This window comes from Nonomuraea composti (genome assembly GCF_012034275.1).
Classification (GTDB): Bacteria; Actinomycetota; Actinomycetes; order Streptosporangiales; family Streptosporangiaceae; genus Nonomuraea; species Nonomuraea composti.
On the sequence record NZ_JAATEP010000023.1, the window covers coordinates 113,693 to 171,160 of the forward strand.

At 72.0% G+C, this 57,468-nt stretch carries 49 protein-coding genes, 1 other RNA gene and 1 pseudogene (1 of these 51 running past the window's edge); 19 read left to right on the top strand and 32 right to left on the bottom strand.

Features of this window, described 5'->3' with window-relative positions:
- The first annotated feature begins 98 nt into the window (after positions 1-98).
- On the top strand, positions 99-545 hold the full coding sequence (locus HCN51_RS29775) for a GNAT family N-acetyltransferase (protein ID WP_168013761.1): 447 nt from the start codon (positions 99-101) through the stop codon (positions 543-545).
- Between the two features lies 1 nt (position 546).
- Here the strand turns inward: HCN51_RS29775 and HCN51_RS29780 are convergent, their stop codons facing one another.
- On the bottom strand, positions 547-2,223 hold the full coding sequence (locus tag HCN51_RS29780) for a glycerol-3-phosphate dehydrogenase/oxidase (RefSeq protein WP_168013762.1): 1,677 nt from the start codon (positions 2,221-2,223) through the stop codon (positions 547-549).
- Between the two features lie 96 nt (positions 2,224-2,319).
- Between HCN51_RS29780 and HCN51_RS29785 the strand changes: the two genes are divergently transcribed.
- Together HCN51_RS29785 and glpK are read left to right on the top strand one after the other, a co-directional pair.
- Positions 2,320-3,126, top strand: coding sequence for an MIP family channel protein (locus HCN51_RS29785; RefSeq protein WP_168013763.1), 807 nt, complete (start codon positions 2,320-2,322; stop codon positions 3,124-3,126).
- Between the two features lie 136 nt (positions 3,127-3,262).
- On the top strand, positions 3,263-4,777 hold the full coding sequence (glpK, locus tag HCN51_RS29790) for a glycerol kinase GlpK (RefSeq protein WP_168013764.1): 1,515 nt from the start codon (positions 3,263-3,265) through the stop codon (positions 4,775-4,777).
- An 82-nt stretch (positions 4,778-4,859) separates the two neighbouring features.
- Here glpK and HCN51_RS29795 read toward each other — a convergent pair whose 3' ends face one another.
- From HCN51_RS29795 to HCN51_RS62420, 4 genes are all read right to left on the bottom strand, one after another.
- The gene (locus HCN51_RS29795; RefSeq protein ID WP_168013765.1) at positions 4,860-5,708 is read right to left on the bottom strand and encodes an ABC transporter permease; all 849 of its coding nucleotides are present in this window, start codon (positions 5,706-5,708) and stop codon (positions 4,860-4,862) included.
- Positions 5,705-8,734: an alpha/beta fold hydrolase gene (locus HCN51_RS59875; RefSeq protein WP_240973371.1), complete on the bottom strand. Its 3,030-nt coding sequence runs from the start codon at positions 8,732-8,734 to the stop codon at positions 5,705-5,707. The genes HCN51_RS29795 and HCN51_RS59875 overlap by 4 nt, the downstream gene beginning before the upstream one ends.
- A gap of 187 nt (positions 8,735-8,921) precedes the next feature.
- A complete protein-coding gene (locus HCN51_RS29810; protein ID WP_168013767.1) occupies positions 8,922-9,344 on the bottom strand; it encodes a nuclear transport factor 2 family protein in 423 nt (140 codons plus the stop codon).
- Between the two features lie 109 nt (positions 9,345-9,453).
- The gene (locus HCN51_RS62420; protein WP_168013769.1) at positions 9,454-9,861 is read right to left on the bottom strand and encodes a hotdog domain-containing protein; all 408 of its coding nucleotides are present in this window, start codon (positions 9,859-9,861) and stop codon (positions 9,454-9,456) included.
- A 308-nt stretch (positions 9,862-10,169) separates the two neighbouring features.
- Here HCN51_RS62420 and HCN51_RS29820 point away from each other — a divergent pair, with 308 nt between their 5' ends.
- Genes HCN51_RS29820 through HCN51_RS29830 form a run of 3 tightly spaced genes read left to right on the top strand, consistent with a single transcriptional unit; the run spans position 10,170 to position 13,543 of the window.
- Positions 10,170-11,486 carry a cytochrome P450 gene (locus HCN51_RS29820; RefSeq protein WP_168013771.1) on the top strand — a complete coding sequence of 439 codons (1,317 nt, stop codon included), beginning with the start codon at positions 10,170-10,172 and terminating at the stop codon, positions 11,484-11,486.
- Positions 11,487-11,516: 30 nt separating this feature from the next.
- Entirely contained in the window at positions 11,517-12,305 is a 789-nt protein-coding gene (locus HCN51_RS29825; protein ID WP_168013773.1) for a class I SAM-dependent methyltransferase, read from the top strand.
- A 50-nt stretch (positions 12,306-12,355) separates the two neighbouring features.
- Positions 12,356-13,543 carry a hypothetical protein gene (locus HCN51_RS29830; RefSeq protein ID WP_346433848.1) on the top strand — a complete coding sequence of 396 codons (1,188 nt, stop codon included), beginning with the start codon at positions 12,356-12,358 and terminating at the stop codon, positions 13,541-13,543.
- A 6-nt stretch (positions 13,544-13,549) separates the two neighbouring features.
- On the opposite strand, the gene HCN51_RS29835 is transcribed toward HCN51_RS29830, so the two are convergent.
- Positions 13,550-14,581, bottom strand: a complete 1,032-nt coding sequence (locus tag HCN51_RS29835) for a CopD family protein (RefSeq protein WP_168013777.1) — start codon at positions 14,579-14,581, stop codon at positions 13,550-13,552.
- Positions 14,578-15,195 (bottom strand): copper resistance protein CopC, encoded by a 618-nt coding sequence (locus HCN51_RS29840; RefSeq protein ID WP_168013779.1) that lies wholly within the window; start codon positions 15,193-15,195, stop codon positions 14,578-14,580. The genes HCN51_RS29835 and HCN51_RS29840 overlap by 4 nt, the downstream gene beginning before the upstream one ends.
- A gap of 51 nt (positions 15,196-15,246) precedes the next feature.
- On the opposite strand from HCN51_RS29840, the gene HCN51_RS29845 reads away from it, so the two are divergent.
- Positions 15,247-16,017, top strand: a complete 771-nt coding sequence (locus HCN51_RS29845) for a class I SAM-dependent methyltransferase (protein WP_168013781.1) — start codon at positions 15,247-15,249, stop codon at positions 16,015-16,017.
- Here the strand turns inward: HCN51_RS29845 and HCN51_RS29850 are convergent.
- Positions 15,974-16,963: an AurF N-oxygenase family protein gene (locus tag HCN51_RS29850; RefSeq protein WP_168013783.1), complete on the bottom strand. Its 990-nt coding sequence runs from the start codon at positions 16,961-16,963 to the stop codon at positions 15,974-15,976. The two genes, HCN51_RS29845 and HCN51_RS29850, sit on opposite strands and share 44 nt — an antisense overlap.
- A gap of 91 nt (positions 16,964-17,054) precedes the next feature.
- Entirely contained in the window at positions 17,055-17,654 is a 600-nt protein-coding gene (locus HCN51_RS29855) for a TetR/AcrR family transcriptional regulator (RefSeq protein WP_080036223.1), read from the bottom strand.
- A 290-nt stretch (positions 17,655-17,944) separates the two neighbouring features.
- Between HCN51_RS29855 and HCN51_RS29860 the strand changes: the two genes are divergently transcribed.
- From HCN51_RS29860 to HCN51_RS29870, 3 genes are read left to right on the top strand one after another with little or no spacing between them, the layout of a single operon-like run.
- Complete coding sequence (locus tag HCN51_RS29860) at positions 17,945-19,111, top strand: acyl-CoA dehydrogenase family protein (protein WP_168013785.1); 1,167 nt, start codon at positions 17,945-17,947, stop codon at positions 19,109-19,111.
- A complete protein-coding gene (locus HCN51_RS62425) occupies positions 19,108-20,130 on the top strand; it encodes an acyl-CoA dehydrogenase family protein (RefSeq protein ID WP_168013787.1) in 1,023 nt (340 codons plus the stop codon). Before HCN51_RS29860 ends, HCN51_RS62425 begins: the two co-directional genes overlap by 4 nt.
- Positions 20,130-21,632 (top strand): AMP-binding protein, encoded by a 1,503-nt coding sequence (locus tag HCN51_RS29870; protein ID WP_168013789.1) that lies wholly within the window; start codon positions 20,130-20,132, stop codon positions 21,630-21,632. The genes HCN51_RS62425 and HCN51_RS29870 overlap by 1 nt, the downstream gene beginning before the upstream one ends.
- Here HCN51_RS29870 and HCN51_RS29875 read toward each other — a convergent pair.
- The 7 genes and pseudogenes from HCN51_RS29875 to HCN51_RS59895 form a co-directional block, all read right to left on the bottom strand.
- Positions 21,599-22,714, bottom strand: coding sequence for a C45 family autoproteolytic acyltransferase/hydrolase (locus HCN51_RS29875; protein ID WP_206068033.1), 1,116 nt, complete (start codon positions 22,712-22,714; stop codon positions 21,599-21,601). The two genes, HCN51_RS29870 and HCN51_RS29875, sit on opposite strands and share 34 nt — an antisense overlap.
- Before the next feature lie 35 nt (positions 22,715-22,749).
- Positions 22,750-23,706 (bottom strand): helix-turn-helix transcriptional regulator, encoded by a 957-nt coding sequence (locus HCN51_RS29880; RefSeq protein ID WP_168013791.1) that lies wholly within the window; start codon positions 23,704-23,706, stop codon positions 22,750-22,752.
- Positions 23,707-23,748: 42 nt separating this feature from the next.
- A complete protein-coding gene (locus tag HCN51_RS62430; protein ID WP_346433850.1) occupies positions 23,749-24,648 on the bottom strand; it encodes an NADP-dependent oxidoreductase in 900 nt (299 codons plus the stop codon).
- Between the two features lie 63 nt (positions 24,649-24,711).
- Positions 24,712-25,644 (bottom strand): annotated as a pseudogene (locus HCN51_RS62435) (zinc-binding dehydrogenase); the annotation flags it as partial.
- 40 nt (positions 25,645-25,684) lie between these two features.
- The gene (locus tag HCN51_RS29890) at positions 25,685-27,112 is read right to left on the bottom strand and encodes an Nramp family divalent metal transporter (protein ID WP_168013795.1); all 1,428 of its coding nucleotides are present in this window, start codon (positions 27,110-27,112) and stop codon (positions 25,685-25,687) included.
- A 267-nt stretch (positions 27,113-27,379) separates the two neighbouring features.
- Entirely contained in the window at positions 27,380-27,607 is a 228-nt protein-coding gene (locus tag HCN51_RS59890) for a hypothetical protein (RefSeq protein ID WP_240973372.1), read from the bottom strand.
- Between the two features lie 54 nt (positions 27,608-27,661).
- Positions 27,662-28,156: a hypothetical protein gene (locus HCN51_RS59895; protein WP_240973373.1), complete on the bottom strand. Its 495-nt coding sequence runs from the start codon at positions 28,154-28,156 to the stop codon at positions 27,662-27,664.
- 193 nt (positions 28,157-28,349) lie between these two features.
- Between HCN51_RS59895 and HCN51_RS29900 the strand changes: the two genes are divergently transcribed.
- The gene (locus tag HCN51_RS29900; protein ID WP_168013797.1) at positions 28,350-28,748 is read left to right on the top strand and encodes an SSI family serine proteinase inhibitor; all 399 of its coding nucleotides are present in this window, start codon (positions 28,350-28,352) and stop codon (positions 28,746-28,748) included.
- Positions 28,749-29,078: 330 nt separating this feature from the next.
- On the opposite strand, the gene HCN51_RS29905 is transcribed toward HCN51_RS29900, so the two are convergent.
- Positions 29,079-29,627 carry a DinB family protein gene (locus HCN51_RS29905; RefSeq protein WP_168013799.1) on the bottom strand — a complete coding sequence of 183 codons (549 nt, stop codon included), beginning with the start codon at positions 29,625-29,627 and terminating at the stop codon, positions 29,079-29,081.
- Positions 29,628-29,735: 108 nt separating this feature from the next.
- Here HCN51_RS29905 and HCN51_RS29910 point away from each other — a divergent pair, with 108 nt between their 5' ends.
- Complete coding sequence (locus HCN51_RS29910; RefSeq protein ID WP_168013801.1) at positions 29,736-30,695, top strand: helix-turn-helix transcriptional regulator; 960 nt, start codon at positions 29,736-29,738, stop codon at positions 30,693-30,695.
- Between the two features lie 509 nt (positions 30,696-31,204).
- On the opposite strand, the gene HCN51_RS29915 is transcribed toward HCN51_RS29910, so the two are convergent.
- From HCN51_RS29915 to HCN51_RS29925, 3 genes are all read right to left on the bottom strand, one after another.
- A complete protein-coding gene (locus HCN51_RS29915) occupies positions 31,205-32,299 on the bottom strand; it encodes a M20 family metallopeptidase (protein WP_206068034.1) in 1,095 nt (364 codons plus the stop codon).
- A gap of 148 nt (positions 32,300-32,447) precedes the next feature.
- Positions 32,448-33,476, bottom strand: coding sequence for a dipeptidase (locus HCN51_RS29920; RefSeq protein WP_168013803.1), 1,029 nt, complete (start codon positions 33,474-33,476; stop codon positions 32,448-32,450).
- 517 nt (positions 33,477-33,993) lie between these two features.
- Positions 33,994-35,448 carry a flavin-containing monooxygenase gene (locus tag HCN51_RS29925; protein WP_168013805.1) on the bottom strand — a complete coding sequence of 485 codons (1,455 nt, stop codon included), beginning with the start codon at positions 35,446-35,448 and terminating at the stop codon, positions 33,994-33,996.
- A 121-nt stretch (positions 35,449-35,569) separates the two neighbouring features.
- On the opposite strand from HCN51_RS29925, the gene HCN51_RS29930 reads away from it, so the two are divergent.
- The 4 genes from HCN51_RS29930 to rnpB all read left to right on the top strand — a co-directional run bounded on the left by HCN51_RS29930 (position 35,570) and on the right by rnpB (position 38,980).
- Positions 35,570-36,370: a Nif3-like dinuclear metal center hexameric protein gene (locus HCN51_RS29930; RefSeq protein WP_168013815.1), complete on the top strand. Its 801-nt coding sequence runs from the start codon at positions 35,570-35,572 to the stop codon at positions 36,368-36,370.
- 2 nt (positions 36,371-36,372) lie between these two features.
- Positions 36,373-37,113, top strand: a complete 741-nt coding sequence (locus tag HCN51_RS29935; RefSeq protein ID WP_168013817.1) for a zinc ribbon domain-containing protein — start codon at positions 36,373-36,375, stop codon at positions 37,111-37,113.
- Positions 37,110-38,444 (top strand): bifunctional RNase H/acid phosphatase, encoded by a 1,335-nt coding sequence (locus HCN51_RS29940; RefSeq protein WP_168013819.1) that lies wholly within the window; start codon positions 37,110-37,112, stop codon positions 38,442-38,444. The genes HCN51_RS29935 and HCN51_RS29940 overlap by 4 nt, the downstream gene beginning before the upstream one ends.
- 144 nt (positions 38,445-38,588) lie before the next feature.
- Positions 38,589-38,980: RNase P RNA component class A (gene rnpB / locus HCN51_RS29945), an RNA gene on the top strand.
- Positions 38,981-39,001: 21 nt separating this feature from the next.
- On the opposite strand, the gene HCN51_RS29950 is transcribed toward rnpB, so the two are convergent.
- From HCN51_RS29950 to HCN51_RS29980, 7 genes are all read right to left on the bottom strand, one after another.
- Positions 39,002-39,190 (bottom strand): hypothetical protein, encoded by a 189-nt coding sequence (locus HCN51_RS29950; protein WP_155126282.1) that lies wholly within the window; start codon positions 39,188-39,190, stop codon positions 39,002-39,004.
- 240 nt (positions 39,191-39,430) lie between these two features.
- Complete coding sequence (locus HCN51_RS29955; protein ID WP_168013821.1) at positions 39,431-40,066, bottom strand: class I SAM-dependent methyltransferase; 636 nt, start codon at positions 40,064-40,066, stop codon at positions 39,431-39,433.
- Positions 40,067-40,159: 93 nt separating this feature from the next.
- A complete protein-coding gene (locus HCN51_RS29960; RefSeq protein WP_168013823.1) occupies positions 40,160-41,089 on the bottom strand; it encodes a serine hydrolase in 930 nt (309 codons plus the stop codon).
- Between the two features lie 244 nt (positions 41,090-41,333).
- On the bottom strand, positions 41,334-42,347 hold the full coding sequence (locus HCN51_RS29965; RefSeq protein WP_168013825.1) for an NAD-dependent epimerase/dehydratase family protein: 1,014 nt from the start codon (positions 42,345-42,347) through the stop codon (positions 41,334-41,336).
- 4 nt (positions 42,348-42,351) lie between these two features.
- Positions 42,352-44,559: a SulP family inorganic anion transporter gene (locus HCN51_RS29970; protein WP_240973374.1), complete on the bottom strand. Its 2,208-nt coding sequence runs from the start codon at positions 44,557-44,559 to the stop codon at positions 42,352-42,354.
- Positions 44,560-44,664: 105 nt separating this feature from the next.
- Entirely contained in the window at positions 44,665-46,116 is a 1,452-nt protein-coding gene (locus HCN51_RS29975; RefSeq protein ID WP_168013829.1) for a hypothetical protein, read from the bottom strand.
- Positions 46,117-46,300: 184 nt separating this feature from the next.
- Entirely contained in the window at positions 46,301-46,819 is a 519-nt protein-coding gene (locus HCN51_RS29980; protein ID WP_206068035.1) for a YbhB/YbcL family Raf kinase inhibitor-like protein, read from the bottom strand.
- Positions 46,820-47,544: 725 nt separating this feature from the next.
- On the opposite strand from HCN51_RS29980, the gene HCN51_RS29985 reads away from it, so the two are divergent.
- Together HCN51_RS29985 and HCN51_RS29990 are read left to right on the top strand one after the other, a co-directional pair.
- Complete coding sequence (locus tag HCN51_RS29985) at positions 47,545-48,057, top strand: PH domain-containing protein (protein ID WP_186404346.1); 513 nt, start codon at positions 47,545-47,547, stop codon at positions 48,055-48,057.
- A 317-nt stretch (positions 48,058-48,374) separates the two neighbouring features.
- On the top strand, positions 48,375-49,847 hold the full coding sequence (locus HCN51_RS29990; RefSeq protein ID WP_206068036.1) for a PH domain-containing protein: 1,473 nt from the start codon (positions 48,375-48,377) through the stop codon (positions 49,845-49,847).
- Between the two features lie 289 nt (positions 49,848-50,136).
- Here the strand turns inward: HCN51_RS29990 and sepH are convergent, their stop codons facing one another.
- The gene (gene sepH, locus HCN51_RS59900; protein ID WP_240973375.1) at positions 50,137-52,608 is read right to left on the bottom strand and encodes a septation protein SepH; all 2,472 of its coding nucleotides are present in this window, start codon (positions 52,606-52,608) and stop codon (positions 50,137-50,139) included.
- 160 nt (positions 52,609-52,768) lie between these two features.
- Entirely contained in the window at positions 52,769-53,716 is a 948-nt protein-coding gene (locus tag HCN51_RS30000; protein WP_168013833.1) for a protease inhibitor I9 family protein, read from the bottom strand.
- A 114-nt stretch (positions 53,717-53,830) separates the two neighbouring features.
- On the opposite strand from HCN51_RS30000, the gene HCN51_RS61560 reads away from it, so the two are divergent.
- A complete protein-coding gene (locus HCN51_RS61560; RefSeq protein WP_277350120.1) occupies positions 53,831-54,616 on the top strand; it encodes a hypothetical protein in 786 nt (261 codons plus the stop codon).
- Here HCN51_RS61560 and HCN51_RS30010 read toward each other — a convergent pair.
- The 3 genes from HCN51_RS30010 to HCN51_RS30020 form a co-directional block, all read right to left on the bottom strand.
- Positions 54,613-55,893 carry a D-arabinono-1,4-lactone oxidase gene (locus tag HCN51_RS30010; RefSeq protein WP_168013835.1) on the bottom strand — a complete coding sequence of 427 codons (1,281 nt, stop codon included), beginning with the start codon at positions 55,891-55,893 and terminating at the stop codon, positions 54,613-54,615. The genes HCN51_RS61560 and HCN51_RS30010 overlap by 4 nt on opposite strands.
- A 45-nt stretch (positions 55,894-55,938) precedes the next feature.
- A complete protein-coding gene (locus tag HCN51_RS30015; RefSeq protein ID WP_346433849.1) occupies positions 55,939-56,616 on the bottom strand; it encodes a polysaccharide deacetylase family protein in 678 nt (225 codons plus the stop codon).
- 99 nt (positions 56,617-56,715) lie between these two features.
- Positions 56,716-57,468, bottom strand: partial view of an MFS transporter gene (locus tag HCN51_RS30020; protein WP_168013839.1) — the 3' portion only. Its footprint extends 450 nt past the window's final position; only the last 753 of its 1,203 coding nucleotides appear in the window; its start codon lies off the right edge, out of view; its stop codon occupies positions 56,716-56,718.

Here is a 57,468-nt window from a genome sequence, read left to right on the forward strand (position 1 = left end):
TCTACCTCGACAACCGCCCGCCCCACTGGGGCTAGCGCCCCCTTCCATGCACTGGGGCTAGCATCCCCTTCCGTGTACTGGGGCTAGCATCCCCTTCCATGTACGCCCTGCGCCCCGCCACGCCCGCCGACTACGACGCCATCGCGGCCGTGATCGACGGCTGGTGGGGCCGCCCGATCCTGCCCGCCCTGCCCCGGCTCTTCCTCGACCACTTCCACGGCACCAGCCAGGTCGCCGAGACGGCTGACGGCACCCTAGTGGGCTTCCTGATCGGCATCCTGTCGCCGTCGCTGCCCGGTGAGGCGTACATCCACTTCGTCGGCGTCTGCCCGGACGCGCGGAAGAGCGGGCTGGCCCGCACCATGTACGAGCGCTTCTTCGACCTGGCCCGCGCCGACGGGCGGCGGGTCGTCAAGGCGGTCACGGCGCCGGTCAACACGGCCTCCATCGCCTTCCACCGCCGCATGGGCTTCGAGGCGGGCGACCCCGTCCCCGGCTACAACGGTCCCGGCACGAGCCTGGTCACGTTCACCCGCCCGTTGTAGGTCAGTCGCCTTTTCCGGACGTGCGGGCCTGGGCGAGGGCGGTGCGTTCGGCCTGCACCAGGCTGCGGCAGCGGGCGATCTCCTCCTCCACCCGCGCCCGATCCCACCCCAGCACCCCCGCCATAAGCTCCGCGATCACCGGAGCCGCCTGGTCGGCGAGATCGCTCGACTCGATGAGCATCCGCGTCCGGCGGGCCACGATGTCCTCGGCGTGCAGCGCGCCCTCGTGCGTGACCGCGTAGCAGACCTCGGCCCGCAGCCACGGCCCCGGCTCGATCAGCGGCTCGCCGAGCGCGGGGTCGTCGCGCACCAGGTCGAGCACCTCCATGGCCAGGTTCCCGTAGCGGCGCACCAGGTAGGCGACGGTGTCCACGTCGAGGTCGTGGTCCTCCGCGATGCGGCGCACCGAGCGTTCGAGCGCGGGCAGCCCGTCGGCGCCGAGCAGCGGCAGCCGCTCGGTCACCGACTCCGGCACGTCGTAGCCCTCCAATGCCGCGTCGATCACGTCCTTCGCCATGATCCGGTACGTCGTGTACTTGCCGCCCGCGATCGTGGCCAGGCCGGGCAGCGGCACGTCCACGACGTGCTCGCGCGACAGCTTCGTGGTGGACGAGGTCTCGTCGGCGGCCACCAGCGGTCGCAGCCCCACGTAGAGGCCCACCACGTCGTCCCTGGTCAGCGGCCTGGCCAGGACGGAGTTGGCGTGCTCAAGGATGTAGTCGATGTCCTCGCCCGTCGCCGCCGGCTCGGTGCGGTCGCCGTCGTAGTCGGTGTCGGTCGTGCCGACGATCCAGCGCCGGCTGGTCCACGGGATGATGAACAGCACGCTCTTCTCCGTACGGATGATCATGCCGGTCCGCGAGTCGATGGCCTCGCCCGGCACCATGACGTGCACGCCCTTCGACATCCGTACCTTGAAACCCGCCTCCGCCGCCCCCGGCAGCGCGGTCACCGGATCCGTCCACACGCCGGCGCAGACCACCACCGCGTCGGCGGCGACGTCCACCTCGCGGCCGCTCTCCTCGTCGCGGACCCGCGCGCCCACCACCCGCTCGCCGCGCTCGTCCCGCAGCATCGCCACCGCCCGCGCCCGCGTCGCGATCACGGCGCCGTGCGCGGCGGCCGTGCGGGCCAGGGTGAGCGTGAAGCGGGCGTCGTCCACCTGCGCGTCGTAGTAGATCATCGCCCCGGTCAGCACGTCGGCGCGCAGGCCGGGCGCCATCCGGCGGGCCTCCCTGATCGACAGGTTGCGGTGCCTCGGCATCGGGCGGCGCACGCCCTCCAGCGCGTCGTACAGGGTCAGCCCGGCCGCCACGTACGGCTGCTCGATCACCTTGCGGCGCAGCGGGTACAGGAACGTGACCGGCCTGACCAGGTGCGGCGCCAGCCGGGCGACGAGCAGGTCCCGCTCCTTCAGCGCCTCCCTGACCAGCTTGAAGTCGAACTGCTCCAGATACCGCAGCCCGCCGTGGATGAGCTTGCTGGACCTGCTCGACGTGCCCGCCGCGAGGTCGCGGCTCTCCACGAGCGCCACCCGCAGCCCGCGCGCCGCCGCGTCCAGAGCGGCGCCCGCCCCCGTCACGCCACCGCCGACGACCAGCACGTCGAACGTCTGGTCGGCGAGCCGGTCGATGGTCTCCTGACGGGTCCTGGCGTCGATCGCCCCGGTCAGCCCCATGGCACGTCCATCACTTTCCGCAACGTATGACACACAGAGCGTGTTCGTTCCCTCAATCGGGGAATGGCACACAACGCCGCTTCAAGGAGGTGACCGGTGGCCGGACGCGAAGCCCGGAGAGGGCTGACGGGGGAGCTCGTCGCGGAGTTCGCGGGAACGATGGTGCTCATCCTGTTCGGCGCCGGCGTCGTCGCCCAGGTCGTCGCCGCCCAGCTCGGCGACCACGACAGCATCGCCTGGGCATGGGGCATCGGCGTGATGCTCGGCGTCTACGTCGCCGGGCGCACCACGGGCGCGCACCTCAACCCCGCCGTCACCGTCGGGTTCGCCCTGTTCCGCGGCTTCCCCTGGCCCAAGGTCCTGCCGTACGTCGTCGCGCAGACCGCCGGAGCCTTCGTCGCCGCCCTCATCGTGCGCTGGAACTACTCCGAGGTGCTGGCCATGGCCGACCCCGGCCGCACCCTCAAGACGCAGATCGTCTTCTCCACCCTGCCCGGCAACGGCACCCTGCCCGTCGACATGTGGGGCGGGCTGCGCGACCAGATCATCGGCACCGCGATCCTGCTCTTCGTCATCTTCGCCCTGTCCGACACGGCCAACATGGCGCCGAGCGCCAACCTCGGGCCGTTCGTCATCGGCCTGCTCGTCGTCGGCATCGGCATGTCCTTCGGCACCGACGCCGGCTACGCCATCAACCCGGCCCGCGACTTCGGCCCTCGCCTGGCCAGCTTCCTCACCGGCTACGGCGGCGCCTGGCGCGACCAGTACGGCGACCTGTACTTCTGGGTGCCGATCGTCGGCCCGCTGATCGGCGGCGTCCTCGGCGCCGGCCTCTACCAGGCGTGCATCGCCCGCTTCCTCCCCCAGGGCGAGGACCGCGACACCGTGAAGCCGTCCGACTGACCAGGGCCGGACCGACAAGGGCCGGACCGCCCGAGGCCCGCCCGAGGCCCGCCTGAGGCCCGACCGGCCAGAGCCCGACCGACCAGAGCCCGACCGACCAGGGTTCGATTGACCGACCAGGGGAGAGCAGAGCACCATGCCGGACTTCGTCGGCGCCGTCGACCAGGGCACCACCAGCACCCGCTTCATGATCTTCGACCATGAGGGCGCCGAGGTCGCCAAGTTCCAGCTCGAACACGAGCAGATCCTGCCCAGGGCCGGCTGGGTCGAGCACAACCCCATCGAGATCTGGACCAGGACCGCCGCCGTCATCCAGACCACCCTGCAACGCACCGGCCTGCACGACAGCGACCTCGCCGCCCTCGGCGTCACCAACCAGCGCGAGACCACCGTCGTGTGGAACCCGCGCACCGGCCGCCCGTACTCCAACGCCATCGTCTGGCAGGACACGCGCACCGACCGCATCGCCGCCGCCCTCGAACAGGACGAACGCGGCCAGGTCATCCGCGACAGGACCGGCCTGCGCCCCGACGCCTACTTCTCCGGCGGCAAGATCCAGTGGATCCTCGAGAACGTTCCCGGCGTCCGCGAGGCCGTGGACCGCGGCGAGGCGATCTTCGGCAACACCGACACCTGGACCGTGTGGAACCTCACCGGCGGCGTCAACGGCGGCGTGCACGTCACCGACGTCACCAACGCCAGCCGCACCATGCTGATGGACCTCGACACGCTCGACTGGGACGACGAGCTGCTGTCGTACTTCGGCATCCCCCGCGCCATGCTCCCCGAGATCCGCCCCTCCTCCGACCCCGCCGGCTACGGCACCACCACCCGGTACGGGCCGTTCGGCGGCGAAGTGCCGATCACCGCGATCCTCGGCGACCAGCAGGCCGCCACCGTCGGCCAGGTGTGCTTCTCACCCGGCGAGGCCAAGAACACCTACGGCACCGGCAACTTCCTGCTGCTCAACACCGGCACCGACCGCGTCCGCTCCCAGAGCGGCCTGCTCACCACCGTCGCCTACAAGTTCGGTGACCAGCCCGCCGTCTTCGCCCTCGAAGGCTCGATCGCCGTCACCGGCTCCGCCGTCCAGTGGCTGCGCGACCAGCTCCACGTCATCACCTCAGCGGCCCAGAGCGAGACGCTCGCCCGGCAGGTCGCCGACTCCGGCGGCATGTACTTCGTGCCCGCCTTCTCCGGCCTGTTCGCCCCCTACTGGCGGGCCGACGCCCGCGGCGCCATCGTCGGCCTGTCCCGCTACAACAACGACGCCCACCTCGCACGCGCCACCCTGGAAGCCATCTGCTACCAGAGCCGCGACGTCGTCGAGGCCATGCAGCGGGACTCCGGCGTCGTGCTCGACGTCCTCCGCGTGGACGGCGGCGTCACCGCCAACGACCTGTGCATGCAGCTCCAGTCCGACATCCTCGGCGTCCCCGTCAGCCGCCCCGTCGTCGCCGAGACCACCGCGCTCGGCGCCGCCTACGCCGCCGGCCTGGCCGTCGGCTACTGGCAGGACACCGACGAGCTGCGCGCGCACTGGGCGGAGTCGCGCCGCTGGAACCCGACGTGGAACGAGGAGCGGCGCGAGAAGGCGTACGCGGGCTGGAAGAAGGCCGTCACCAAAGCCTTCGACTGGACCACCGACTGACCACCCACCCGCCGGCACCACCCCATCCCCCGCCACCGGACCCGCAGCCGCCCTCCTTCAGCTGATGACGCCCTCCCGACCTTCAGCTGGTGACGTCCTTGCGGCGGAAGCGGCGGAACGCGATCGCGATCAGGATCGCCGCGTACGTGACCGACACCGACGCGCCCTTCGCCATCCCGCTCCAGTCCAGCTCCGGCACCAGGGCGTCGGTCCATGCGTTGTTCCAGAACGTCGGCAGGAACTCGCGCAGCACCCCCAGCGCCTCCACCGCCTGCAAGATCGTGCAGACGATCCACAGCCCGACCGCTCCGCCCACCGCGCCGAGCGGGGAGTCGGTCATGGTGGAGATGAGGAAGGCCAGAGCCGCCACCACGAGCTGGCTGACCAGCGCGTACCCGATCACGATCCCGAAGCGCGGCAGCACGTCGAGCGCCGGGATGCTCTCGCCGGTGCCGGGCACCGTGATGTCGTCCCAGCCGAACGCCAGCGTGCCTGCGAGCAGCCCCATCAGCGGCAGCACGATCACCGCCGCCGCCGAGTAGCCGAGCGCCACGATCAGCTTCTGCCGCAGCAGCCGGTCACGCGGGATCGGCGCCGCCAGCAGATACCGCAGGGACGACCAGTTGGCCTCGCTCGCCACCGTGTCGCCGCAGAACAACGCGACCGCCACCACGAGCAGGAAACTGGCCGACACCGACAGGACGAACGCCGCGAAGTTCAGCCCGCTCTGCGTCGCCAGATCCGACATGCGCAGCGCCGACTGCCCCTGCGAGCTCGACTGCGGCCCGATCTGGAACGCGATCACGAGCACCCACGGCAGCGCCAGCAGCAACGCGAACATGCCCAGCGTCCGGCGCCGCTTGAACTGCCGGACGAACTCCACCCGCAACGGCAGCGTGCGGTTCGGCGCGTAGCCGGTCGCGGTGGTCATGGCTTGTCTCCGATGAGATCGAGGAACACGTCTTCCAGGCGCGGCCCGTGCCCGTTGGCGACCGCCGCCGAGCCCAGCAGCCGCGACACGGGCCCCGCCGACACCAGCCGCCCGCGCCGCATGACCACCACATGACTGCAGGTCTGCTCCACCTCGGCCAGCATGTGGCTGGACACGATCACGGTACGGCCGTCGCGCGCGTACCGCTTGAGCACCTCCCGCATCTCCCGGATCTGGGGCGGGTCGAGCCCGTTGGTGGGCTCGTCCAGCACGAGCAGGTCCGGCAGCCCGAGCATCGCCTGCGCGATGGCCAGCCGCTGGCGCATGCCCTGCGAGTACATACGCACCGCCCGCGCCAGCGCCTTGCCCAGGCCCGCGATCTCCAGGGCCTCCTCGAAGTGCGCGTCCGCCTTGGGACGGCCGGTGGCGGCCCAGTACAGCTCGATGTTGTCCCGCCCCGACAGGTGCGGCAGGAACCCGGGCCCCTCCACGAACGACCCGAGCCTCGACAGCACGGGCGCACCCGGGCTGACCCGCTCCCCGAAGATCCTGATCTCACCGGCGTCCGGATGGATGAGCCCCATCATCATCCGCATCGTGGTCGTCTTACCCGCCCCGTTGGGACCGAGCAGCCCGAGCACCTGCCCCCGCTCCACCCGGAACGACAGGTCGTTCACGGCCAGCTCCCCGTTCCGGTACGCCTTCGTCAGCCCGCTGATCTCCAACGGCACCTCCGCACCGCCACCGCCACCGCCGGTGTCAGCGCCTGCGCGTGCGCCGACGTGGACGTGCGCACTGCTCGCGGTGGTGATCTCATCAGCCCCGGCGCCATCGCCTCCGCTGACAGTGGCATCGGCGACGAGGCTGCCGTTGCTCCTGCCCAAGCCGCCCCGGCTCTCGTCGGTCGTGTCGTCGCCGGCAGCGACGTCGGCGTGAGCACCGTTCGCGTCGCCACCCGGACGCGCGGTGTCGCCATGCGCCGCACCGCTCGCGGGGAAAGCGCCCGTCGCCCCGTCCCCGGCGGTGGCGTCCTGTCGCGTGCCGTTCAGGGCGGGTGCGGCGAGAGGCGCGTCCGGTGTGGCCGGCGGCTCGGCCCCGCCCCGGCCGGCCGTCGCGAGGACGGGACGGCGGCGGGAGCGGCCCGTGGACAGGAGGACGGCGGCGAGCAGTACGGCGGCTAGCGGCATCGCCCACACCCACCACGCCACCCCGGTGGGAGCGGTGGCGAGCGTGCTCACGGTGGGGATGGTGACGGCGGGGGAGGCCAGCGCGACCTGGTACGCGGCCGGCTGGGCGGGCGTGGCGAAGCCCATGTCGGTGGTGGTGACGACGAGGCGGAGCCGGTGCCCGGCGGCGAAGCGGTGGTCGATGGCGGGCAGGCTGATCGTGGCCTCCGCGCTGCCCGCGTCCTCCGGGATCGTCACCCGGACGGGTGCCACCAGCCCGGCGGGCAGGGTGGGCAGCTGGGTGTCGTCGGCGACGTCGTACAGCTTCGCGAACAGGGTCGCCTCGCCCTCGCCCTCGCCCGTCACCCGGACCCGGACGGTGGGGCTGCCGGTGAGCTGGAGCGGGGCGGTGAGCGGCGCGGACTCGAACGCGGCGCTCTGGCCGGGCATGTCGATGGACACACCACCGGTGTTCTGGCCGCCGAGCAGCCCGCCGAGACCGGGCACGGTGGAGATCGAGGCGGGGGCGCCGCCGGGCGGGTTGACGATGTTCTGCTCGGGGCCGTTCAGCCGGACCGAGGTGGTGGCGGTGCCGGCGAGGCCCGGGTAGGAGGCGGCTTCCGGGTGGAGGCGGATGCGCTGCCGGGTGCCGGGGTCGCGCCCGCCGTCGCGCGTCACCGTGAACGCGCTCACCGGCGGCGCCGCCTGCCCCGCGCCCTCGCCCTTGAGGTAGCGCGCGAACCAGGCCGCCGACTGGTCGAACAGCCAGTCGGCCTCGCCGTTGCCGCCGTCGTGGCCCCCGTCGAACCAGGCCAGGCTCACCGGCGTGCCCTGGGCGGCGATGGCCCTGGCGTTGGCGTCGGCGTGGCCGAGGGGGAACAGCGAGTCGCGCTGGCCCTGGATGAGCAGGGTCGGCGCCTTGATCTGCGCGGCCACCGTGATCGGGCTGGACTTGCGCAGCAGCTCGACGGCCTCGGGCGTGGCCCGGCCGGTCTCGGCGACCTGCTGGTAGATGTCGCAGATCTCGGGCCGGAACCGGCCGCACCGCGCCTGCTCCGCCGTCACCGGCCCGGCCGCCGTCTCCCTGCGGCTCAGCAAGGACGTGGCGTCCAGTGAGACGCCCTGGCCGAAGAAGATCCCGGCCCACATGCGCTTGAAGACCCCGCTCATGGCGGCCTCATCGTCCGACTGGACGGCCGCACCGGAAGGCTGCGTGGCGGTGCTGTTCGTGCCGGAAGGCTGCGCGGCGGTGGCGCCCGTGGCGGACGGGTGTGTGGCGGGGGTGCCCGTGCCAGACGGCTGTGCGGCGGCGTTGGGGAAGAGGGCGTCGGCCAGGTCGGACCAGGTGATCTGCGGGACGATCGCGTCCACCCGATGGTCATAGGCGGCGGTCATCAAGGCGATGGCCCCGCCGTACGAGCCGCCCGCGATGCCCACGCGCGGGTCGCCCGAGGCGTCGAGCCGGACCTCCGGGCGCTTGGCCAGCCAGTCGATGAGCTGCTTGACGTCCTTGACCTCGTAGTCGGGCGAGTTGAGCGCGATCTGCCCGGTCGAGCGGCCGAAGCCGCGCGCCGACCAGGTCAGTACGGCGTAGCCCTGCTGGGCGAGGCGCACGGCCTGGTCGCGCATGCTCTGCTTGCTGCCGCCGAACCCGTGGGCGAGCAGCACGGCAGGCGCCTTCCCACCGTCAGGCGGCGGGAAGAACGTCGTATCGAGCTCGACCCGTTGGTCGTCGTCCGGTCCGTCGACGACGGTTATTCGCTGGTCATGACCCCGCACCTCCGGAGCCGACGGCCACACGAGCCACGCCGTCACCCCGATGAGGGCGAGTGCCGCAACCAGGGCGGCCACACGCTTCATGCGGTGAGCCTACTTTCCGCACCTGAGAGATCGCTGAGACGCGTGAACGCCGGGACCTGCTGAAAGGCGCTCGTAGAGGTGGATGGGTGGGGGCGGGCGGGTCGTGGAAGCGCAGGACGACGGGCGGGCAAGTCGATGACCATCCGATCATGAGGCGGCGGTGTCCACGGCGGTCCTTCGTGGTGGCCTACGCGGTGGCGCTGCCGGAGTGCGCGCGGGCGACGGTGAGGCTGTCCTCGTAGATGTGGTAGCGGGTGATCAGGCCGTCGGTGACCGTGAGGTGCAGGGCGAACGGGGAGGTGTAGGACTGGCCGGTGGCGGCGACGGTCTGGGCGATGTCGCCGAGCACGACGGCGTCGTCGCCGTCGACCAGGATGCGCGTGACGGTAGTGCCGTTGAGCTCGGGCACGTGGTACGACCCGAGCATGCGGAAGTGCTCCGCCACGTCACTCCGGCTGGAACGGGGCCGGATCCACGGCACCGAGGGGTGCCCCTCGGCGGGCCAATTGAAGCGCCAGTCGCTCTTCTCGGCGAACAACTCGGCGATCCGCTCGACGTCTCCCTCACCGATCCGCCGCAGCAACTCCTGCACAGCGTCGTAAGTCGTCATGATTCATCCCCTAAGTCCGTTTCGGTGATGCGTGCATGCGACAGTCTCCCCGGGTCGGTACGGCTTGGCGATTACCTGGCAGGTAAGCCGGGCGGCTATGCGGGCGAGCTCAGCCCATGATCGCGTAGACGGTGGTGGCGTGCGCGGCCGTCTCGGTGGCGCCCTCGGCGGTGAGCGTGATCTCGGTGAAGGCCAGCGTCCGCCCCAGCTTCGTGATGCGCACGTCGAGCAGAACGTCCTTGCCCACCACCGGCCGCTGGAACGTCGTGGCCTGCTGCACCGTGGTCATCGGCACGAACCCGCCCCGCGCCGACGCGATGGCCAGCACCGTGGCCGTGTCGGCCGCCGCCATCATGGCCTGCCCGCACAGCCCGCCGCCCTCCCTGGCCAGATCGTCGGACCAGGGCAGCCGGACGACGGCGTGACGCTCGCCCACCTCCTCCACCCGGAGGCCGAGCTGCTTGATCCAGGGGGCGAAGTATTCCTGGAGAATCGCCTCTGCGTCTTCTGGAGTCACGGGCTCATCATGCACGCTGGACGGAACGGGCGAGAGGCCGTGCGGCCGATCTGTGGACAAGCCGTCACCGGCCCGACCGCGCCTGTGGACAGGGCCTCGGGAGCCGGGCCACGCTTGTGCAGACGGCTCCCGGCTCGGCTCACAGGCTGTGCGCACGGCTCCCCGCCCGGTTCGCAAGCTGTGGACACGGCTTCCGGCCCGGCTCTGTGCACGCGGCTCCGGGCCCGGCTCACAGGCTATGCGCACAGTCCTGCGGTTCCGGCCTCGGCCGTGCGTGAGGACTGGCGGCGCGAGGACAGGAGGACGACATGTCGGCGACGAGTGAGGGCCGCTCAAAGCCCAGGCCGGACCCGGCCGGCGAGCACCGCTCCGCGGTCGAGATCTTCACCCCCTCCACCTACGACACCGAAGTCCCGTACGACCTGTTCGCCCAGCTAAGACGGGAGGCTCCGGTGTGCTGGATCCCCGAGCCCGCCATCGGCCCCTGGAAGGAGGGTCCGGGTTTCTGGGCGGTGTTCAGGCATGCCGACGTCAAGCACGTCCTGCGCACCCCGGAGGACTTCTCCTCCCACCTCGGCGCCACCCAGATCCGCGACCCCGACACCCCCGCCGACCTGCGCTTCGTCCAGTCGCAGATGCTGAACATGGACCCGCCCGACCACTCCAGGCTGCGCAGGATCGTGGCGGCGGCGTTCACGCCCCGCGCCGTCCGCGCGCTGGAGCGGACGATCGCGCAGCGGGCGGCGGCGCTGTTCGAGGAGGGCGAGTGCGACTTCGTGGAGGTCGCCGCCGACCTGCCCGTGTGGACGCTGGCCCACGTGATGGGCGTGCCGGAGCAGGACAGGCGGCTGCTGTACGACTGGGCGTCGCGCGTGATCGGCTACCAGGACGACGACTACGCGGGCCTGTCCACGGCGGACGTCGAGGCCCTCACCCCGATGGGCCGCCTGGCGCTGGCGGCCAGGCCGGAGCCGAGGCCGGGGGTCAACCCGCGGTCGAGGGCCGCGCTGGCCGACATGTTCGCCTACGCCCACGCCCTGGGGGAGACCCCGGTGGACGGCGAGTCGGTCATGGCGGCGATGCGCAAGGGCGGCCTGACCGAGGCGGAGTTCGAGAACATGTTCTTCCTGTTCGCCGTCGCCGGCAACGAGACCCTGCGCAACGGCATCCCCGGCGGCCTGCTCACCCTGCTCCAGCACCCCGCCGAGCTGGCCCGCCTGCGCGCCCACCCGTCCCTGCTGGGCTCCGCGATCGAGGAGATGCTGCGCTTCTGGCCCCCGGTCATGCACTTCAGGCGGACGGCCACCCGCGACCTCACGCTCGCCGGCCGCAGGATCCGGGCGGGCGAGAAGGTGGTGGTCTACCACGCCTCCGCCAACCGCGACCCGGCCGTCTTCCCCGGCCCCGACCGCTTCGACATCACCCGGGAGCCGAACGACCACGTCAGCTTCGGCTTCGGCCCGCACTTCTGCCTCGGCGCCCATCTGGCCCGCGCGCAGTTCCGCTCCCTGTTCAGGGAGCTGCTGAGCTGGGAGGTCGAGCTGGCCGGCACCCCGCGCCGCCTGACCTCCAACTTCCAGAACGGGCTCAAGCACCTGCCGGTACGCCTGCGCAGACCGGCCTGAGCCTCCATAGAGGTGCCTAGGATCACCGGCATGATCGACTATCTGCGCATCAACCAGGCCAACTGGAACTCCCGCGTCCCCGTCCACGTCGCCAGCGACTACTACGACGTGGCGGGCTTCAAGGCGGGTGGGAGCGCGTTGCGGGCGTTCGAGCTGGAGGAGGTGGGCGATGTGGCCGGCCGCCGCCTGGCCCACCTGCAGTGCCACCTCGGCCTCGACACCCTGTCCTGGGCCAGGCTCGGCGCCGAGGTGACCGGCCTCGACTTCTCCGACGCCGCCATCGAGCAGGCCAGGGGCATCGCCGCCGAGTGCGGGCTCCCGGCGAGGTTCGTGACGGCCGACGTCTACGACGCGCCGCAGGCGCTCGGCGAGACGTACGACATCGTCTACACGGGCGTCGGCGCCCTGGTGTGGCTGCCCGACCTCACCCGCTGGGCCGAGACGGTCGCGGCCCTGCTGCGCCCCGGCGGGTTCCTGTACCTGGCGGAGTTCCACCCGTTCACGAACGTCCTGGACGACGACACCGGCACCAGGGTCGTCCGCGACTACTTCGACCGCACGCCGCAGGTCTGGGAGTACCCGCACACCTACACCGGCGACGACGTGCTGGAGCACCAGACCTCCGTGCAGTTCGACCACGGTCTCGGCGACGTGGTCAGCGCGGTCGCGGCGGCGGGGCTGCGCGTGGAGTTCCTGCACGAGCACGACCACACGCTCTTCCGCCGCTTCGCGACCCTGGTGGAGGCGGACGGCTACCGGGTGCCGGACGGCGCGCCGAGGATCCCGCTCATGTACTCCTTGCGGGCCTCGGCCGGGTAGGGCCCCCGCGATCGGGCCGTACGGGGCAGATGACCGTAAGATGCTCTGCCGTGAAGCTTCCAGCATCGTTCAAGAGGGCCGCCGCCTGGGCCCTGCCCTACTGGACTCGCGGCGAGGCGGGCCGCGAGACCCCGCAGGACCTGTTCAGGGTGCTGTACTTCGGCTGGCTGGGGGCGTTCACGCTCAAGGTGCTCGGCTCGGCGTGGGACGTCTCGTGGCACTTCAAGTGGCTGCGTGACGACCTGGCCCCGCCGCACCTGCTCAACTCCGCCGGTACGGCCATCGTCGTCGCCCTGACCGTGATCCACGGTTACACCGGCTACGGCGTCGACAAGGCCGCGCTCAGGCTGATCCAGTGGGGCACCGGCATCTTCCTCGTGGCGGTGCCGCTCGACCTGATCAACCACCGCGTCAACGGGCTCGACATCACCTCGTGGAGCCCGTCGCACATCCTGCTCTACGTTGGAACGTTCTTCATGATCGCGGGCGTGATCCGCGGCTGGTTCGTGGGCGCGCCGCCCGGACGCGAGCGGGTGGTCGTGCTGGGCGCGTTCTTCGCGTTCTTCCTGGAGAACATGCACTTCCCCGAGCAGCACCAGGAGTACGGCATCCTGTCGCTCGGCGCGTGGGACAACGGCGCGACGTACGCCGAGCCGATCCTGCTCCAGTTCGCGGCCGACCAGATGGGGCGGCCGGTCGATCGCACGATGATGGCCGGGTTCACGCTGCCCGTGCCCGACTACCTGTACCCGGTCTACGCCGTGGTGGGGGTGCTGTCGGTGCTGGTCGTGGCCAGGAGGCTGGTCGGCAGGTTCGGCACGGCGACGCTGGTCGCGGCCTCGTACGTGGGGTTCAGGGCGCTGGCCTGGCCGCTGCTGACCTTCACCGGCTTCCCGCCGTCGGCGGTGCCGTTCTTCATGGTCGTCGCCGGGCTGCTGGTCGACCTGGCGTTCCTGGTGCGGGTGCCGGTCGTGCGCGCGGTGCTCGGCGCGGCCGGGGTGACGGCGGGCGCGTATGGCGCGCTGGTCGTGCAGAGCGCGGTCATGGGCTCCGTGTACGGCGCGATCAAGGGCCAGGAGGGCCTCCTGGGAGCGCCCCCGCTGGCCACGCCGTCGGCGGTGTGGGCCGGGCTCGGCCTGCTCGTCGCCTGGCTGGCCATCGAGTGGGCCACGGGCAAGCGCAAGCCCAGGGAGGCCGGGGCCACGGCCCGCCCGATGGTCGCCCCGGCCACATCGTAAAGAGGGTCAGGCGATCGAGGCGCGGGTGATCGCGACCGCGACCCCGTACGCCAGCCCCATGATCCCCACCTCGGCCGCCGCCCAGCTCGCCAGGGCGGTGGCCCCGCCGCGCCGGATGACGGGCAGCAGCCGGAAGCGGATGTGCGCCGCCAGCGGCACCAGCAGCGCCACCAGCGCCGTCTTGACGATCACCAGCACCCCGTAGTGGCTGGTCACGATGGCGCCGGGCAGGGTCACGCCGGGCGTGAGCGCCATCGTGCCGAGCCCCGTGACCAGCCCGGACAGCGCGACCAGGAGCAGGCACACGGTCGCCATCCTGGAGAACTTCGGCAGCACGACCGCCAGCAGGCTGCTGTGCGGCGCGAGGAAGACGACGGTGGCGAGCAGCCCGCCCGTCCAGGCCGCCGCGCCCATGACGTGGATCTCCATCGAGATCATGATCGGGTCGTGCCAGACGGAGTTCACCGCGTGCCCGGTGACGGGGATGGGCAGCAGCCCGAACAGCGCCACAATGATCCGCAGCTCGGCCGGGACCTTCTCCCCGAACCGCACCGCCATGAGCCCGATCCCGGCCGCCGCCAGCGCGCACGCCGCGCTGAACAGCAGCCCCTGCCCGGTGCCGACGTTCCCGACGTAAGAGGCGATCATCCCGAACGTCGGCACGGCCCCCGGGTTCAGCTCGGCGGTCTGGAAGACGATCGTGACCAGCGCGCAGATCGCCCAGGCCCAGGCGGCGAGCACGGCCAGCGGCCGCACCCGCACCATGACCGGCTCGGTGTGCTCCGGCATCTTGAAGCCGAGCAGCTTGGGCAGCAGGCTGAGCCCGACCACGGCCACGGCGGCCACGTCGAGCAGCACGCGGACGATCGGCAGCCCCACCGACACGACGGGCCCGGGCATGGGGATGCCCGGCACGGACTCCTGGGCGGTGAACGAGCTGGCCGCCACGGCGGCGACGACCGCGCACACGCCGAACGCGCCCGCCACCAGCCGCCCGCCGACCCGCTGCCGGGCCAGGGGAGGAGCGACGGCGGTCACGCGCCCGTCCCCTCGCCGCGGCCCGCCGCGCCGACGCTGTCGTCCGCCGCAGCCGAAGCCGCAGCCGGAGCCGGAGCCGAAGCGGGGGCGGCCCGGCGCAGGGCCACCGCCGTGCCGGCCGCCAGCACGAGCAGCGCGCCCACGATCCACACCACGGCCATCCCGGCCCCGCCGTTGGCGGCCGCCTCGGCGGCGTCGGCACTGGAGCCGCCCGCCACCGCCCCGGCCGCGACGCCTGACGCGTCCGCGGCCAGCCGGAAGGTGATCTTCCCGGTGACGGGGTGCCCGTCGGACGACAAAATCCGGTAGCCCACCACGTACGACCCTCCGGCGGGCAGCGGCTTGACCTTCACGCTGACCCGCTCGGCCGCCACCACGGCGCTCCCGTCGGCCCACGAGGACCCATCGGCCCCCGTCACGCCCACCTGCGCGTACCCCTGACGCACCGCCTGGTCGAACACCAGCGTCACCTGCGAGGGCGAGGCCGCCAGCGTGGCCCCGTCCTCCGGGTCGCTGCCGATCAGCACGTTGTGCGCCTGGGCCGGGGAGTACGTGACCCCCACCGCGACCACGGCGGTGAACGCGAGCAGCAGGACCGTGAGTAGCCGCCTCACAGATCAGAACCTTCCATAAAACACGTTGCGGACCCGTATATGGTCGCATCCGTGGACGACCTGTTCGGCGGCGCGGCACCGTACTACGCCAAATACCGCTCCCGCTACGGCGATCCGGCGATCGAGCACCTGGCGATGACGTTCGGCCAGGACAGCACGGTGCTCGACCTCGGCTGCGGGCCGGGCACGATCGCCATCCCGCTGTCCCGGCGGGTCCGTCAGGTGCTCGCCGTGGACCCCGACGAGGAGATGCTCGCCGAGGGCCGGCGGCTGGCGGGCAAGGCCGGCGGCATCCGCTGGATCAAGGGCGACTCGACGACCCTGCGGGACCTGCCGCCGTTCGACCACGTGGTCATGGGCCGCTCGTTCCACTGGATGGATCGCCGGGCGGTGCTGGCGGAGCTGGACGAGCTGCTGCCGCCGCACGGCGTCGTGGCGCTCGTCGGCCCGACCCGCGAGGACCCTCAGGAGCCCTGGGAGCCGGTCGTGCGGCGGGTGCGCGACGAGTTCGCGGTGAACACCTTCACCGCCTCCAGCTCCTTCCAGGCGACCGGCGAGCACCACGACGAGGTGCTGGCGACCTCGCCGTTCAGCGTCCTCGACCGGGCGCACTACGAGGAGCACCTGCCCTACGACCTCGACGCCGTGATCGGCCTGCAACTGTCGTACTCGTACTCGGCCCCGGCGCGCCTCGGGGCGCGCAAGGAGGCGTTCGTCGAGGCGGTCAGGCGGGCGCTGCTCGCGGCCAACCCGTCGGGCCGGTGGGAGCGGGTGACGGTCACCGAGGTGCTGACGGCGCGGCGTCCTCCCAGATCCCCATGAGCTGCCAGACGCGCCGGGTCAGCGGGTTGATCAGCCCGATCTCGGCGCACAGCTCGCGCGTCTTGCCGACCGAGTCCCTGATCTCCTGCCGGGCGGCGGGGTTGCCCAGGTAGACCTCGGCCACCACGTTCGCGGGGATCCTGAAGCGGCGGATCATCGGCCCGGGCGGCGCGAGCATGATGCGGGCCATGACACCGAGGACGACCGGCGAGGCGATGCCGAGCAGGAGCCGGCGGTAGGCGGGCATCCGCGGCACCCGGTTGCGCAGGTAGTGGCGGGCGAAGGAGATGTGCCTGGCCTCCTCCGCGATGTGGATGCGCATGATCGTCTCTTCTAACGGATGGTGCACCCGGCCGTCCTTGAGCAGCCGGCGCTGCACGTGGTCGATCGGGTCCTCGCCGCCGAGCACGAACACGAAGAACAGCTCGGTCGAGATCAGCGGGATCCAGGGCGCCACCTGGGCGATCACCGAGAGCGGCCCCGGCATGCCGCGCACGGGCAGCCCGGTACGGTTCACGAACTCCTGGAACATCATCCCGTGATGCGCCTCTTCGGTGGTCTCGTGGTAGACGTACCGGAACTCGGGGGAGCCGTTCGGCAGGCGGTAGGCGTAGTTGAGCAGGCCGCGCTTGAGCAGGTTCTCGAACTGCAGCCCGATCTTCATGGCCGTGGCCACCCGCCACAGGCCGATCCGCGCGCGTACCTCGGGGGAGCGGCTGAGGTACCAGGGGTGGCCGCCCAGCCGGTCCACCCCGGGCAGCTCCCAGCGCGGATCGGTCTGGTCCACCTGGAACTCGGGGTCGTCCCACGGGATGTCGCGGTACGGCTCCCAGTGCTTGTCCACCGACGCCTTCGAGAGGCGTTCGATGACCGCGCGGTACGCGCTGCGGCTCGCGACCTGCTCGTCACGTTCCCTTGCGGCGGTAGAGCTCGGTGCGGATGTCATCGCGTGCACTCCTCTCCTCGCCCAGTAATTGTACGTAGAATCCAATAACACTGGGAAGGGTGAGGACCGCAGCTTTCGGGGCGTCATCGGCTCAGAGTCTGTCCGCGGGCACCCCCAGCTCTCTCGACGCCGCGGAGCGGATCAGCACGTTGACCCGGCGCCGTGACAACACCTTCGGGTGCGCGTGCGTCTGCACCGCCAGCCCGTCGATGAGCGCGAACAGCCGCCACGTCGTCGCGTCGGGGTCGGGGCACTCGAACTCGCCGCACGCCACGCCGGCCTCGATGATGCCGCGCATCAGCGTGCGGCCCCTGGCGTCGATGCGCCGCGAGGTCTCCTCCAGCTCCTCGCTGCGCATGGCCTCGGACCACGCGTCGATCCACAGCCGCCAGCCCTCGGTGGGGATGGCGGGGGAGCAGAGCCGCAGCAGGGAGCGCAGGCGTTCGGTCGGCGTGCCCGCCGACTGCTCGACGTCGGCCAGCGCGTGGAGATGCTGGCGGGCGGCGTAGCTGAACGCCTGGGCGAACAGCCGCTCCTTGGTCTCGAAGTGGTAGAAGAGCAGGGCTTGGCTGACACCCGCGGCCCTGGCGATGTCCAGGGTCCTCGTGTGCCCGAAGCCTTGCTCCGCGATCACCTCGCAGGCCGTTTTCAGCAAATCCTCGCGCCGTAATCGGCTGAAACCTGTTGTCACAGCGAGTAACTCTAACTTCTGATCATTAGTATTTATAGGACAAACCGGGCGTGATCTGTTCTGGTATGAGGAACCCGCGTACGGTACGGATTTCCCGTTCACCGACAGTCACGTTGATCATGGTAACCGCGGCCACCGAATGTGCTTCTGTCGGGGTCCCTCAAACCACCCTCAGTAATCCCTTACCGGCCCCGGCTGGGACGAAACGGGCGCGTATGTCCAGAGCAAAGCTCTGTACGTCCCTGGAGGCGCTGACTAGAGTAAGTGAGCACTGATGCCGAGGAGTCGATGTGAACCTTGCTGAGTATCGGCGTGCGGCCGCACACTGGCTGCGGGAGAACGTTCCGACCGACGACCACCCGGAGGCCGACGGGATCGCCCGGGCCAAGGAGTTCATGGCCAAGCTCCACGACGCCGGATACTCCGGCATCACCTGGCCGAAGCAGTGGGGCGGCCAGGGGCTCACCCAGGCGGAGGAGCGGGTGTTCGCCGAGGAGGCCCGCCACTACGTCCTGCCCACCTACGTCTTCTCGATCGGCCTCGGCATGACCGGGCCGACGATCGTCGACCGGGGCTCCGACGCCCTGCGGGAGCGGTTCGTCCGGCCGCTGCTGCGCGGCGAGGAGATCTGGTGCCAGCTCTTCTCCGAGCCCGGCGCCGGCAGCGACGTCGCCAGCCTGCAGACCAGGGCCGTGCGCGATGGCGACCACTGGATCGTCAACGGCCAGAAGGTGTGGACCTCCGTCGCCCACCACGCCGACTGGGGGCTGCTCCTCGCCCGTACGAACGTGGACGTGCCCAAGCACAAGGGCCTGACCATGTTCGTGATCGACATGCACCACCCCGGCGTGACCGTCAGGCCGCTGAAGGACATGTCCGGCCGGGCCAACTTCAACGAGGTGTTCTTCGACAACGTCCCCATCCCCGACGAGCACCGCGTCGGCGAGGTCGACGACGGCTGGAGCGTGGCCGTCACGACCCTCCTGCACGAGCGGCTGTCGATCTCCGCGGGCGTCGGCATGGGCGGCCAGAAGGACCACCCGGCCTCGGTGGAGGCGCTGCGCCGGGCCCTCGACACCAGCGACCCGCTGGTTCGCGACGAGCTCGTCGAGCTGCACATCCGCACCCGCGCGCTGGCCCTGTTCAACCAGCGGCTCGCCCAGGAGACCAAGGCCGGCGTCTTCCCCGGCGCCCGCGGCAGCGCCGCCAAGCTGCTGCTGGCCGAGCTGACCCTCTACCAGGCCGACCTCGCCACCCGGCTCGCCGGCCCCGAGGCGGCGCTGGCCGATCACCCCCTCGCCCGCGCGATCTCCATGGCGCCCGGCATGGCGCTGGGCGGCGGCACGAACGAGATCATGCGCAACATCGTCGGCGACCGCGTGCTGGGCCTGCCGCCGGAGCCGCGGGTGGACAAGACCGTGCCGTTCAAGGATCTGAAGGTGGGGACGCAGGCGTGAAGCTCGTACTCAGTCAGGAGCAGCAGGAGCTGCGCGCGGCCGTCCGCGACTTCCTGCGCGCCGCCTCCCCGCTGCCCAAGGTCCGCGACGGCTACGACCCGCAGGTGTACGCGCGGCTCAACGGCGAGCTGGGCCTGTCGGGCCTGATCGTCCCCGAGGAGTACGGCGGCGCCGGCGCGGGCCTGGCCGAGCTGGCCGTGGCGCTGGAGGAGACGGGCGCCGCCCTGCTGCCGGGCCCGTTCCTGGCCACCGCGTTCGCCGCGCTCGCGCTGACCCGGGTGCCCGACAAGGAGCTGCAGAGCGGCATCGCCGAGGGCCGCGCCGCGGCCACGCTGAGCACCACGGAGCTGCCCTTCGACGGCGGCACCGTGAGCGGCACACTGGCGCAGGTGCTGTCGGGCAGCGAGGCCGACGTGCTGGTGGCGCCCGCCCGCGACGGCGACGCCCCGGTCCTGGTGGCCGTCAAGCTGGCCGGGCCGGGCGTGAGCAGGACCGCGCTGGAGACGCTCGATCTCACCCGCGACCAGGCGAAGATCGTGCTGGACGGCGCGCCCGCCCGCGTGCTCGGCCCCGCCCCGGAATCGGGCATCTTCGAACGGCTGTGCGTGGCCCTGGCGGCCGAGCAACTGGGCGTGATGCGGGCGGCGCTCGACGCCATCGTGGCCTACGCCAAGATCCGCGTCGCGTTCGGCCGCTACATCGGCTCCTACCAGGGCGTCAAGCACAAGCTCGCCGACATGCACGGCAAGCTGGAGCAGGCCGAGTCCATCGTCCGGTACGCCGCCTGGGCCGCCGACGAGTCGCCCGAGGAGCTGCCGGAGGCCGCCGCGCTCGCCCAGGCGTACGTCGGCCGCGCCTGCTTCGAGGTCGCCCGCGACCACTTGCTGCTGCACGGCGGCATCGGCTACACCTGGGAGCACGACGCCCACCTGTTCTACAAACGGGCCAAGGCGGACGAAGTGCTGCTCGGCCCGCCCCGCATCCACCGCGCCCGCCTCGCACAACTGCTGGAGCTCTGATGGACGTCAGCGAGCTGCCGGGCTTCTACGCCATCGCCGCGGCCGACCCCGGCCGCCTGGCCGTGATCGACACCGACGACACCCGCGTCACCTACGGCGACCTGCTCACCCGCGTCAACCAGGTCTCGCACGGCCTGCGCGCCCGCGGCCTGGTCACCGGCGACGTGGTGGCCGGGGTGTTGCCCAACGGCGTGGACGCGCTGGTCATGGTCATGGCGACCGGGCAGATCGGGCTCTACTACGTGCCGATCAACTGGCACCTGACCGACGCCGAGATCGCGTACATCCTGGGCGACTGCGACGCCAAGGTCGTCGTCACCGGCCCCGGCCAGGCCGTGCCCGGCGCCGAGGTCGGCACGGACGGGCTGGCCGAAGGGCAGCCCGCCGGCGCGCCCGGCGGACGGACCGCAGGGGCCGTCATGTGGTACACCTCCGGCACCACCGGCTTCCCCAAGGGCGTGCAGCGCAGGCTGCCCGGCGCCGAGCCCGAGGCGATCGTGCCGCTCTACACGTGGTTCTTCGGCGAGGTCGTGGACCTGAAGCCGGGCGACGACGTGCACCTCGTGACCTCCCCGATGTACCACTCCGCGCCCTGCGCGCACGCCCAGTTCGCTCTGCACCTCGGGCACACCGTCGTGATCACGCCCCGGTTCGACCCGGTGCACATCCTGGAGCTGATCGAGCGGCACCGCGTCTCGAACGCGATGATGGTGCCGACCATGTTCCACCGGATGCTGCAGCTCCCGCCGGACGTCCGCGACAAGTACGACGTGTCGAGCCTGCGCCAGGTCATCCACACCGCCGCCGCCTGCCCCGTCGCCGTCAAGCAGCAGATCATGGACTGGTGGGGGCCGGTCCTGTACGAGTACTACGGCTCGACCGAGTCCACCATCGCCTTCTTCGTCAAACCGCACGACTGGCTGGCCAGGCCGGGCACCGTGGGCCGGCCCGCGCCCACGTTCGAGGCGAAGATCCTCGACGACGCAGGCGAGGAGCTGCCGCCCCGCGAGCCCGGCATGATCTACGTCAAGTCCAGCATGGGCTCCTTCGAGTACCGCAAGGACCCCGCCAAGACCGCCGCCAGCAAGCGAGGGGAGTGGTACGCCCCCGGCGACATCGGCTACCTCGACGAGGACGGCTACCTGTTCCTGTGCGACCGGCGCACCGACCTGATCGTCTCCGGCGGGGTGAACATCTACCCCGCCGAGATCGAGGCCGCCCTGCTGGAGCACCCCGCCGTGGCCGACGTGGCCGTCATCGGCGTGCCCGACGAGGAATGGGGCCACAACGTGGTCGCCCTCGTGCAGCCCTCCGACGGCGTCGAGCCGGGCCCCCAGCTCACGGCCGAGCTGATGGAGCACTGCGGGCCGCGCATCGCCCGGTTCAAGCAGCCGAAGGTGATCGAGTACCGGGCGGCGCTCCCGCGTACCCCCACCGGCAAGCTGTCCCGCTCGAAGGTGCGCGCCGACTACCTCGCCGGGAACACCAGCTCCTCGCTGTAACGCCCGTCCTCACCCAGGTAGAAGCGGGTGGACAAAGTGCGGTCGGCCGTGTCGAAGACGCTGCTCCACAGGGTGCGGAACGGCACGGCCGCGTCCTCGGGCTGCGCGACCGCGCGCATGCTCGCCCGCAGGTCGCCGGCCGACATCGTGGCGCCCTTGCTGCGCTCGTACAGCGTGCGCAGCCGGCCGTAGGAGGCGAAGCTCGACCCGGTGTCCGCCGGCAGGTTCATCGGGTCGGGGTGGCGGTGCAGCAGGTGGTTCGTGACGCACAGCGGGCCGTCGCCGAACTCGACGATGTGCTCGGTGCCGTCCCTGCCGCGCTCCCACACGAACGCCTGCCCGTGCGCGTCGGCCACCAGGTAGTGCAGGGGCATGCCGTGGTCGTACTGCTTGGCGCCCAGCAGCGCCTGCTTGGCCTGGTCGGCGTTCTCGCACGTGTCGATCAGGAAGCGGGGCAGCTGCACGCTGTTCACCCCCACCTGCGGCGCGAAGCTCCGGGGCGGCTCGGCGCTCTCGATGTCGGCGACCAGCAGCATGACGGCCAGGCCCGCCGAGTTGATGCCGTCCATGCAGCCGTCGAGCGCCGACATCGTCAGCACCACCGACGACAGCCCCTCGTCCGGGAGCGTGGTGATCACGTACGGGCGGGAGGCCATGGGCAGCTCGCCCGGCCGCGGCTCGCCGCCCATGATCTCGCTGGTGGTCCCCGGGAAGAAGTCGTAGGTGCGGCCCGCCCGGCCGTGGCCGTCCGTCGCCGCCGACGGCGGGATCCACAGGGCCGAGCAGCCGTACCCCTCGGGGACGTAGCCCTGGTCGTCGAGGACCAGCTCGTCCTGGTCCGGGTCGAGGCCCAGCACCGCCGCGGCGCCGTCCATGCGGGCGTGGTGCTGCGGCCAGTGCCGCTCGAACCAGGCCCTGCGCGCCCGGCCCACCACCGGGTCGATCGGCGCGGGGGACCAGCCGAGCCGGCGCGCCTCCTGCGTGAGCGCCTTGCCGATCTCGTACTGGCCGCCGGTGAGGGTGAGGTGGGTGACGAGCTGGAAGTCGTCCTTGCCGCCCGCCACGTGGGTCATGTTCTTCATGGACGGAAGCCTCGCCCGCCCCGCTGACCGGCCCCTTACCGGCCACTGACCGCCCGCCGGTAACGTTCGGACAGGCGCAGCACGTGCTCGGCCAGCTCCGGCGGGTCGAGCACCTCGAAGTCCACGCCGATGAATCCGACCCACACCGCGATCCCGTTGAGGTCGTCACCGCCCAGCTTGAGCACGCAGGTGCCCTCGTCCACCGGCTCGACCTCCAGGCCGAGCGGCAGCTCCCGCATCCGCTCGGCGGGCGCGTGCAGCAGCACCGTCGCCCGGTACCGCCACATCGCCGTGTTCAGCCCCTTCTCCACGTACGCCGCCACGTCGCCGTCGCCCGGCAGCTCGCGCGGCGTGAACCGGGGCCCCGACGGCGTGCGCAGGCGGATCCGGTCCACCCGGAACGTGCGCCAGCCGTCGCGGTCCACGTCGTAGCCCACCAGATACCAGCGGCCGCGCCGGTGCACCAGGCGGTGCGGCTCCACGCTCCGCACCGTCGGCTCGCCCTCGTGGGCCGTGTAGTCGAAACGCAGGCCCTCGTGGTCGCGGGCGGCGTTCGCGATCGTGGTCAGCACCTCCGGCGGCACGGCCGGCGCGCTGCCCGGGATCTGCACCGTGTACGCGTTCAGCGCGCTCACCCGCCGCCGCAACCGCGACGGCAGCACCTGCTCCAGCTTGGCCAGCGCGCGCACCGAGCTCTCCTCGATCCCCTCCACGCCGCCCCCGGCCGCCCGGCCCAGCCCCACCGCCACCGCGACGGCCTCCTCGTCGTCCAGCAGCAGCGGCGGCAGCGCCGCCCCCGCGCCCAGCCGGTAACCGCCGGCCACGCCCGGGGTGGCGTGCACCGGATAGCCGAGCGAGCGCAGGCGCTCGACGTCGTTGCGGATCGTCCGCGTGGAGACGCCGAGCCGGGCCGACAGCTCGGGGCCGGACCAGTCGCGGTGCGCCTGGAGGAGAGAGAGGAGCTTGAGCAGGCGGGCCGAGGTTTCCAGCATGAGCACCAGTGTGCCCGCTGACGCGGCAAGGTGGCTTCCGCATTAGGTCTGAGCCGTGCTGATCACCAGCTTGCCCAGGAAGTGGCCCTCCTCGCTGCGGCGGTGGGCGTCCGCGATCCGCTCCAGCGGGAACACCTCGGCGACCGGCAGCCGCACGTGCGGCGCCTCACGTAGGGCGCGGGCCGCCGCGGCGGCCCCGTCGCCGGTCGAGAACCGCACCCCGAGCCGCTGCGCCCCGTCCCGGTCCGCGATCGTGATCACCTTGTCCGGGTCACCGGTCAGCTGTACCGACAGCTCCAGCTCGTCCCGGCCCGAGGCGTCCAGCACGCGATCCACGGACGGCGGCAGGCGCCGCTCCAGCCCCTCCCCGTAGGCCACGGGGCGCACGCCGAGGCCGCGCAGGAAGTCGTGGTGGCGCTCGCTCGCCGTGCCGATCACCGTGACGCCCCGGGCGAGCGCGAGCTGCGCGGCGGCCAGGCCGACGCCGCCCGCGACCGCGTGGATCAGCAGCGTCTCCCCCTCCTCGACGCCCAGGTCGCGCAGGGCGCGCCGGGCCGTCTCGACCGCCACGGGCAGCGCGGCGGCCTCCTCGTACGTGAGATCGTCCGGCTTGGGCGCCAGCGCGTCGGCCTCGGCGATCGCATGCGTGGCCACCGCCCCCGGCGCCACCTGCCCGTACACCGGGTCGCCGAGCCGCAGCCCGCGCACGCCGGGGCCGAGCGCGTCCACCGTGCCGGCCAGCTCCATGCCGGTGCCCTGCGGCCCGTCCGGAGCGGCGCCGCGGAAGCCCCGGCGCAGCTTCCAGTCGATCGGGTTCACGCCCGCCGCCCTGACGGCCACCCGTACCTGGCCGGGGCCCGGCTCCGGCAGCGGGACCTCCACGATCTCCAGCACCTCCGGCCCGCCGTGCCGGCTGTACCGGGCCGCCCGTGCGCTCGCCACCAGCAGCGCCTTGCCGACCAGCTCGCGCGACTGCAGAGCGGCGTGCGCCTCAGCCGCCCGCTCCAGCGGCACGACCAGGCCCACGGCGGTCGCGAGCCGGCCCGCCGCCACCTCCTTGAAGGTTCGCTCGGCCAGCCGCCTGAACTCGTCGGGGGCGAACTGCACCTGCTCCATGCCGATCAGCCGGACGCCGCGCCGCTCGGCCTCGGCAGGGTCGACGGGCGCCACGGAGCCGCTCGGCACCCCGTACGCGAAGAACCGGCCGCCGGGCGCGACCAGTGCGAACGCCGCCGCGCCGACCTCCCCACCGACCCCGTCGAACACGACCTCGAAGCTCCTCGCCGCGATTCCGCCGCTGGAGCCGCCCGCGCCGGCCCCGTCGTCCCGCACGCCGCCGGAGCTTCCCGTGAGCTCCGGGTAGTCCACGGCCTGCGCTGCTCCCGCCTCCAGGGCCGCCGCCCGTTTGGCCGGGCCGTGCGCCGCCGCCGTCACCCGGGCGCCGGCCGCGCTCGCCAGCCGGACGAGCGCCAGCCCCAGCGCGCCGCCGGCCCCCGTGACCAGCACCCGCGCGCCCGGCCGCAGCTCGGCCGCCTCGACGAGGCTCAGCGCCGCCGGCCCGACCTGGACGAGCGCCGCCGCCTGCCACAGCGGCACCTCGCCGGGCACCGCGACCACCGTCTCCACCCCGGCCACGGCCCGCTCGGCGTAGGCGCCGCCGCCGGGGAGCAGCGCGGCCACCCGCCGCCCCACCCACCCGGCCTCCACGCCGTCACCGGCCGAGATCACCCGCCCGGCCACGCCCGTGCCGGGCACGAACGGCGGCCGGGCGGGGAACCAGTCACGCCCCCACCCGGCCCGCAGCTGCGCGTCGATGGACATCACGTCCACCACCGACACACCGATCACGACCTGCCCCGGCCCCGCCACGGGTTCTGGCGCCCGCTTGGCCACGAGCACGTCGGGACCGCCGAACTTCGTCACCTCGACAACCTTCATGCCGCCGAGTGTGCAACCTCAAGCTCGGTTGAGGTCAACTTCAGAAGAGCTTCCCCGCCTGCTGGATGACCACGATCACGGTCAGCGTCCCGAAGAACGCCACCGACCAGATCAGCGCCCCCAGCCGGTACGAACGCACCTTGAGCGCCTCCGGCAGCGCCCGCCGGTTCAGCACGATCAGCAGGATCGAGTACACGAACATCATCACGGCCGCGAAGCACGCCGAGAACACCAGCAGGATCAGCGGCTGGTCCAGGCCCGCCAGCAGGATGGCGATGCCGATCAGCGCCATCGCCCACACCGTGTAGAAGTAGACCCGGTTCACCGAGACGGGCTTGTCCCGCAGGTAGACCGTCTTGATCGTGTCGGAGGCCAGGCGCGAGGTGTAGTCGACGATGCCCATGGCCGAGGCGAACAGGGCCAGCGCCCCGATCACCCAGAACAGCACGCCGAACCACGTACCGACGCTGCCCTGCAGCACCTGGCCCTCCACCTTGAGGAAGCCGATGCTGTTCTCCAGCCCCGGCCGGCCGAACACCGTGGAGTGGGCCAGCATCGACATGAGCGCGATCGTCAGGAACGACACCACGGCGAACGTCCACGCCTGCTCGACGTTCGCGAAACGCCACCACTGCTTCCAGCGCGCCAGGTTCTCCTTCGTCGGCGCGAACTGGAAACCGGTCGAGGAGACCGCCTCCTCGTGGCCGGTCACCGGGCTGACCAGGCGCGGGACGTACAGACCCATGCCGAAGCCCTTGTCGCGGATCCAGTTGCTCTGGCACAGGTTCTGGCCGCCGCCCGCGCCCGCGTACGCGATGGCGCCCATCAGCACCGCGAAGTCCAGCGGCGGCACCGGGAACCTGGCGCCGACGGTCAGGCCCTTGCCCAGCTCCAGCCAGCTGTCCGCGTTGATCGCGAACAGGATCGCCACCACGATCAACGTCGCCACCAGCGCGATCTTCACGAAGATGACCCGTTCGAGCAGGACGTAGATCACGGGCGCCATGGTCAGCCCGATCGCGATCACCAGCAACATGCCGATCGCGATCCACCGCACCGAGCCCTCGCCCGAGCCCGTCAGGTACGTCACCATGGTCGCGGACGTGGTCACCCAGCCCGGCCACAGGTTCGAGCACAACGTCATGATCACGAAGACGAGGCCCCAGTGCTTCCACATACGGCTGAAACCGGTCAGCGCGGTCTCGCCGGTGGCCAGCGTGTAGCGCTCGATCTCCATGTTCAGGAACCACTGCGTGATGATGCCGATCGCCGCGCCCCAGATGAAGACCAGACCCACCTGTGAGGCGATGTACGGCCACAGGATGAACTCGCCCGACGCCAGCCCGACACCGGCGCCCACCAGGCCGGGGCCGATGATGCGCCACGTCGACCGCGGCGGCTCCGGCAGGTCGCGCACGGCGACGGCCGGTAGGACTCTCGCAGGAACGGTGGGGGTGAATTCCGCCATGCGGATCTCCTTGCTTGCTTGCTTATCCGCCACATTACAGAGACCCGAAACAGTGGTGGAATACCTAGTTAATTACCATCCGGCACGCGCGGCGCTCTCTGGCCGGAGACGCCCCGCATGCGCGGCGCTCTCTGGTTGGAGACGCCCCCGCATGCGCGGTGCTCTCTGGTTGGAGACGACCCAGCACGCGCCGCGATCCCTGCTTGGGGACGACCCCGCATGCGCCGCGATCTCCAGTCGGAAACCACCCCGCACTCACCGTGATCTCTAGCTCATGACCACCACGTACTCGCCGCCCTCCGTGAACCCCGTCACCCGCGCCCCGGCCGCCATGGCGCCGCCCAGCGCCTCCCGTACCGCCATCCGCCACGTCATCGCCGCCGTCGCGTCCTGCCGCCGTAGCCGCTCGACATCGCGCGGCGTCCCCACGAGTACCACCCGCCGCCCGCGCGCGTCCCCCGCGACCAGAGGCCGCCCGTCGTCCGCCTCCCGCACCAGCGGGTACGCGTCCTCCTCTCCTTCGTCCTCCTTCTCCTCTTCGTGAACGTGTCACACCGCCAGCAGCCGATCGGACGCGTCCCCCTCGTTGATCGCGTCCGCCATCGCCCCGTAGAACTCCGTCAGGTACGCCTCCGGCCGGGCGCCCAGCTTCACCAGGTTGAAAGAGGCGTTCCGCCGGACCAGCGGATCGAACGTCCACGTGATCCGCTCCAGCCCCCGCTCCTGGCACCAGGCCCGCTGGTGCAGCTTCAGCGCGTACCCGACCCCCTTGCCGATGACGGCGCCGGTGACATGCGAGTGCAGCGACCGCTCCGCCGCCAGGAACCCCACGGACGCCCCCACCATCGCATCACCCGCGAACGCCCCGGCCACGTAGTTGCCCGTGTGCGCGAACCCGGCCATCAGCTCCACGGTCACCGGCGCGTTCGCGGGCTCCGGGTGCCAGATCTCGTCGAAGAGCCGGTAGACCTGCTTGAACTCGCCGAGCTTCCGCAACTCCCTGATCACCACACCGGCCCTGGCCGCCGCCTGCTCATGCTCCATGCCTCCATTTACGCATGCGCCCGGCGTCGGCCACCCGCACGGCGCGGTCCATGAGCTGCGCGGACACCTCTCTGTATCATCTCCATCACTCACAGCTATCCCTGCTGCTCATGGCCGCCGCGACCCGCCCGCCTGTAGTCATGGTGCGTGCGTCGTCCCGCCCCCGGGACGCCCATTGACCAGGGAGGACATCATGCCGCTCGTGCTGACCGCCGTCCGCAGGATCGCCACGCTCGGGCTGTGCGCGGCCGCGGCCCTCGCCGGCCCGTTCACGACGCTCCCCGCCCACGCCGCCGCCGGGGCCGACCTCATCATCACCGTCACCCCGCGCACCGACGGCGCGTACTCGATGCGCCTCACCTGCGACCCGGACGGCGGGCTGCATCCCTACCCGTCGGAGGCGTGCGACGCGCTCCGCTCGGTGGACGGCCGCGTGTACGACCTCGACCTCGACCCAGGACCGTGCCCGCTGATCTGGGATCCGGTGGACGTCGAGGTGCGGGGGCACTGGTACGGGCGGCCCGAGGCGTACTACGAGCGGTTCCCGAACCGCTGCGCGATGGAACACAGACTGGGGCCGGTCACCGGCTGACAGACCCCTGACGGCGCTGCCCGCCCGCGAACCCGGGCAGCGCCCTCCATGACCGGGCCTCCCCGCCCCCAGCCCCAGCTCCGGCCTCGAACCCCGGCCCCCCAACTTCCCGACGCCAGCCCGGCCTCTGACCCCGACCCCCCAACTTCCCGACGCCAGCCCGGCCTCGGATTCCACCGCGACCTCCGGCCCCAGCCCTCCGGCCCCAGCCCTCCAGATTGCAAGCCAGGTCCAGCCCCCGGCCTGCAAGCCGCCCGCAGCCCCAGACCTGCAAGCCACCCTCAGTCCCAGACCTCCAAGCCGCCCCCCTCAATCCCCGTGTGCGGCTCATCAGCCCATGCTCTTCGCCCCATCCAGCGACTCCCGGATGATGTCGGCATGCCCGGCATGCTGCGAAGTCTCGGCGATGATGCCCAGCAGCACCCGCCGCGCCGACCGGCGCTCGCCGGGCTTGAACCACGGAGCGGCCGGCAACGGGTGGTCGACGTTCAAGTCAGGCAGGGAGACGACCAGCTCATCGGTCCTGCGCGCCACCTTCTCGTACTCGGCCAGCGCCCCGGCCAGCGTCTCGTCGGGCAGCAGCCGGAACCCGTCCTCCCAGGAGGAGTAGTCGTCCTCGCTCATGGAGGAGTAGTCCGGCATGGCGGACGGGCCGTTCAGGATGAAGTCCGCCCAGCTCCGCTCGACGGCGGTCACATGCTTGATCAGCCCGCCCAGGGACAGCTCGCTGGCGGTCGTGCGCAGCCGGGCCTGCTCGTCGGTGAGGTCGCGGGTGGTGAAGCGCAGGAAGTGCCGGCTCTGCGCCAGCGCCGCCAGGAGGTCGGCCCGCTCCCCGGTCACTTCGCTGGTGTGGTTGCTGCTGGGCGTGTTGACGGTCATGATCGCTGCCTTCCTCTGGGACGTTTCCTGCCGCTCAAGAACAGACTGCCAGCCATAACGGTCACTTCCTGACCTGAATCCCGGCAATCTCGCGGAAGAATGAAAGGCATGGCGAACACCAGCACCCGGACGCTGCGGCTGCTGTCCCTGCTCCAGACCCACCGCTACTGGCCAGGCCCCGAGCTGGCCGAGCGCCTCGGCGTGTCGGCCCGCACCCTGCGCAGGGACGTCGATCGGCTGCGCGAGCTGGGCTACCCCGTCCAGGCGCAACGCGGCGTGGACGGCGGCTACCAGCTCGCCGCCGGCGCGGCCCTGCCGCCCCTGGTGATCGACGACGAGGAGGCCGTCGCCCTGGCCGTCGGCCTCCAGGCCGCCGCCCAGAACCCGGTGGAGGGCATCGCCGAGTCGTCCCTGCGCGTGCTCGCCAAGGTGGTGCAGGTCATGCCGGTACGCCTGCGGCACCGCATCGACGCGCTGCGCGCCATGACCGTCTCCGCAGGCTGGAGCGGTGGCCAGCCCAGGGCCGCCGTCGATCCGGGCGTCCTCACCACGATCGCCCTGACCTGCCGCGACACCGAACGGCTGCGCTTCTCCTACACCGCCGCCGACGGCCGGCACACCGAACGCCACACCGAGCCCCACCGGCTCGTCTCCCTCGGCCGCCGCTGGTACCTGGTCGCCTACGACCTCGAACGCCACGACTGGCGCAGCTTCCGCGTCGACCGGCTGTCCGCCCCGCAGGGCACCGGCGCCCGCTTCCGCCCCCGGCCCCTGCCCACGGCCGACGCCGCCACGTTCGTCCGCTCCCGCCTCGACGACCTGCCCCGCTCCCACCGCGTAGAGGTCCTGGTCAACGCCCCCGCCGAACGCGTCCGCGAACGCATCGGCAAATGGGCCACCATCGAAGGGATCGACCCCACCCACTGCCGCGTCCACATGATCACCGACAACCTGGAATGGCCCATCATGGCCCTGGGCACGCTCGGCGCCGACTTCCGCGTCCTCAACCCGCCCGAACTCCTCACCCAACTCCACGACTGGGGCGCCAGATTCACCCGCGCCCAGTAACCTCCTCGCTCGCGATCTCCCCCAAGGCCCACCCTCACCCACCAAAGAACCCGCTTGCCCACCCACAGCACCGCCCCCGACCCACCCCGACCCACCCCGGCGGAACCCGGCAAGCCCACCCACGCCCAGGAGTCGTGAATAGCCGACGGCAACGACGCCTCCACCCTCCCGATCCGCCCAGCCGCCGCCAACGCCGTGATCTTCCCTGCCCTCTGCCCGCTGACCCGCCTGTGGGGCATAGCCACCCGCCGCCAGCGTTACCACGGCGGCCAACATCCCCAAGCGGGCGTCCACGACCGAATCACCTGGAACTTCATCACCTACATCTGCCTCGGCTCTTCTGCGCTCCGGTGCTTATCCGGTCCCCGCTCTACCGGCTCCGCTCTGCCCAACCCTTGCCGCCTGGCCCCTGGCCGAGCCCGTGCCCTCCCTTGCCCCATGGCCGCGGCGGCCCGTGCGCCGGCGATCGCGCTGGACACGGCGTCCGATGCCCCGACCGTTTGGGTGCTCTAGCGGACCGCTTCGATGAGTGCTCGCAGGAGGGCTACGCGTGCCGGCATTTCGGCGACGATCACGTGTTCGTGGTCCGCGTGAGCCCCGCCGCCGACGGCGCCCAGGCCGTCGAGGGTGGGGCAGCCGACTCCGGCGGTGAAGTTGCCGTCAGAGGCGCCGCCCACTGAGGCCGACGTGAGCGGGCCCAGGCCCAGCCCAGTCGCCAGCTCCTGGGCCAGGGTGAAGAGGGTGGCCGACATCGAGGGCTCCAAGGGGGGACGGTTGGGGCCGCCGAGGATCTCCAGGCGGGTGCCTGGTACCACGGGCCGCAGGGCGTGCATGGCCTCGTCCACCCGGGTCTGCTCCGCCACCTCGGCCACTCGCACGTCCACGCCGACCGAGGCGGTGGCCGGCACCGTGTTGAGGGAGGTGCCGCCCGACAGCACCGTGGGGGTGACCGTGGTCGCGCCCGCGCCCATGGCGGCGATGGTGAGGATCTGGTGCGCCAGCTCGATGCCGGCGTTGGCGCCCTTCTCCGGCTCCAGGCCCGCGTGTGCGGCCTTACCGTGCACGGTGACGGTGTAGTTGGAGGTGCCCTTGCGTGCCGTCTTCAAGGCGCCGCCGTCGGCGCTGGCCTCCATGACGAAGGTGGCGGCCAGCCCGCGGGCGGTGTCCTGGATCAGGGGCGAGGACGTGAGCGAGCCGACCTCCTCGTCGCCCGTGATCAGCAGCGTGACGCCGTCGAGCGAGTCGAGCCCGGCCAGCGCGTGGAACGTCTGCACCAGCCCCGCCTTCATGTCGAAGACCCCCGGCCCTCGTGCCACCCCGTCGACCAGGGACCACGGGTGGGTGGCCAGGGTGCCGATGGGCCAGACGGTGTCGTGGTGCCCGAGCAGGAGGACCCTCGGCGTGCCGAACGACCAGCGCAGGTGCGTGACGCCGTCGATCAGCAGGAACTCGGGGGCGGTGCCCAGGTGGCGGGCACCCATCGCGGCCACCACCTTCGCACTGCGGGCCACGGCTTCGAGGTCACTGGAGAAGGACTCGCACAGGACCAGCTCCTCCAGGTCTTCGACCATGCCGGCGGCCTGCTGGGAAGTGTTGTCGGTCATGCTCACGATGATCGTCCCTGAAGCTGTGCGGAGGTGCTGGTCACAAGGGGGTGGCGAGGGCTGCTGGTCTTGAGTGGGTGCCGGACGGTGGCGGTCACAAGGGGATGCCCGGCGGTGGCGGTCAGAAGAGGGTGCTGGGAGAGGGTGGTCATGAGAGGAGCTGGCCGAAGAAGCGGTGTACGTTTCCGCCGATGATCTGCATGACGTCCTTCTCCGGGAGCCCGCGTGCGAGCAGGCCCTCCGTGACCATGGGCAGCCCGGCCGGGCCCTCCAGGCCGGGGATGGCCTGCTTCGGGTTCACGCCTCTTGTGTAGAGGTCTTCGCAGCAGGGGGGCGTAAGGTCGTCCATCACCTCGCGGATGAAGTCGGGGCCGAGGCCCACGTGATCGATGCCCGCCACGGACACGATGTGCTCGATGTGGTCGAGCAGTCGGTCGAGGGTCATGTCGGCCTCGTGCTCGGCGAGGAACGGGGCGAAGAAGTTGACGCAGATGACGCCGCCGGTGGCGGCGACGGCGCGGAGCTGGTCGTCGGTGAGGTTGCGGTGGTGGTCGCGCAGGGCGCGGGCGGAGGAGTGGGTGGCCATGACCGGCCGGGTGGCCAGCTCCAGCACGTGGGCGACGCCGGACGCGCCCAGGTGGGAGATGTCGAACACGATGCCGAGACGCTCCATCTCTCGCAGGGCCGCGATGCCGGCGGAGGTCAGGCCGCTGCCCGTCGCGTCCTCGCCGCTGCCGTCGGCCAGCTGCGTGCGGCCGAAGTGGGCGATGGAGGCCACCCGGACTCCCAGGCGGTGCATGGTCGGGATCAGCTCGACGCTGGCGTCGAGGCCGGGCATGCTCTCCATCGCGAGCACCAAAGCGATCTTGCCTTCGTCGAGGGCCCGGTCGATGTCGGAGGCGTCGAGGCACAGACGTACGTGATCGGTGTTGCCCTCCGCCAGCACGTGGGCGCACTCGATCATGCGGAGGGTCTGCCGCAGCGCGCCCTCAGGGAGATACTGGTCGTCGATGAAGACCGGCAGCACCTGAAGATCGACGCCTCCGTCGCGGAGCTGGGGCAGCCATCTCTCCCGGAAGAACGAGGCCCACTGGTGCGGCGGTCTCGCGGAGACCGCCATCAGCAGGTCGTTGTGGGTGTCGGCCACGACAGCGCGCTGGTGCAGGGGAAGCGTCATGGCAGGACGGTATCGCGAGGCTGGGACCTGCAACAATGCGTCCCAGGTCCGATCTTTTGGATCACTTGTACGACCTGGGTTTGATGGTCAGGGGAGAGGGGCGCCTGGCGGGCGAGTGGGTGCCAGGTGGGGCATCGTCGCCGGGCATGCCACTCACGGGAGCGGCCACGTCTGCAGGAGGTCCTGCGGGTGGATGGGGCAGGGTGGCTCGCCGCGAAGTGGCTGGTCGCGAGGTCGCTGTCGCGAGGTGGGTGGTCGTGAGGCGGCTGATCGTGAGGTGGCTGGCGTGAGGTGGCTGGGCGCCATGTGACGGGAGGCGTTGAGGCCATGGAGCAGTGAGGGCGAACGGTAGGGACGCGGAGCCGCATGGCGGGAAGTCGTGCGGAGGGGAGCGGCGTGGCAGGGCAGCCGCACGCGCGAGAAGCCATGCGGAGGGGAACCGTGCGGGCGGGGCGGGAGGGACGTGGAGCCGCAGGAGCCGCGGGAGTCGCGCGGTCGGCGGGCGGTTGCCCGGGTTTCAGGGGCGGGCTGGTTGGGGGGATCCGATCGGTCGGTAGGCGGGTTGGGGTGGGCGGGTGGTGAGTCGGCGGTACAAAGTGGTGGGGCCGGGCCAGTTGTTGGTGATCCGGCCGGACGCGGTCTTGTACCAGCTCTGACACCCCGCCCCCCAGACCATCCGCTCCATGGCCGCGTCGAGCTGCCGCCGCCATGCCGCCATGACTTCGGGCCGCACTTCGATGGGCCCGTTCACGGCCAGGTACGGCAGGCACGCCATGACATGATCGACCTGGCATTCGATCATGAAGATGATCGAGTTGTGCCCGAGGTTGGTGTTGGGCCCGTACAGCAGGAACAGGTTGGGGAAGGCGGGTACGGAGATCCCCAGGTACGCCTCGGCCCCGCCGGCCCACCGCTCGTCCAGTGACTGCCCTTCGCGCCCGACGACCTCCATGGGGGCGAGGAACTCGGTGCTGTTGAAGCCGGTGGCGTACACGATGGTGTCGGCCTCGTACGTTCCTTCGGTGGTCTCGATGCCCTTGGCGGTGACCCGTACGATCTTGTCGGTCACCAGCGATACGTTGGGCCTGGTCAGCGCGGGGTAGAAGCTGCTGTCGATGACGACCCGTTTGCAGCCGGGCGGGTAGTCGGGCGTCAGCCTGGCGCGGAGGGCGGGGTCGGGCACCTGGTCGCGCAGGTGCCGCAGCGCCCGCTGCTTGAGCAGGCGCACGCTCCATCCCTGGGCGAGCGCGGGGTAGAGGGTGGTTTCGGCGTACCGGTAGATCCATTCGCGGTAGGCGCGCTGCAGCCCGGGGAGGTGGCGGAAGGCGAGCCGGGTGAGCGGCCCGAACGTGGCGTCGGGTTTGGGGATCACCCAGTTGGGGGTGCGCTGGAAGACGTACAGGTGCTGGGCGCGTTCGGCGACGCGCGGGATGAGCTGGGCGGCGGAGGAGCCGTTCCCGATGACGGCGACGCGCCGGCCGGTGAGGTCGTGCGCGTGGTTCCAGCGCGCGGAGTGGAACGAGACCCCTTCGAACTCCGTCATGCCGGGAATGTCCGGCAGGCGGGGCCGGTTGAGCTGCCCCACGCCCATGACCACCACGTCGAACGCCTCCGTGCCGCCCGCCGTGGTGACCTGCCACTTCGCGCCGTCGAAAACGGCCCGCCGTACTTCGGCGTTGAATCGGATCTTTCGCCTGACGTGGTATTTGTCGGCGCAATGTTCGAGGTAGGCGAGAATTTCCGGCTGTTCGGGATAGCGACGGGTCCAGCTCGCGTACTTCTCGAACGAGTACGAGTACAAATGCGAGGGAATGTCGCACCCCGCGCCGGGATAGCTGTTGTCGCGCCAGGTGCCGCCCAGGTCCCCGGCCTTCTCGTAGACCGTGTACGAGCGAATGCCCGCGCGTTCGAGCTGGATCGCCATGCACAGCCCGCCGAAACCCGCTCCGACGATCGCGACGCTAGGTGCCATGCCGCCCTCCGAACGCAAGTCAGGATTCACTTACATTACGCCGAACCTCGTTCGCAAGACACCCCTGCCCGCGCCCGCCGCGAGCCGTCCCGCGGGCCGGTAGTCTGCGCAGGTGGCTGCTGTGACGTTGACTGACGTGATCGAGGTGCTCGAGGCGGCCTACCCGCCCGCCCGGGCCGAGTCGTGGGACGCGGTGGGCCTGGTCAGCGGCGACCCGGCCCAGCAGGTGCGCAAGGTGCTGCTCGCGGTCGACCCGGTCGCCGCCGTCGCCGAGGAGGCGCTCGACTGGGGCGCCGACCTGATCGTCACCCACCATCCCCTCTACCTGCGCGGCACGACTTCCGTGGCCGCCACCACGCCCAAGGGCAGGCTCGTCCACAATCTGATCAAGAACGACATCGCCCTCTACACCGCCCACACCAACGCCGACGTCGCGAACCCCGGCGTGTCCGACGCCCTGGCCAGGGCCGTCGGGCTGGCCGGCGACCTGGTGCCGCTGCAGCCGTTCCCCGACGACCCGTGGCGCGGGCTGGGCCGCGTCGGGGAGCTGGCGGAGAAGACGACGCTGGGCGAGTTCGCGCGGCGGGCCGCGGAGGGGCTGCCGCGCACGTCGTGGGGCATCCGCGTGGCGGGCGACCTGGCCCGGCCCGTCCTGCGCGTGGCCGTCAGCGGCGGGGCGGGCGACTCACTCCTCGGTACGGCCGCCGCCGCGGGCGTCGACGTGTTCCTCACGGCGGACCTGCGGCATCATCCGGCCAGCGAGTTCGTGGAGTCGGGCGGGCCCGCGCTGATCGACGCCGCGCACTGGGCGACCGAGTGGCCCTGGCTCGACAGCGCGGCGTCCATCCTGCGCGAGAGTGGCGTTACCGTTGAAACACGTGTCTCCGCCACGGTCACCGATGCTTGGACAAGAGGATATTGATCATGAAAGCAGCCCCTGAGGCACAGAAGCGACTGCTCGACCTGGCAGAGCTCGACTCCGTGATTGATCGGCTGGCGCACCGCCGCCGCACCCTGCCCGAGCTGGCCGAGATCGACGAGCGCTCCAAGTCGTACGCCAGGCTCGCCACCCAGGTGATCGAGGCCGAGACCGAGGCCGGCGACCTCGCCCGCGAGCAGACCAAGGCCGAGAGCGACGTCGACGCCGTGCGCACGCGCGCCGACCGCGACCAGAAGCGCCTCGACTCCGGAGCCGTGACCTCGCCGCGCGACCTTGCCAGCCTGCAGTCCGAGATCGCCTCGCTGCACAAGCGGCAGGGCGACCTCGAAGAGGTCGTGCTGGAGATCATGGAGCGCAGGGAGGCCGCCGACTCCAAGGTCGGCGACCTGGTGGCCAAGCGCGACGAGGAGCGGGCCGCCTTGTCCGCGGCGGAGGACCGCCGCGACGCCGCACTCAACGAGATCGAGAAGGAGGCGGGCGAGGTCCAGGCCCGCCGCGCGGGCGTCGCCGGCGACATCCCCGCCGACCTGCTCAAGCTCTACGAGAAGCTCAGGGAGCAGTACGGCGTGGGCGCCGCCATGCTGCACGGCGGCCGGTGCCAGGGCTGCAAGGTGGCCCTGTCCATCGCCGAGATGAACCGCATCAAGGCCGCCCCCCACGACGAGGTGCTCCGGTGCGAGGAGTGCCGCCGCATCCTCGTCCGCACCGCAGAGTCGGGCCTGTGACGTCGTACGTCATCGAGGCCGACGGCGGCTCGCGCGGCAACCCCGGCCCCGCCGGCTACGGGGCGGTCGTCAAGGACGCCTCCGACGGCCAGGTGCTGGCGGAGGCGGCTGAGGCGATCGGCGTCACGACCAACAACGTCGCCGAGTACCGCGGGCTGATCGCCGGCCTGCGGGCCGTGCTCGACCTGGGCGGCGACGGGGCGCAGGTCGCGGTCCGGATGGACTCGAAGCTGGTCGTCGAGCAGATGGCGGGCCGCTGGAAGATCAAGAACGAGGGGCTGCGCCCGCTCGCGGCCGAGGCCGGCTCGCTGGTCAGGCGGCTGCGGGTGACGGAGTGGACGTGGATCCCCCGCGAACGCAACTCCCACGCCGACCGCCTGGCCAACGAGGCGATGGACGCCGCCGCCAAGGGGCTGACCTGGAAAGCGGGCGGCACCACCACGCCGGCCGCGCCCGACGCGCCTGACGCGCCTGACGCGCCCGACGGGCAGACGTCCGGCACAAGGACGTCCGCCACAAAGGCATCCGGCACGAAAGCGCCGGGCACGAAAGCGCCGGGCACGAAAGCGCCGGGCACGAAAGCGTCCGCCGGGCAGACGGATCTGCTTGACGCGGGCGACATGTCCGAGCTGTCCGCCCCCACCGCCTCCGTGGCCACCGCCCAGGCCAGGGCCACGGGCCAGGGCAAGGGCACCGGCTGGGCTCCGCCCACCCGCGTGGCCACGTCCCTGCTCCTCCTCAGGCACGGCGAGACGGAGCTGTCGCTGGAGCGCAGGTTCTCGGGCCGCGGCGAGGCCGAGCTCACGGCCAACGGCCTGGCCCAGGCGTCGGCGGCGGCGGCGAGGCTGGCGCGCGACCCGTACCGTCTCGACGTGATCGTCACCTCGCCGCTCAAGCGAGCCAGGCAGACCGCGGAGGCGGTCGCCGGGCAGGCGGGCGTCGAGGTCGAGGTGTTCGACGATCTCAGGGAGGCCGATTTCGGCGCCTGGGAGGGGCACACGTTCACGGAGGTGCAGCGCCGCTGGCCGGCCGAGCTGACCGCGTGGCTGTCCGACCCCGAGGTGGCGCCGCCGGGCGGCGAGAGCTTCGCCGAGACCGGCCGCCGCGTGCAGGCGGCCAGGGAGCACCTGGTGGAGCGCTACACGGGCAAGACGGTGCTCGTGGTCTCCCACGTGACCCCGATCAAGCTGCTCCTCAGAGACGCCCTGCTGGCGCCGCTGCAGTCCCTCTACCGCATGCACCTCGACCTGGCGTGCCTGTCGCTGATCGAGTACTACGCCGACGGGCCGGCCGTGGTGAAGTCGTTCAACGACACCTCGCACCTGCGCTGACCGGGGCCGTGCCGGGTGCCAGTGAGCCACCCGGCACGACCGCCGCGACGCCACCGCCCCCCTCAGGCGATGACTCCGCCATTCCAGCGAATCGATCTTGTCGCTGGGTTGGGAACGGCTTGGGATTTGATACAGTCCAGCAGACGAGTCGGCCGGGCGGCCGCGTCGGGCCACACCAGGCCCGCCGAGGAAGGTCCGGGCTCCACAGGGCAGGGTGGTCGGTAACGCCGACCCGGGGTGACCCGCGGGACAGTGCCACAGAAAGCAGACCGCCTCCCGGCCTGGCCGGGGGGTAAGGGTGAAAGGGTGGTGTAAGAGACCACCAGCGCCCACGGTGACGTGGGCGGCTAGGTAAACCCCACCCGGAGCAAGGTCAAGAAGGGACGCTCTCCGGAGCGTTCCGCGCGCGACGTTCGAGGGCTGCCCGCCCGAGTCGTGCGGGTAGACCGCTCGAGGCCGCCGGCAACGGCGGTCCTAGATGGATGGTCGCCCCTTCGCAAGAAGGACAGAACCCGGCCTACAGGCCGGCTCGTCACCCCTCACCATCCTGGTGGTGGCTACGGCTTTCTGTGGTTGAGGCTGACGATCGTGAGCGCCAGCCCGGCCACTCCCACGAACGCGGCTCCGGCTGCGGCTCCCGCCGCCATCAGTTCGGCCTTGGTGTCCACGAGCACCAGGATCGCCACGAACAGGGCGACGATGGCCGCCACGCCGAGGGCGAGGGTCACATGCCAGCGACTGTCCATCCCGCCTACCTCCATTGGGGAGCACGCCGATTCGAGTGACGTGTCTGCGAAGCATGCTCGGCCCGCGCAACGGGTGTGAGGGCGAGCGGTGTGGCTAGCGCGCGTAGCTACCGACCAGTACGTGATCAGTTTACGGCTGCTGACCAGGGCAATCGAGGTTATTGACACATGCGACAGCGTGTCTTGGCAAAGAGTCCCGCGGATCTGAGCCGCAGGCTGCCTCCGGCCCCACGCGGTGCGCTACGTGCGGGCGCGCCCCAGCACATGCGTCATCCGGGGCATCCCCGGCTGGGGTGAGAAGCCGAACGTGTCGCACTCCGTCACCTCGAACCCGGCCCGCCGGATCGCCTCCAGGGTGTTCCTGTTCGGGTGGCAGCCGCCTGCGGCCAGGCGCCACAGCGGGGTGATCAGGTCCTCCAGGAGGCCGAGCGCCGGGTTGGGTGAGCGTACGTGCTCGTAGAAGCGCAACTCGCCGCCGGGCCTGAGGACCCGCGCGGCCTCCGCCAGTGCGCGGGGCTGGGAGGGCACGGAGCACAGGACCAGCGACACCACCACGACGTCGAACGCGCCGTCGCCGGACGGCAACGCCTCCGCGTGGCCGGGCACGACCGACACCGGTACGGGTGCCGAGGGTGCCTGGGCCGTCGCCAGGGAGCGCAGGACGTCGTCCGGCTCCACGGCCACGACCTCCGTCACCCCAGGGCCGTAGTGGGCGAAGTTGCGGCCGTTGCCGGCCCCGATCTCGATCACCCTCCCCTCGGCCCCGGCCAGCAGCCGCCGCCGGTGCTCGTACGCGCCCCGCCGGTCGACGAGCTCGGCCACCCGCGCGTACGCCTGGGCGAAGCGCGGATGCTGGAAGTCGGCCTGTCGCGTCATCGCATCCCCTCGGAACGGCGTCTTCCGGGTCGCGTCATCGCATCCCCTCAAAACGGCTCCTTCCAGCATGCCTCACCGCCCAGCATCCACCCTTCAGCGCGCGATCACGGCTTTGGCGACGAGCTTGCTGACGTGCTCGACCGCCTTGATCCCCGCCCCGAGCGAGAGGTGCCGGCGGGAGACGACGGCGATCAGGTACGTGCGGCCTCGCGCGCGTACCCGGCCGATGCTGTTGACCGTCCACCGGCCCCCGTCGCGCGCGCGGGGCAGCCAGCCGTTCTTGAGCTCGGCGTGCCCGCCGACCGCGCTCACCCCCCACGCCTGCTCGGACGTCACACCGCGCATGAGCGCCAGCACGTAACGGCGATGGCGAGCCGACAGGGGGCTCTTGGGGGAGACCAGCGCGTTCAGCAGGCGTACCTGGTCGGCGGCGCTCGTGGTGGTCGAGCCCCACGCGCCTCCCGGCCCGGGGCGCGTGTCGCGTAACCCGAGCTTCCTGTTGGCCGCGGCGAGGCCCCTGGAGCCGCCGATCGCCGCCCACAGCCGGGACGCGGCGCCGTTGTCGCTCACCTTGATCGCCTGTGCGGCCGCCCGCTTCTCCCACGCCCGCAGCCCGCGCCGCTCGCGCTGGGCCCGCAGCAGCAGCGCCATCACGAGGTTCACCTTGACGATGCTGGCCGTGGCCGTCCTCAGGCCGCGGTTGTAGGTGTAGGAACGGCCGGAGGAGAGCTCCCGCACCGACACGGCGAGGTCGCCCGGGAGGTCGTCGAGGTAGCGGTCCAGTGAGCGGGTCAGAGCCTTGCGGTACGAAGGGCGCGGGGCCACCGCCTTCACCGAATCGTGCGGGGCCGCCTCGGTCGCCGGTTCCGGCGCGGACACCACCGACACAGGGGGCAAGGGGACGGGCGGGGGGAGGGGGACGCCGCTCGACGACAGGAGGGTCAGCGAAGCGAGCACACCCGCCAGAGCGACCCAGCACCGCGCCGACACCCCCGGCACCAGCGCGAACGCCATGAAACGCATGGCGGGCAGCATTCCTGCCCGGCTGTTTCCACGGTGTTAGCACGGTGAGGGGCGGAGGTGGTTCGTCCCGGTGGCGAGCCACCATCGGCGGCCCCGTCCAGAGGGCATGGCTCGACGCCGGGGCACCTCCGCCCCTCCGGCCCCTGGGAGTGAGGACCGGCGTCGCGAGGAACGCCATGGGCAAGTGGAGAACCTCGCTGCACGGCGACCCTAACCCCGCCCGCGCCGCCCGGTCTGCGGAGGATTACATAGACCGGGCCTCCCACGCTGCCAGGATGGCCGCCTCCTTCTCGGGGGCCATGCCGTGCCGGTTGTGGGTGCCGTAGTTACGTCGGTCCTCGGGGATCTCGCGCAGCCACGCCCACGTGTCGCGCACGGTCTCCGCCAGCGGCCTGATGCGCAGCCCGGCCGCCACCGCCCGGCCCGTCGGCACGCCCCAGAAGTTGTCTCGGGCCTCGGCCGGCGGGCTCCACAGCGGCAGCTCCACGAACGCCCCCGCCTCGTGCTCCACCAGGAACGCGTCGTCCACCCAGACGAGCTCGGCGCCGGACCCCGTGGCCGCCACGCAGGCGTCGAGCCACTCACCGTATGTGATCTCGCCGGCGGGGCCCGCCACCAGGAAGGAGCCGGTGGTGCCGCGCTCGGCCTGGTCGAGGATGAAGGCCGCGAGGTCGCGCGCGTCGATGAGCTGCAGGGGCGCGGACGGGTCGCCGGGCGCCAGCACCTTGCCGCCACGGGAGATCCTGGTCAGCCACCACGGCAGCCTGGCCACGTCTTCGTGCGGCCCGAGGATCACGCCGGGCCGCACGATCAGCACGTCACCGTCGAACCCCTGCTCGACCGCCCGCTCGCAGCCCGCCTTCAGCACGCCGTAGTCGCCGTCGTCGGGGCCCGCGTCGGGCGCGCACGCCCAGCCCTCCGACTCCTCGGTGACCGGCTTGGCCGGGAAACCGTCGACGGCCGAAACGCTGGACACGAACGCGTACAGGCCGGCCCGCCCCGACAGCGCCCGCACCGACTCGCCCACCACTCTCGGCACGTAACCGCAGGTGTCGACCACGACATCCCACGACCTGCCCTCGGCCAGCCGCTCCAGGTCGGCGCGCGACTCGCGGTCGCCGCGCACCGCCTCGACGCCGGGCACGTCGGCCCCGCTGCGCCCCCTGTTGAACGTCGTCACCTCATGGCCCCGCGCCAGCGCCGCCTCCACGACGGCCCGGCCCGCGAACCCCGACCCACCAATCACCAGAATGTTCATGCCTTCATTCTTCGCCCGCCACCACCGGGCGATCGAACGGCTTCACGCAGAGCGTAGGACGCAGCGGCGGCACCAGGTGCACCCTGGCCGACCCGATGTCGAAGAACAGGCCCACCAGCTCCAGCCTGCCCTCCCGCACCTGCTCGTCGACCTTGCGGTAGGTGCGCAGGTTCTCGAGCTGCTGCTGCACGTTGACCCGGCACAGCACGTCCAGCGCCCCGGCGTGCAGCCGGTCGCCCTCGGTCTCGATGAACGTGGCCAGGCTGTGGTTCCCGTGCCGCAGCCACCGGCGCAGCCCCGGCAGGCTGCCCGCCCGCACGCCGCCGCTCAGCACCCCGGCCATCGCGCCGCAGCCCGAGTGCCCGCACACGGTGATCGTGCGCACCCCCAGCACCTGCGTGGCGTACTCGATGGCGGCCACCACCGAGTCGTCGTGCGGCTCGGAGCCCCTGCGCGGCACCAGGTTGCCGATGTTGCGCACGGTGAACAGGTCGCCGGGGCCGCTGGCGGTGATCAGGCTGGGCATGATCCGCGAGTCGGCGCACGTGATGAACAGGTGCGAGGGCTGCTGCTTGCGGGCCAGCTCGGTGAAGATGGGCTTGACGAGCGGCGCCGTGCTGCGGTGGTACTCGCGCGTCCCCGCCGTGACCAGGCACTCCGAGACCCCTTCCGGCGGCACGGTGACCGGTTCGGTGCCCCGGCGGCGCTGCGCCCACGGCAGCCACCAGCGGTCCGGCGCCTTCAGCGGCGACTTGGCGGGCAGCGTGCGCGCCCCGCTGGCCGCCAGCGCGTACCACTCGTCGTGCAGCTCGTCGATGACCACGGTGCCGCCCATGCGCTCGTGGTCCAGCCGCCAGGAGTGGATGGCCTCGAAGGCGCCGTTGTCCATGAAGTCGATGTTCAGGTCGAGGTCCACGGCGGCGCCCGAGGGGATCGTCCGCAGCTCGTGTGTCAGCCTCGGCACCCCCAGGAAGGTCAGCGACCCCGAGATCGTCACGCGGGTGCGCCCGTCGCGGTCGTCCCGCTTGCGTACGGTCACCCAGGTCAGGCGGCGCAGCGCGAGCAACGCGGCCAGCGCCAGCCCCGCCAGCACGCCCTCGGCCAGCCCCAGCAGGATCACGGCGACCATCGTCACCACGTACACCGGCACCTCGCCGTGCCCGTGCACCTTCTTGATGTGACCCAGGTTCACCATCTGCACGCCGATGAACACCAGCAACGCGGCCAGCGCCTCCAGCGGGATCAGCGTGATCGACCAGCCGAACCCCACCGCGAACACCAGCACCCACACCCCGTGCAGGATCGCCGCCCAGCGCGTACGGGCGCCCGCCCGCACGTTCGCGGTGCTGCGCACGATCACCCCGGCCACGGGCAGCCCGCCGAGCGCCCCGGCGACCATGTTGGCCACGCCCTGCCCGGTCAGCTCCTGGTCGAGGTCCACCCGCCGCCCGCCGTGCATCCCGTCGACCGCGACCGAGCACAGCAGCGACTCGCACCCGGCCAGCAACGCCACCAGCAGCACCGAGGCCACGATGAGATGCCAGTCGCCCTGCGGCAGCACGGGGAACCCCCACTCCGCGAAGCTGCCGGACAGGTCCACCCGCGTCACGTCCCAGCCGAACGCCCACGCCGTCCCCGCCGCCGCGGCGAGCGCCGCCAGCGGCGCCGGGACCGCCCTGAACACCCGGGGCAGCCGCGTCCACACCGCCAGCACGGTGATCGTCAGGATGCCGATGGCCACCTTCGGGCCGTGCAGGTCGGCGATCTGGCCGGGCAGCTCCAGCACGTTCGCGACGGCCGACTTCTGCGGGCTGCCGCCGAGCACCACGTGGAGCTGGGCGAGCGCGATGATGACGCCGACGGCGGCGAGCATGCCGTGGATCACGGCCGGCGACACCGCCAGCGCCGCCCTGGCCGCCTTGAAGACTCCCAGCAGGAGCTGCACGGCCCCGGCCAGCAGGGTGATCATGCACGTGGCCCGCCAGCCGTACGTGTGCACGAGGTCCACGACCACCAGCGACAGCCCGGCGGCGGGCCCGCTCACCTGGACGGCCGAGCCGCCCAGCGCGCCCGCCACGACGCCGCCCACCACGGCGGCGATCAGCCCGGCCGCCAGCGGTGCTCCCGAAGCCATCGCGATGCCCAGAGAGAGGGGCACCGCGATGAGGAAGACGACGAGCGAGGCCGGCACATCGTGCCGCAGGGTGCTCATCCAGCTACTCTGCGTGTCGCGGAACATGGGCCAAACCCTATTGCTCCGACACCCCCGCTTTATGGGGCCATCGCGCTGGTTTTACCCATTAATGGGTACGGCGGGTCACCGGTAGTAGTCGTGCGGCAGGTCCGGGTCCTGGCCGCGCCGGTGGTTGCCCCGGCCGTTCGGCTGCGCGGGCTGACCGGGCCGGCCCCCGTTGCCCGCCGTCGGCGGGTCGGGCCACGCGGCGGGGCTGGTGGTGATGTCGCCGGTCTCGTACGCGCCCGCCGCGAACGGGGAGACGGGCGGGGCCGGCGGCGTCGGGGCCGACAGCACGTCGTAGTTGGAGACCGCGCGGCCGGGCACGGTCGGCGTGCCGGTGGCGGCGGAGGGGCCGGTCAGCGGGTCGGAGTCGTCGGCCACGGCCCAGCCGGAGCGCACCTCGTAGGAGGCGGGATAGGACGAGCGCGCGGCGGGCTGCTCGAACGCCGGCCACGAGCTGGCTCCGCTGTAAGGAACGGAGGGGGCGGGGGCCGGGTCGTCGAGGATGTCCGCCGAGGCGGCCCAGGCGCCGGACGAGGTGCCCGCGGGCGGCTGCGTCCAGGTGGTCTCCAGCGGGTCGCCCGCGCCGCCGTTGTAGGCGGGGAACGGGTCGCTCGTCGGAGCACCGTGGATGGGCGCGGGGCTGACGGGGAAGTTGCCGCTGGAGGTGGCGCTCACGGCGGGGAAGGAGCCGCTGCCGTGCGCGGCCGGACGGGCGCTGCCCGGAACGGCGTTGGAGGAGACCGTGTTGGGGACGGGCGAGGGAGTGGGCCTGGGCGCCGGCCTGGGGGAGGAAGCAGGCTCGGAGCGCGTGGGGGCGGGCACCGGCTGGGCGCCCGCGCCGAGGATGCTCATCACGTCGGCGGTCGGCGCCGCGAACGTCATCGTGCGCTGGTCGGCCAGCTCGGCCTGGCTGGGGGTGCGCTTCTGCGGCTCGACCAGGTCGGCGAGGCCCGCCGCCGCGGCGGCGGGCTGGCGCTGCGGCAGAGGCGCCTGAATGGTGGCCGCGTTGGGGTCGACGCCCGTGGAGGCGGAGGCGGCGGCGGGACGCGGCTTGGAGGAGCGCTCGCGCTTGGCGGGACGGTCGGCACGGCGCTCGGCCGGGGCGGGGACCCGCTCGGTGCCCTCGACGGGACGGGAGGCGGCCTTCCTGGCGGCCACCGTGCCCCCGGCGCCGAACTCGCCCTCCTCCGCGTCACTGCGGATGTTGGCCCAGAACTCCTCGTCATCGTCGTCGTTGGTGGGGTTGCCCCACTCGTCGACGCCGCGCCGGCCACGCTGGCCGGTGCGGACGGGTTTCGGCTTGACCTCGTCGATGGGACTGAAGTCGGGGCTGAAATTGGCCATCCGCGGCTCATGCTTCGCGAACTCGTCCGTCGAACGAGTCTGCGTCTGCTCCTCCTTCTCGGCCATCTCCTTCAACCGCTCAGGAGGCAGCGAGCTCTCCCTGCGGTTCATCGAGCGCATGCCCAGTGCCACGACGACGAGCACGAGGAGCACGACAGCGACCAAGCTCACTACGACCGCGATCATTGCACCACCCTCAAAGCCATGGCCTCCCTCTGGCACCGATGAGATCGCGCGGCCATCGACGCGATCTGCCCCCTTTGATCACCAGTGCCTAACAATTGGATCTGATTGTGTCGGACCACTATGAGAGTTGTCACACCCTACGTGAATAATTGGTACACCGGCACTACCTGCCGTGATCGGCCTCTCACTGGATGTCCACCGCCGTGAGACGGCCGCGGGCGATGGTCTGCTCCGCGATCTTCTTCAGGACCGCGGGCAGCGGGGAGCCCGCCGGCAAACCGACCTTGCCGCTCAGCGTGTACACCGTGAAACGGTAGCTCGCCTTTTCTTCGCACGGCGGCTCGTAGCCCACCTTGCCACTGGTCACTTGGGCCTGCCCCGAGCCCTCGGGCGGGTCGGCGGCGGCGTTGGGGCCCAGCTCCGTCGTGGTAGCCGGGATGTCGTAGAGGACCCAGTGCACCGCGGACCTGTCGGCCGTGTGACTGTCGACCACGATGGCGATCGACTTGGCCTTGGCCAGCGGCTGGCTGGACCAGCGCAGCGGCGGGCTGCCCTGATCGCCCTTGCAGGAGTATTCGCTGGGCAGCGGCTTGCCCTCGCGCAGCTCAGGACTGGAGACGTTGATCTCGGCGATGTCCTGCGCCTGGGATCTGCCGATGAAGCTGAGACTGGCGCAACCCGTCAGGGACAAGGCGAGCGCCACCGCTGTCACACTGACAGCGGAGCGTCGCACACGCGATGCCGTTTTACACAGCCCCATGCCGGACGATGCTACGCGGCTCTCGGCGGTGCGCAGACCGTTTCTCGATGGTCGGTGGTCGGTAAAGGATCCGAAAAGCGCAAGAATGAGGGCATTCGCGTAGTGAGGTTGGCCACAGCGAGGCGCGCTCAGCTCGTGGATCCGGGTCACCGGGGGAGCGCCGCCCGCCTGCTGCAACGGGGGTGGAGGGCGGCGGGCGAGGGGTGCGCGGGCGACCCCGACGAAACGGACATCGGTTTCGGACCGGGACCGCCGCAAAAACCAGGTGCGCCAGCCCGTCGCGAGGGGGTAAAAGCAGCCCCCTCTTCGGGGACGCGGCCGTGCCTGGGGCGTGGACGGCTTGACGCGGCCGTGGGCGGTGGACGGCTTGACGCGGCCGTGGGCGCGTACGGCGGCTGCCACGTCGCGTGAGGCGCTCGCGCAGTGGTGCGGTCACGCGCTGGCCGGGCCTGGCTTGGCACGTACGTGGCGCCGCCGACGTGGCCAAGCTCGACAGCCTGCGGCCGGCCGCCACCGAGCATGGCACCGGCGCCGATCCAGGTGGCCGCAGACACGCCGGAACGCCCTCCGGATCTTTACCGACGGGAATCCGCGCCCGCTCGTCCCTTTTCCGGGCCGCTGGCAGATCGCCCGCCGGGTTCGCGCCATAAGCTGGCCTTGTGACGTCAATGGGCGCTCTGCGCGATCCGGCGAACCGCGTCTCGCCCAAGGCCATCCGCATGTGGCTGCTGGAGTCGCTGGTCGCCTTCGTGTTCTTCCTGGGGGGCTCGCTGCTGGTGTCGCGGTGGCTCGACGGGAGCGACTGGTCATGGGTGCCGAGATGGCTGGCCGCCGACGCCTGGCTCCTGCCCGCCGCCGTCGTCGTGGTGACGCTGCCGTTCCTGGTGGCCGAGCCGTTCGTACGGTACTTCGTACATCGCTGGGAGCTTTCTGGGGACGTCGTCTACGCCCGGTCGGGGTTCCTGACCAGGGAGTGGGTGTTCGTGCCTGTGAGCCGCATCCAGACGGTCGACAAGGGGCAAGGGTGGTTCGAGCGGATGCTCGGTCTGGCCACGCTCGAGATCCGCACGGCGTCGCACGCGGGCTCCTCGACGATCAAGGGGCTCGACTACCGGGTGGCGGCGGAGCTGGCCGAGCAACTCGCGCGCCGGGCCGAGCAGCTCAGGGACGACGCGACATGACCGACCCCCACCCCGACGACCCGACCCCCACCGACCCGGACCACCCCACCGGCCCTCCTGACGACCGCGCCTCCACCGGCTGGGCGTCGCCCACGCCACCTCCGCCTCCGCCGGGTGGTGGCGGGCCATGGCCGGCGCCCGGCGGTCCGGCACGGGGAGCGGAGGGGCCGTACCCCGCGCCCGGGACGCCGTTCGCGGGGCCGCAGGCGCCACACCCCGGACCTGGAGGGCCGTTCCCCGGGCCCGGCGGGCCGTTTCCCCAGCCTGGAGGGCCGTTTCCCGGGCCTGGCGGGCCGGGGCCCTGGCAGCAGCCGCCCATGGGGCGGGCGCCTCAGCGGCTCAGCCCCAAGGTGCTGCTCATCGACCCCGTGCGCATGCTGCCCTCACTCCTCCTCCCCCTGGTCGGGGTCCTGTTCGTGGGGGGCTTCTCGGCCAGGTCGTACGCCTACGCCGCCGCCGGGGTGTTCGCCGCCGTGGTGTTCTCGACCATCCGGTGGGTCACGTTCACGTACGAGATCGTCGGCGACCGCCTGGAGACCAAGCGGTCGCTGATCAGCCGCTCCGTCCGCACCATCCCCCTCGAACGCATCCGCGGCGTCGACGTCTCCACCCCGCCCCTGCACCGCCTGCTCGGCCTGACCATCCTCAAGATCGACACGGGGGCGAGCGGCGGCGAGGAGGAGGCCAAGCTCGCCGGCGTCTCCCTCGACGAGGCCGAACGCCTCAAAACGCTCCTCCTGCGCCGCACCGCCGAGCCCGCCGCGCACCCGGACCTCCCGCACGCCGCCCCCGGCCCCAAGGAGCGGCCCATCATCGGGGTGCCGCGCCGCTGGCTCCTGTACGGGCCGCTGTCCGGCGCGTACCTGCTCACCCCGTTCGCCTTCGTCGGCGGCGCCATCGGGCTGGCCTTCCAATGGGGCGACGACCTCGGCCTCAGCCAGGACGACGCCCTCACCGCCGGCGAGTGGCTCTGGGGGCACCCCTACCTCCTGCTGGGCGTCGCGGTGCTGCTGGTGCTGGCGATGCCGTTCGCGGGCGGCCTCATGTACGCGGTCTTCAACTGGAACTTCGTCCTCAAACGCCGCGACGGCTACCTCGTCGCCGAACGCGGGCTGGTCAACCGGCGCAGCGTGTCGCTGGAGTCCAAGCGGGTGCGCGGCTACGAGATCGTGGACGGCCTGGCCGAACGGTGGGCCGGAGTCGTCCGCGTCTGGGCCATCGTGACCGGTCTCGGCGACTCGGAGACGCGCGGCCAACTCCTGCCGGACGTGCCGCGCCACGTGGCGTTCCAGGTCACCGGCGACGCCATCGGCCCCTACCGGTCCGGCCTGCGGCCCCATCCGCCCGTCGCGCGCAGGCGCCGCCTGTTCCGCGCCGTCTTCCCGTGGCTCCTGGTGGCCCTGGCGGGCGTCGCCGGCCTCTGGGCCACCGGCAGCGTCGCCTGGTGGGTGCTGCTGGTGCTGGCGCTGCTCATGGCCGGCGTCGGGGTGCCGCTGGGCCTCGACCGGTACGCCTCCCTCGGGCACGGCTACGACGGCGGACGCCTCGCGGTGCGGTCGGGCTCGCTGCGACGATCCCAAGCCGTCGTCGAACGCCGGGCCGTGGTCGGGTGGCGCCTGCGGCAGACCTGGTTCCAGCGGCAGGCCGGGGTGCTCACGCTGATCGCCGGGGTCGGGGCCGGGAAGGGCGGATACTCGGCGATCGACGTCGCGGAGGCGCAAGGGGTGGACTTCGCCGCCGAGGTCACGCCGGAGTGGCTGGCACCGTTCCTGGAGCGCGACGGCTCTTGATCGGAGGCGGCGAGGTCGGACGCACCGGCTCTGCATACGCGTTGGCGAGGTCGGGCGCGTCGGCTCTGCATACGCGTCGGCGAGGTCGGGCGCGTCGGCTCTGAGCGCGTGGCCGATTTTGGCCGGGCCGCGTCGAGCGGCGGGGGCGGGCGTGGAGGGGCTCTTCGTGCGGGCGTGGAGGGGCTCTTCGTGCGGGCGTGGAGGGGTTCCCGGCGCGTGGCCGCCGCTTCCCGCAGGGCTTGCCGTAGGGGTGTGCGTGGCGGCGTGAGGGTGGTGTCGGCCTGTGCGGTCAGTCCTGGCGGCGGGCGCCGAACATGATCTCGTCCCAGGTCGGCACCGACGCCCGGCGGCCCCTCGAACCCTTCCGCGCCGGACGCGCGGCCGGAGCGGGCGGCGGGGACGGCACCGGAACGGGCGGCTCCTCCTTGCTCTCGTCCTTGCCCGCCCGCGCCGCCGGCACCGCCGCGGGGGCGGGCTTCGGCTTGGGCTGGGGTGCGGGCGGCTTGCTCTCCTGAACGGGCTCCGGCTGCGCCGCCTCCTTCTCCGCCGCGGCCGGCTCCTCAACCACCGGCGCCGGCTCGGACGCGGCCTGCTCCTCGGGCACGGCCTGCTCCTCGGGCACTGCCTGCTTGCCGGGCGTGGTCGGCGACTCGGAAACGACCGGCTCCGGCGCGGACTCCTCCGGCTGCTCGCCAGCGGCCACCTGCTCGACGGCCTGCTCGGCGGCAGCGGGCGTGGACTCCGCCGTCGCGGCCGGTTCCGCGCTCGCGGCCACCGTGGGGCTGCCGGCTTGCGCGGGGCTTTCGGCCGGCGCTGCGCCGGCGGCAGGGGCAGGGGCAGGGCTCTCGGCCGGCGCTGCGCTGGCGGCGGCTGCCGGGGCCTCTGCCTGTGCGGTGCTTGCGGCCGGGGCAACCTGAGCGGGTGCCGAGGGCGCCGAGGATGCCGTGGTCTCCGGCGCGGTGGCCGCAGCGTCGGCGCTGCTCGTAGTCGCGGTGCCCGTGTCCGGTGCCGTGCCGACGGCGGGCTCGGCCTTGGGCGCCTCGGCCTGCACGGCGGACGAAGCCTCCGGAGCCTGCGCCTCCGGCGAGGCCACGGCTGCCTGCGGCGCATCGGCGGCGGCCTCTGGCTGCGGTGAGGTGACGGCTGCCTGCGGCTGCGACGCGACAACGGCGGCCTCCGGCTGCGGTTGCGGCGGGGCGGCGGCGGCCTGAGGCTGCGGTGCGGTGGTCGTTTCTGGCTGCGGCTGGGCCGGGGCTGCGGCGGCCTCGGGCTCCGTGACGGTGGCAGGCTCCTTGGCGGCCTCCGCGCCTGCGGCTGCCGCAGCGGCCGGGGCGGCCGGGGCGGTCTGAGCGGGTGCCGAGGGCGCCGTGGCCTCCGGCGTGGTGGCCGCAGCGTCGGTGGTGCTCGACGAGGCGGCCGGGCTCTGTGCGCCGGTGTCGGTGGCGCCGGACGGGGCCGTGCCTGCGTGCGGCGCAGGTGCGCCGGCCACTTCCGCCCTGGGTGCGGGCACCGGTGCCGCAGGCGGCTTGGGCTCAGCGGCCGGACGCGCGGGAGCCGTGGCATCGGCGTGCGAGCCTGCCCCGGCCTGAGCGGCCGGCTCAGCCGGAGAATCGGCCTGAGCGGCGGGAGTGGCGGACCCGGCCTGAGCGGCGGGCTCGGCGTGAGCGCCGGCCTGGACGGCGGGCTCGGCCTGGGCGGCGGGTGTGGGCTCGGGGGTCGCGGTGGCGGGGCGGGGGGTGGGGGTGTCCGCGGACGGTGGTGCCGGGGGGCGGGTGTCGGGGCGGGCCGAGGGCGGGGTGGCGGGGGCGTAGATGGAGTCGTGCTCCGCCCGCCCGGACCCGAAGTCGGGCAGCCATGGCGAAGACCCGCCGCGGCGGGACGTGGTGTCGCCGGGGCGGGTGTAGCCGGTCTCGCGGGCGGGCGGCTCGGGACGGAAGGGCTCGCGGGCGGGCGAATCGTCTCTGGCCGGCGGGTCGAAGGGCGCTTCGCGGGACGGCGTGTAGGCCGTTTCCGCGGACGGCTGGAAGGGGGGTTCCTCGGGCTCGCCCCGTACCACGGAGGGGAACGGCAGGGCGTCGGATGAGGAGGAGGAAGAGGAGGCGAGCGGGGGGACCGGCTGCAGCTTGGCGACGCGCGGCGCGAACGGGGTGACCGTGGTGTCCTCCACCACGGCGGGCTCGGGGTCGAAGTCGGCGGACGACAGCCGCATGGCCTCGTCGTCGTGCGGGGTGACGTGCCGCTTGCGCGGGTCGAACAGCCATTCGGCGTGGCGGGTGTGACCGTTCCAGACGTAGCCGAGCTTGACCCGCCACAGGCCGTCGTCGCGCTTGGCGCTGTCCCAGTCGATCTCGTCGGTGGGGACGCCGCGCCTGGTCAGCCGCTCGGCGACGAGGTCGCCGAGGGTGGGGCCCGGAGCGGATTCGCCGGGCATGCGGACGGCGACGCGTTGCGCCTGCTGGGCGACGTACTCCCGCTCCTGGAGCACAGGCCCCTCGAACCAGCGGACACGCTCGACCGGGATCCCGGCGGTCGCGGCGATCTCCTCCGCCGTTTCTCCGGCGCGGATGCGGGCCTGGATCTCCTTGGGGCGCAACGGACTCTCCACTTCGATCTCGTACTGGCCGAGACGGGAGAAGTTGCCGCGGACGGCAGCACGGAGCCGGTCGTCCACGGGAAGCGTGAAGCGCGTACCCCGTCCGGCAGTAGCCAGCACGAGGTAGGTGCCGTCCTCACTCACCGCGACGAGTCGGAGCTCCTGCATGCGAGTCCCTTCGTCAGCGTCGCCATTCTTCCCCCGGACCCTTGAGTCTCTCGCGTGTGCCGGTTGCCTGCCAGCACCGTACCCGGCATGTCCGAACATCGCCTTCCTGGGATAGCCCCGGGGCGATGTGACGCCGGTCACATTTGTGGTGTCCATCCCTCTAGAGCCCGCCGTTGCGTACCAGGAGGTTATTTGGCCTCGACGGGTTCTGGCGAATCGTGCCCCGGGCCGTGGTGCAGTCGAGCCGGGCGGCGAGGGTGGCGGGGTCGGCGTCCGGATGGCGTTCGAGGTGGCGGGCGGCGGCTCCGGCGAGGTGCGGGGCGTGGGCGGAGAACGCCCGCCCGTCGGGGGTGAGCCGGCAGGCGCCGCCGTTGGCGGCGCCGACGACGAACACGCCCGACTGGACGAGCGAGCGCGCGGATCTGGCGAGGGCGGGCGAGTCGGCGCCGTCGGTCGGCAGGACGGCGACGGAGGGGCCGCGGGCGTGCCGGTGGATCCAGTCGAGCCCGGCCAGGACGTCGGCGAGCGTGCCGGAGCCGCCGCAGCCGAGCACGCGTACGGAGGCGATGCCCGCTTTGGGGGCGACGGCGTGGGTGTAGGCGGCGACGCGGGTGCCGTGGCCGCCGCAGGGCCGCCCGGTGCCGCCGGTGGCGTCGAAGGCGCGCCAGGCCCGGTCGCCGAACGCGGGGCGGCGGATGGCGACGCCGCTGTCCAGGACGTACACGGTGGTGCCGGCGCCGCCCGCCTTGATCGCGGGCGGGTGCTCGGGGGCGCGTACCGGCATGGGGTGGATCTGGCGGTCCGGCTCGATGGTGCGCACGCGCGGGTCGGCGCGCAGCTCGTCCAGCTCGGTGGGGGTGAGGAAGGTGGCGAATCCGGGCAGCGCCGAGGTGTAGTAGCGGCGCACCCGCCAGCGCACCTCGCCGACGAGGTCGCGGGCGGCCTCGCGGTCGCGCGCGGTGACGATGTACGGGCGGGCGGGCTCGGGATGGTCGGGACGCAGGGCGAGCCCTGAGGCGGGCGTCATGGCGAGAGGGACGGCGGTCGTGGCGGCCGTTGCCACGGCCGCGGCGAGGTACACGGAGGGCAGGCCGAGTCGTCGGGGCACGAATGGCAAGGATGCCTGTCACGCAGGTCACAGGAACAACAGGACACGCACTCGCGTCTATTCACGAGACAGGTCTTTACCGAACGAGGGGCTAGGAAGGACTGATCTGGAGGGATGAGCGGCGAGCAGCGGAGGTTCGAGCTGAGCGTGCCGCAGATCCTGGGAAGTGCGCTGGCCGCGGTGACGGCGGCGGTGGCGGCGTCGTATCTCGGCGTGGCGGGCACCGTGATCGGGGCGGCGGTGGTCAGCGTCGCCAGCACGGTCGCCACGGCCGTCTACACGCACTATCTCAAGCAGACGGGGGAGCGGGTCAAGCAGCACACGCCGCTGATCATCAGGCGGGAGGAGCATCAGGGCGCGGAGCTTCAGGACGAGGGGCATCAGGACGAGGAGCGCCACGACGGGGATGGTTCCACGCTGGTGATGCCCGCGGTGCGCAGGTGGCGGTTGCCGTGGCTGAAGGTGGGGGTGGCGGCGTCGCTCGTGTTCGGGCTGAGCATGGGCGGCATCCTCGTCTACCAGGCGGCGGCGCAGCGGACGGTGCACGAGCAGGTCACGGGGAAGACGCCGGTGAAGGCGCAGAAGAAGCAGGAGGAGGAGCGGGCGCCGGTCGAGCGGGAGACGCGGAGCGTGGCGCCGCCCGCGTACCCGGATCCGCTGCCCAGCGTCCGGGACGACACCACTCCGCAGGCCGATCCGACCCCGACGCCCAGCAGGACGCCGAAGCCCACGCCGAAGCCGACGCCCACCCCGACGCCGACCCCGTCGGAGACGGTGGAGCCGTCGAGGGAGGGGACGACGAGCGCGCCGCCGCCCTCCCAGGAGGAGGACGAGCCGCCGGCCGACGAGGCGCCGTGGCACGACCACCAGGAGCGGGAGTACGACGCCCCGATGGGTTAGCCGCCGAGGACGGTGTCCAGGTAGGCGTTGGTGAACAGGCGATCGGGGTCGAGCCGGTCGCGCAGCCGGACGAAGTCGGCGAAGCGGGGGTAGACCTTGGCCAGGTAGGAGGCGTCGCGGGTGTGCAGCTTGCCCCAGTGGGGGCGGCCGTCCAGCCGGGTCATGATCTCCTCGACGCCCTCGAAGTAGGCGGGGTCCGGCGTCGGGCGGTAGACGTGGCAGGCGATGTACGCCGACGGCCGCCCGTACGCGGTGGACAGCCACGCGTCGCTGGGCGGCGTCACCCGCACCTCCACCGGGAAGGTGATCTTCCAGTCCATGCGTTCGACGAGGTCGCGGGTCTCGCGCAGGGCCTGGGCGAGGCGGTCGCGCGGCACGGCGTACTCCATCTCCAGGAAGCGCACGTCGCGCCGCGCGGTGAAGGCCCGGTACGACGCGTCGATCGACTCGGAGTCCCCGAGGGCGGCGGCGCTGACCTCGTTGATGCGGGGGATCAGATCAGGCAGGCGGGCGCCGAGCGCGCAGGCGGCGCCGAAGAGGGTGTTCTCCAGGAAGACGGTGTCGAGCCAGCGGCGGAACGCGCCGGGCGGCCGGGCCGGGCCGGGGCTGCGGTTGTTGGTCTTGACCAGGCACGCCTCGGTGTGCGGCAGCCAGAAGAAGTCGAGGTGCTCGTTGGCGGTGGTCAGCTCGTCGAGGGTGCCGAGGATGTCGCCGAGGGGGAGCTTGCGGCGCCGGTTGTGCAGCAGGAACGCGGGCTCCACCCGTAACGTGACGGTTGTCAGGACGCCGAGCGCGCCGAGGCCGACCCGGGCGGCGTCGAAGAGGTCGTCGCCGGGCGCGGCGGTGGCCACCGAGCCGTCGGCGAGCACCAGCTCCAGCTCGGTGACCTGGTCGGCGAGGCCGCCGCTGTCGCGTCCGGTGCCGTGGGTGCCGGTCTGGATGGCGCCGGCGACGGTCTGCTCGGTGATGTCGCCCATGTTGGCCAGGGCGAGGCCGCGCGCGGCGAGGAGCTCGTTCAGCACGCGCAGGGGCGTGCCGGCCTGGACGGTGACGCGGTCGCCCGCCCAGGCGGTGATGCCGGTGAGCGCGCCGGGCCGCAGCATGATGCCGTCGGTGAGCGCCACGCCGGTGAAGGAGTGCCCCGTGCCGACCATGCGGACCCGCCGCCCGGAGGCGGCGGCGTCGCGCACGGCCTGGACGACCTCCGCCACGGAGGACGGAGTGCGCACCTCGGCGGGGGTGCCCGACTGGTTGCGCGCCCAGTTCACGAAGACCACGGGGCACCCCTCCAGAGCATCGTTCCGGCTAAACGCGAACGATACTCACTTCTCCCAGCCTTCGGGAACGGGGTAGATGTCGCCGGGCTTCAGGTTCTCGTTCTTGACCACGTCGGAGACCGTGACGAGGTGGTAGCCCTTGCTCTGCAGGGTCTTGATGAGCGCGGGCATGCCGTCCACCGTCTGCTTGACCCAGTCGTGCATGAGGATGATCCCGTTGGGCTTGGCCACCGCGAGGGTCTGCTTCTGGATGGCGTCGACGTTCTTGGAGCTCCAGTCCTGGGAGCCCGCCGTCCACAGGATCATCGGCATGCCGAACTCGGCGGCGATGTCGGAGACCTGGAGGTCGGCCAGCCCGTACGGCGGGCGCAGCAGCTTGGGCTCGACGCCCGCCGCCTTCTTCACCGCGTCCTGGGTCTTCTGGATCTCGCTCTTGATCGTCCCGGCCTCGCTCTTGGTGAAGTCGGGGTGGCTGTAGCTGTGGTTGCCGAGCTCGTGGCCCTCGGCGGCCATGCGCTTGACGAACTGCGGGCGGCTCTTCACGTACTGGCCCTCAAGGAAGAACGTCGCCTTCGCGTCGTACTTCTTGAGCGTGTCGAGCAGCGTTCCCGCGTACTTGCCCGGCCCGTCGTCGAAGGTCAGCGCGATGCACTTGACCTGCTCACAGTCGACGGGCTCCTTCTTCGACGCCTGCGCGGACGCGGGGGCCGGAGCGAGGGTCACGCAAACAGCCGCGATAGCTAGAAGTGAAGTGATTTGTCGGGACATAACTAGTGCTTCCAGTGTGATGGGTGTTGCGAGGGATCCATCGACCGTAGCGGATCAGGTCTCCGAGGGTGAAGGCGCCGTCGGAAGTCTCAGCAAACCCGAACCTCCGATGCCGACGATCACGGCGAGGGCCGCGGCGGCGATGGAGAACACGTACGCGTCGGAGGCCCCGTACGTCTCGGTGAGCTGCCCGCCCGCCCACGAGCCGAGCGCCACGCCCAGCGTGATCGCGGTCGAGATCCACGCCATGCCCTCGGTGAGCAGCGACTGCGGCACCAGGCGCTCGGTGAGGGAGAAGCAGGTGATGAGCGTCGGCGAGATGGCGAACCCGGCCAGGAACAGCGCCGCCGCCATGATCCCCGGCGCGCTGATGAACAGGATCGGCAGCAGCCCCACCACGAACAGGGCCAGCGCCCGCACGAAGCGGGCACGCAGCGAGATCCGCCAGTTGCGCGAGCCGAACCACAGCCCCGACACCATCGACCCGCCCGCGAACGAGGCCAGCAGGAACCCCGAGGCCCACTTGACCCCCTGCTCCTGCGCGAAGGCCACCGTGATCAGGTCGACGGAGCCGAAGATCGCCCCCAGCGCGAGGGAGACGCCCGCCAGCAGCAGCACGCCGGGGATCAGGATCGGCGTGCCCCCCGACGACCTGACGACCTGCACGGGCGGCTGCGTACGCCGTTGCGCGGCCAGCGCGAGGGAGCCGCCCAGCATGCAGACCAGCGCCACGATCAGGCCGGCGTACGGGTTCACCGTGGTGGCGAGCACCGTGACCAGCGCGGGCCCCGTGACGAAGACCACCTC

Excerpts from the sequence above, each read along its gene's own strand:
- HCN51_RS29775 (WP_168013761.1), top strand. The coding sequence starts at position 99 with ATGTACGCCCTGCGCCCCGCCACGCCCGCCGACTACGACGCCATCGCG.
- HCN51_RS29780 (WP_168013762.1), bottom strand. The coding sequence starts at position 2,223 with ATGGGGCTGACCGGGGCGATCGACGCCAGGACCCGTCAGGAGACCATC.
- glpK (WP_168013764.1), top strand. The coding sequence starts at position 3,263 with ATGCCGGACTTCGTCGGCGCCGTCGACCAGGGCACCACCAGCACCCGC.
- HCN51_RS29795 (WP_168013765.1), bottom strand. The coding sequence starts at position 5,708 with ATGACCACCGCGACCGGCTACGCGCCGAACCGCACGCTGCCGTTGCGG.
- HCN51_RS59875 (WP_240973371.1), bottom strand. The coding sequence starts at position 8,734 with ATGAAGCGTGTGGCCGCCCTGGTTGCGGCACTCGCCCTCATCGGGGTG.
- HCN51_RS29810 (WP_168013767.1), bottom strand. The coding sequence starts at position 9,344 with ATGACGACTTACGACGCTGTGCAGGAGTTGCTGCGGCGGATCGGTGAG.
- HCN51_RS29820 (WP_168013771.1), top strand. The coding sequence starts at position 10,170 with ATGTCGGCGACGAGTGAGGGCCGCTCAAAGCCCAGGCCGGACCCGGCC.
- HCN51_RS29825 (WP_168013773.1), top strand. The coding sequence starts at position 11,517 with ATGATCGACTATCTGCGCATCAACCAGGCCAACTGGAACTCCCGCGTC.
- HCN51_RS29850 (WP_168013783.1), bottom strand. The coding sequence starts at position 16,963 with ATGACATCCGCACCGAGCTCTACCGCCGCAAGGGAACGTGACGAGCAG.
- HCN51_RS29870 (WP_168013789.1), top strand. The coding sequence starts at position 20,130 with ATGGACGTCAGCGAGCTGCCGGGCTTCTACGCCATCGCCGCGGCCGAC.
- HCN51_RS29875 (WP_206068033.1), bottom strand. The coding sequence starts at position 22,714 with ATGAAGAACATGACCCACGTGGCGGGCGGCAAGGACGACTTCCAGCTC.
- HCN51_RS29880 (WP_168013791.1), bottom strand. The coding sequence starts at position 23,706 with ATGCTGGAAACCTCGGCCCGCCTGCTCAAGCTCCTCTCTCTCCTCCAG.
- HCN51_RS29890 (WP_168013795.1), bottom strand. The coding sequence starts at position 27,112 with ATGGCGGAATTCACCCCCACCGTTCCTGCGAGAGTCCTACCGGCCGTC.
- HCN51_RS59895 (WP_240973373.1), bottom strand. The coding sequence starts at position 28,156 with ATGGAGCATGAGCAGGCGGCGGCCAGGGCCGGTGTGGTGATCAGGGAG.
- HCN51_RS29900 (WP_168013797.1), top strand. The coding sequence starts at position 28,350 with ATGCCGCTCGTGCTGACCGCCGTCCGCAGGATCGCCACGCTCGGGCTG.
- HCN51_RS29905 (WP_168013799.1), bottom strand. The coding sequence starts at position 29,627 with ATGACCGTCAACACGCCCAGCAGCAACCACACCAGCGAAGTGACCGGG.
- HCN51_RS29910 (WP_168013801.1), top strand. The coding sequence starts at position 29,736 with ATGGCGAACACCAGCACCCGGACGCTGCGGCTGCTGTCCCTGCTCCAG.
- HCN51_RS29915 (WP_206068034.1), bottom strand. The coding sequence starts at position 32,299 with ATGACCGACAACACTTCCCAGCAGGCCGCCGGCATGGTCGAAGACCTG.
- HCN51_RS29920 (WP_168013803.1), bottom strand. The coding sequence starts at position 33,476 with ATGACGCTTCCCCTGCACCAGCGCGCTGTCGTGGCCGACACCCACAAC.
- HCN51_RS29925 (WP_168013805.1), bottom strand. The coding sequence starts at position 35,448 with ATGGCACCTAGCGTCGCGATCGTCGGAGCGGGTTTCGGCGGGCTGTGC.
- HCN51_RS29935 (WP_168013817.1), top strand. The coding sequence starts at position 36,373 with ATGAAAGCAGCCCCTGAGGCACAGAAGCGACTGCTCGACCTGGCAGAG.
- HCN51_RS29950 (WP_155126282.1), bottom strand. The coding sequence starts at position 39,190 with ATGGACAGTCGCTGGCATGTGACCCTCGCCCTCGGCGTGGCGGCCATC.
- HCN51_RS29955 (WP_168013821.1), bottom strand. The coding sequence starts at position 40,066 with ATGACGCGACAGGCCGACTTCCAGCATCCGCGCTTCGCCCAGGCGTAC.
- HCN51_RS29960 (WP_168013823.1), bottom strand. The coding sequence starts at position 41,089 with ATGCGTTTCATGGCGTTCGCGCTGGTGCCGGGGGTGTCGGCGCGGTGC.
- HCN51_RS29965 (WP_168013825.1), bottom strand. The coding sequence starts at position 42,347 with ATGAACATTCTGGTGATTGGTGGGTCGGGGTTCGCGGGCCGGGCCGTC.
- HCN51_RS29970 (WP_240973374.1), bottom strand. The coding sequence starts at position 44,559 with ATGAGCACCCTGCGGCACGATGTGCCGGCCTCGCTCGTCGTCTTCCTC.
- HCN51_RS29975 (WP_168013829.1), bottom strand. The coding sequence starts at position 46,116 with ATGATCGCGGTCGTAGTGAGCTTGGTCGCTGTCGTGCTCCTCGTGCTC.
- HCN51_RS29985 (WP_186404346.1), top strand. The coding sequence starts at position 47,545 with ATGGGCGCTCTGCGCGATCCGGCGAACCGCGTCTCGCCCAAGGCCATC.
- HCN51_RS29990 (WP_206068036.1), top strand. The coding sequence starts at position 48,375 with ATGGGGCGGGCGCCTCAGCGGCTCAGCCCCAAGGTGCTGCTCATCGAC.
- sepH (WP_240973375.1), bottom strand. The coding sequence starts at position 52,608 with ATGCAGGAGCTCCGACTCGTCGCGGTGAGTGAGGACGGCACCTACCTC.
- HCN51_RS61560 (WP_277350120.1), top strand. The coding sequence starts at position 53,831 with ATGAGCGGCGAGCAGCGGAGGTTCGAGCTGAGCGTGCCGCAGATCCTG.